Origin of the sequence: Streptomyces sp. YS415 (assembly GCF_023544665.1) — a bacterium.
Taxonomy (GTDB): domain Bacteria; phylum Actinomycetota; class Actinomycetes; order Streptomycetales; family Streptomycetaceae; genus Streptomyces.
In genome coordinates this window covers 56,044-112,443 of sequence record NZ_JAMJFL010000020.1, presented here as the reverse complement: position 1 = coordinate 112,443, position 56,400 = coordinate 56,044, and the positions used below count along the sequence as shown (strand labels likewise).

At 71.8% G+C, this 56,400-nt stretch carries 50 protein-coding genes, 1 tRNA gene and 1 pseudogene (2 of these 52 cut by a window edge); 18 read left to right on the top strand and 34 right to left on the bottom strand.

What is annotated here, in order from left to right; genetic code table 11:
* Positions 1-941 carry the 3' portion of a PH domain-containing protein gene (locus tag M8H82_RS24415; protein WP_250077117.1) on the top strand. It extends 409 nt beyond the left edge of the window, so the window shows 941 of its 1,350 coding nt (coding positions 410-1,350); the start codon falls outside the window, past its left edge; its stop codon occupies positions 939-941.
* A 29-nt stretch (positions 942-970) separates the two neighbouring features.
* Here the strand turns inward: M8H82_RS24415 and M8H82_RS24410 are convergent, their stop codons facing one another.
* A complete protein-coding gene (locus tag M8H82_RS24410) occupies positions 971-2,575 on the bottom strand; it encodes a hypothetical protein (RefSeq protein WP_250077115.1) in 1,605 nt (534 codons plus the stop codon).
* Positions 2,576-2,852: 277 nt separating this feature from the next.
* Between M8H82_RS24410 and M8H82_RS24405 the strand changes: the two are divergent.
* The 6 genes and pseudogenes from M8H82_RS24405 to M8H82_RS24380 form a co-directional block, all read left to right on the top strand.
* Positions 2,853-4,052, top strand: a pseudogene (locus M8H82_RS24405) (phosphatidylglycerol lysyltransferase domain-containing protein); the annotation flags it as partial.
* Positions 4,053-4,193: 141 nt separating this feature from the next.
* A complete protein-coding gene (folP, locus tag M8H82_RS24400; RefSeq protein ID WP_250077113.1) occupies positions 4,194-5,084 on the top strand; it encodes a dihydropteroate synthase in 891 nt (296 codons plus the stop codon).
* Positions 5,081-5,584, top strand: coding sequence for a nuclear transport factor 2 family protein (locus M8H82_RS24395; RefSeq protein ID WP_250077112.1), 504 nt, complete (start codon positions 5,081-5,083; stop codon positions 5,582-5,584). Before folP ends, M8H82_RS24395 begins: the two co-directional genes overlap by 4 nt.
* A gap of 247 nt (positions 5,585-5,831) precedes the next feature.
* Entirely contained in the window at positions 5,832-6,191 is a 360-nt protein-coding gene (folB, locus tag M8H82_RS24390; RefSeq protein ID WP_250077110.1) for a dihydroneopterin aldolase, read from the top strand.
* Positions 6,188-6,799: a 2-amino-4-hydroxy-6-hydroxymethyldihydropteridine diphosphokinase gene (gene folK, locus M8H82_RS24385; RefSeq protein ID WP_250077108.1), complete on the top strand. Its 612-nt coding sequence runs from the start codon at positions 6,188-6,190 to the stop codon at positions 6,797-6,799. The genes folB and folK overlap by 4 nt, the downstream gene beginning before the upstream one ends.
* Before the next feature lie 57 nt (positions 6,800-6,856).
* Positions 6,857-7,345 carry a DUF3180 domain-containing protein gene (locus tag M8H82_RS24380; RefSeq protein WP_250077106.1) on the top strand — a complete coding sequence of 163 codons (489 nt, stop codon included), beginning with the start codon at positions 6,857-6,859 and terminating at the stop codon, positions 7,343-7,345.
* A 13-nt stretch (positions 7,346-7,358) separates the two neighbouring features.
* Here the strand turns inward: M8H82_RS24380 and folE are convergent, their stop codons facing one another.
* From folE to dacB, 6 genes are all read right to left on the bottom strand, one after another.
* Complete coding sequence (gene folE, locus M8H82_RS24375; protein ID WP_250077105.1) at positions 7,359-7,964, bottom strand: GTP cyclohydrolase I FolE; 606 nt, start codon at positions 7,962-7,964, stop codon at positions 7,359-7,361.
* Between the two features lie 139 nt (positions 7,965-8,103).
* On the bottom strand, positions 8,104-10,137 hold the full coding sequence (ftsH, locus tag M8H82_RS24370; RefSeq protein WP_250077104.1) for an ATP-dependent zinc metalloprotease FtsH: 2,034 nt from the start codon (positions 10,135-10,137) through the stop codon (positions 8,104-8,106).
* Positions 10,138-10,355: 218 nt separating this feature from the next.
* A complete protein-coding gene (hpt, locus tag M8H82_RS24365; RefSeq protein WP_250077103.1) occupies positions 10,356-10,916 on the bottom strand; it encodes a hypoxanthine phosphoribosyltransferase in 561 nt (186 codons plus the stop codon).
* A 52-nt stretch (positions 10,917-10,968) separates the two neighbouring features.
* Positions 10,969-11,994, bottom strand: coding sequence for a tRNA lysidine(34) synthetase TilS (gene tilS, locus M8H82_RS24360; RefSeq protein WP_250077102.1), 1,026 nt, complete (start codon positions 11,992-11,994; stop codon positions 10,969-10,971).
* A 192-nt stretch (positions 11,995-12,186) separates the two neighbouring features.
* Positions 12,187-13,320 carry a zinc-dependent metalloprotease gene (locus tag M8H82_RS24355; protein ID WP_250077101.1) on the bottom strand — a complete coding sequence of 378 codons (1,134 nt, stop codon included), beginning with the start codon at positions 13,318-13,320 and terminating at the stop codon, positions 12,187-12,189.
* A gap of 67 nt (positions 13,321-13,387) precedes the next feature.
* A complete protein-coding gene (dacB, locus tag M8H82_RS24350) occupies positions 13,388-14,956 on the bottom strand; it encodes a D-alanyl-D-alanine carboxypeptidase/D-alanyl-D-alanine-endopeptidase (RefSeq protein ID WP_250077100.1) in 1,569 nt (522 codons plus the stop codon).
* Positions 14,957-15,035: 79 nt separating this feature from the next.
* On the opposite strand from dacB, the gene M8H82_RS24345 reads away from it, so the two are divergent.
* Together M8H82_RS24345 and M8H82_RS24340 are read left to right on the top strand one after the other, a co-directional pair.
* Positions 15,036-15,527 (top strand): inorganic diphosphatase, encoded by a 492-nt coding sequence (locus M8H82_RS24345; protein WP_030599677.1) that lies wholly within the window; start codon positions 15,036-15,038, stop codon positions 15,525-15,527.
* A gap of 106 nt (positions 15,528-15,633) precedes the next feature.
* On the top strand, positions 15,634-17,301 hold the full coding sequence (locus M8H82_RS24340) for a threonine/serine exporter ThrE family protein (RefSeq protein WP_250077099.1): 1,668 nt from the start codon (positions 15,634-15,636) through the stop codon (positions 17,299-17,301).
* A 34-nt stretch (positions 17,302-17,335) separates the two neighbouring features.
* Here the strand turns inward: M8H82_RS24340 and M8H82_RS24335 are convergent, their stop codons facing one another.
* Entirely contained in the window at positions 17,336-18,190 is an 855-nt protein-coding gene (locus tag M8H82_RS24335) for a VTT domain-containing protein (RefSeq protein ID WP_250077097.1), read from the bottom strand.
* Between the two features lie 147 nt (positions 18,191-18,337).
* On the opposite strand from M8H82_RS24335, the gene M8H82_RS24330 reads away from it, so the two are divergent.
* On the top strand, positions 18,338-18,703 hold the full coding sequence (locus tag M8H82_RS24330) for a YbjQ family protein (protein ID WP_250077096.1): 366 nt from the start codon (positions 18,338-18,340) through the stop codon (positions 18,701-18,703).
* Between the two features lie 20 nt (positions 18,704-18,723).
* On the opposite strand, the gene M8H82_RS24325 is transcribed toward M8H82_RS24330, so the two are convergent.
* Positions 18,724-19,485, bottom strand: coding sequence for a MerR family transcriptional regulator (locus M8H82_RS24325; protein ID WP_250077089.1), 762 nt, complete (start codon positions 19,483-19,485; stop codon positions 18,724-18,726).
* Positions 19,486-19,596: 111 nt separating this feature from the next.
* On the opposite strand from M8H82_RS24325, the gene M8H82_RS24320 reads away from it, so the two are divergent.
* Positions 19,597-20,880: an ion channel protein gene (locus M8H82_RS24320; protein WP_250077087.1), complete on the top strand. Its 1,284-nt coding sequence runs from the start codon at positions 19,597-19,599 to the stop codon at positions 20,878-20,880.
* A gap of 39 nt (positions 20,881-20,919) precedes the next feature.
* Here M8H82_RS24320 and M8H82_RS24315 read toward each other — a convergent pair whose 3' ends face one another.
* From M8H82_RS24315 to M8H82_RS24290, 6 genes are all read right to left on the bottom strand, one after another.
* Positions 20,920-21,675: an ABC transporter permease gene (locus tag M8H82_RS24315; protein WP_250077086.1), complete on the bottom strand. Its 756-nt coding sequence runs from the start codon at positions 21,673-21,675 to the stop codon at positions 20,920-20,922.
* Positions 21,672-22,625: an ATP-binding cassette domain-containing protein gene (locus tag M8H82_RS24310; protein WP_250077084.1), complete on the bottom strand. Its 954-nt coding sequence runs from the start codon at positions 22,623-22,625 to the stop codon at positions 21,672-21,674. Before M8H82_RS24310 ends, M8H82_RS24315 begins: the two co-directional genes overlap by 4 nt.
* 74 nt (positions 22,626-22,699) lie before the next feature.
* On the bottom strand, positions 22,700-23,341 hold the full coding sequence (locus M8H82_RS24305) for a PadR family transcriptional regulator (protein ID WP_250077082.1): 642 nt from the start codon (positions 23,339-23,341) through the stop codon (positions 22,700-22,702).
* Positions 23,342-23,359: 18 nt separating this feature from the next.
* Entirely contained in the window at positions 23,360-23,896 is a 537-nt protein-coding gene (locus tag M8H82_RS24300; protein ID WP_250077081.1) for a DinB family protein, read from the bottom strand.
* A gap of 120 nt (positions 23,897-24,016) precedes the next feature.
* A complete protein-coding gene (locus tag M8H82_RS24295; RefSeq protein WP_250077079.1) occupies positions 24,017-25,477 on the bottom strand; it encodes an aldehyde dehydrogenase family protein in 1,461 nt (486 codons plus the stop codon).
* Positions 25,478-25,559: 82 nt separating this feature from the next.
* A complete protein-coding gene (locus tag M8H82_RS24290; protein ID WP_250077166.1) occupies positions 25,560-26,384 on the bottom strand; it encodes a helix-turn-helix transcriptional regulator in 825 nt (274 codons plus the stop codon).
* A 353-nt stretch (positions 26,385-26,737) separates the two neighbouring features.
* Here M8H82_RS24290 and M8H82_RS24285 point away from each other — a divergent pair, with 353 nt between their 5' ends.
* Entirely contained in the window at positions 26,738-27,232 is a 495-nt protein-coding gene (locus M8H82_RS24285; RefSeq protein WP_250077078.1) for an ATP-binding protein, read from the top strand.
* Between the two features lie 133 nt (positions 27,233-27,365).
* On the opposite strand, the gene M8H82_RS24280 is transcribed toward M8H82_RS24285, so the two are convergent.
* From M8H82_RS24280 to rpmG, 5 genes are all read right to left on the bottom strand, one after another.
* Positions 27,366-27,635, bottom strand: coding sequence for a DUF397 domain-containing protein (locus tag M8H82_RS24280; protein WP_250077077.1), 270 nt, complete (start codon positions 27,633-27,635; stop codon positions 27,366-27,368).
* 619 nt (positions 27,636-28,254) lie between these two features.
* Positions 28,255-28,488 (bottom strand): 30S ribosomal protein S18, encoded by a 234-nt coding sequence (gene rpsR, locus M8H82_RS24275; protein WP_250077076.1) that lies wholly within the window; start codon positions 28,486-28,488, stop codon positions 28,255-28,257.
* 6 nt (positions 28,489-28,494) lie between these two features.
* Positions 28,495-29,619 carry a GTP-binding protein gene (locus M8H82_RS24270; RefSeq protein ID WP_250077075.1) on the bottom strand — a complete coding sequence of 375 codons (1,125 nt, stop codon included), beginning with the start codon at positions 29,617-29,619 and terminating at the stop codon, positions 28,495-28,497.
* Positions 29,619-29,867, bottom strand: coding sequence for a type B 50S ribosomal protein L31 (locus M8H82_RS24265; RefSeq protein WP_250077074.1), 249 nt, complete (start codon positions 29,865-29,867; stop codon positions 29,619-29,621). Before M8H82_RS24265 ends, M8H82_RS24270 begins: the two co-directional genes overlap by 1 nt.
* A 4-nt stretch (positions 29,868-29,871) precedes the next feature.
* A complete protein-coding gene (gene rpmG, locus M8H82_RS24260; RefSeq protein ID WP_044382365.1) occupies positions 29,872-30,036 on the bottom strand; it encodes a 50S ribosomal protein L33 in 165 nt (54 codons plus the stop codon).
* A gap of 62 nt (positions 30,037-30,098) precedes the next feature.
* Between rpmG and rpmB the strand changes: the two genes are divergently transcribed.
* The 4 genes from rpmB to M8H82_RS24240 all read left to right on the top strand — a co-directional run bounded on the left by rpmB (position 30,099) and on the right by M8H82_RS24240 (position 31,881).
* Positions 30,099-30,335 (top strand): 50S ribosomal protein L28, encoded by a 237-nt coding sequence (gene rpmB, locus M8H82_RS24255; RefSeq protein WP_250077073.1) that lies wholly within the window; start codon positions 30,099-30,101, stop codon positions 30,333-30,335.
* A gap of 34 nt (positions 30,336-30,369) precedes the next feature.
* A complete protein-coding gene (gene rpsN / locus M8H82_RS24250) occupies positions 30,370-30,675 on the top strand; it encodes a 30S ribosomal protein S14 (protein ID WP_250077072.1) in 306 nt (101 codons plus the stop codon).
* A gap of 120 nt (positions 30,676-30,795) precedes the next feature.
* Positions 30,796-31,257 (top strand): hypothetical protein, encoded by a 462-nt coding sequence (locus M8H82_RS24245; RefSeq protein ID WP_250077165.1) that lies wholly within the window; start codon positions 30,796-30,798, stop codon positions 31,255-31,257.
* A gap of 102 nt (positions 31,258-31,359) precedes the next feature.
* Positions 31,360-31,881: a DUF4232 domain-containing protein gene (locus tag M8H82_RS24240; protein WP_250077070.1), complete on the top strand. Its 522-nt coding sequence runs from the start codon at positions 31,360-31,362 to the stop codon at positions 31,879-31,881.
* A 2-nt stretch (positions 31,882-31,883) separates the two neighbouring features.
* Here M8H82_RS24240 and M8H82_RS24235 read toward each other — a convergent pair whose 3' ends face one another.
* Complete coding sequence (locus M8H82_RS24235) at positions 31,884-33,005, bottom strand: DUF2786 domain-containing protein (RefSeq protein ID WP_250077068.1); 1,122 nt, start codon at positions 33,003-33,005, stop codon at positions 31,884-31,886.
* Positions 33,006-33,136: 131 nt separating this feature from the next.
* Between M8H82_RS24235 and M8H82_RS24230 the strand changes: the two genes are divergently transcribed.
* A complete protein-coding gene (locus M8H82_RS24230; protein WP_250077066.1) occupies positions 33,137-34,822 on the top strand; it encodes a bifunctional 3'-5' exonuclease/DNA polymerase in 1,686 nt (561 codons plus the stop codon).
* A gap of 65 nt (positions 34,823-34,887) precedes the next feature.
* Here the strand turns inward: M8H82_RS24230 and M8H82_RS24225 are convergent, their stop codons facing one another.
* From M8H82_RS24225 to bldG, 13 genes are all read right to left on the bottom strand, one after another.
* Positions 34,888-37,920 (bottom strand): BTAD domain-containing putative transcriptional regulator, encoded by a 3,033-nt coding sequence (locus tag M8H82_RS24225; protein ID WP_250077065.1) that lies wholly within the window; start codon positions 37,918-37,920, stop codon positions 34,888-34,890.
* 456 nt (positions 37,921-38,376) lie between these two features.
* Positions 38,377-38,940, bottom strand: coding sequence for a hypothetical protein (locus tag M8H82_RS24220; RefSeq protein ID WP_250077064.1), 564 nt, complete (start codon positions 38,938-38,940; stop codon positions 38,377-38,379).
* Between the two features lie 78 nt (positions 38,941-39,018).
* Positions 39,019-39,092: transfer RNA gene (locus M8H82_RS24215), tRNA-Thr, on the bottom strand.
* Between the two features lie 107 nt (positions 39,093-39,199).
* A complete protein-coding gene (locus M8H82_RS24210; RefSeq protein ID WP_250077063.1) occupies positions 39,200-40,819 on the bottom strand; it encodes an alpha/beta hydrolase in 1,620 nt (539 codons plus the stop codon).
* A 117-nt stretch (positions 40,820-40,936) separates the two neighbouring features.
* Positions 40,937-42,142 (bottom strand): DNA polymerase III subunit delta', encoded by a 1,206-nt coding sequence (locus tag M8H82_RS24205; RefSeq protein ID WP_250077062.1) that lies wholly within the window; start codon positions 42,140-42,142, stop codon positions 40,937-40,939.
* Between the two features lie 115 nt (positions 42,143-42,257).
* Positions 42,258-45,674: a dTMP kinase gene (tmk, locus tag M8H82_RS24200; protein WP_250077061.1), complete on the bottom strand. Its 3,417-nt coding sequence runs from the start codon at positions 45,672-45,674 to the stop codon at positions 42,258-42,260.
* A gap of 148 nt (positions 45,675-45,822) precedes the next feature.
* The gene (gene topA / locus M8H82_RS24195; RefSeq protein WP_250077060.1) at positions 45,823-48,648 is read right to left on the bottom strand and encodes a type I DNA topoisomerase; all 2,826 of its coding nucleotides are present in this window, start codon (positions 48,646-48,648) and stop codon (positions 45,823-45,825) included.
* Between the two features lie 261 nt (positions 48,649-48,909).
* Positions 48,910-49,107 (bottom strand): hypothetical protein, encoded by a 198-nt coding sequence (locus tag M8H82_RS24190; RefSeq protein WP_250077059.1) that lies wholly within the window; start codon positions 49,105-49,107, stop codon positions 48,910-48,912.
* Positions 49,108-49,375: 268 nt separating this feature from the next.
* Complete coding sequence (locus M8H82_RS24185; protein ID WP_250077058.1) at positions 49,376-50,902, bottom strand: class I SAM-dependent methyltransferase; 1,527 nt, start codon at positions 50,900-50,902, stop codon at positions 49,376-49,378.
* 45 nt (positions 50,903-50,947) lie between these two features.
* Complete coding sequence (locus M8H82_RS24180) at positions 50,948-51,547, bottom strand: small secreted protein (RefSeq protein WP_250077057.1); 600 nt, start codon at positions 51,545-51,547, stop codon at positions 50,948-50,950.
* 186 nt (positions 51,548-51,733) lie between these two features.
* Positions 51,734-54,145 (bottom strand): sodium-translocating pyrophosphatase, encoded by a 2,412-nt coding sequence (locus M8H82_RS24175; protein WP_250077056.1) that lies wholly within the window; start codon positions 54,143-54,145, stop codon positions 51,734-51,736.
* A 289-nt stretch (positions 54,146-54,434) separates the two neighbouring features.
* Complete coding sequence (locus M8H82_RS24170; RefSeq protein WP_250077049.1) at positions 54,435-54,866, bottom strand: ATP-binding protein; 432 nt, start codon at positions 54,864-54,866, stop codon at positions 54,435-54,437.
* A 112-nt stretch (positions 54,867-54,978) separates the two neighbouring features.
* Positions 54,979-55,320, bottom strand: coding sequence for an anti-sigma factor antagonist BldG (bldG, locus tag M8H82_RS24165; RefSeq protein ID WP_003975386.1), 342 nt, complete (start codon positions 55,318-55,320; stop codon positions 54,979-54,981).
* Between the two features lie 83 nt (positions 55,321-55,403).
* Here bldG and M8H82_RS24160 point away from each other — a divergent pair, with 83 nt between their 5' ends.
* Positions 55,404-56,400 carry the beginning of a DEAD/DEAH box helicase gene (locus M8H82_RS24160; protein WP_250077048.1) on the top strand. It continues 1,493 nt past the right edge of the window, so only the first 997 of its 2,490 coding nucleotides appear in the window; it begins with the start codon at positions 55,404-55,406; its stop codon lies off the right edge, out of view.

The following is a 56,400-nucleotide window of genomic DNA, read 5'->3' as shown; positions in this document are numbered from 1 at the left end:
ACAAGAAGGACGAGCTCGCCTTCCTCGGCGCGGAGGAGGCGCGTGCGCTCCGCGCGGAACTCCTCGCGCGCGCCGCCGGTTTCGCGCCCGAGACGGCGCACGAGGTCGGGGAGGCCCCGGCGCGCGAGCTGCTGCGGACGCCGTCGCGGGAGCTCGCGCTCTCCCTCGTGCTGACGGGCGCCACCTGGGGCACCCTGGCCGCCGTCCTCGTCGTACCGCCGGTGCTCTGGCTCGCCACCCACAGCGTGTGGACGGTCCTGGCCGCCGCCCTGCCGCTGCTCGGCGCGGCGGGCGCGAACAGCGTGGGCCGGTTCGTCGCGGAGTACGACTGGACGGTGGCCGACTCCCCCGACGGCCTGCGCATCGACCGGGGCCTGCTGGACCGCGTCCACGAGACGGTGCCGCCGGGGCGGGTGCAGACGGTACGGGTCGTGCGGCCGCTGCTGTGGCGGCGGCGCGGGTGGGTGCGGGTGGAGCTGGACGTGGCGGGGTCCTCGAACTCCGTGCTGGTGCCGGTCGCCCCGCGTGAGGTCGCCGAGGCCGTCATCGCGCGCGTGCTGCCCGGGGTGACCGTGCCGCCGGAGTCGGCGCTGTCCCGGTCGCCGCGGCGCGCCCGCTGGTGCGTGCCCGTGTGGTGGCGGGGCTACGGCCTGGTCGTCACCGACTCCGTGTTCGCCGCGCACGAGGGGCTGCTGCGGCGCAGTCTGGCGCTGGTGCCGCACGCGAAGGTGCAGAGCGTACGGCTGAAGCAGGGGCCCTGGCAGCGCGCGCTGGGCCTCGCCGACGTCCATGTGGACACCGGGGCCGACAAGACCGTCACGGCCCGCCTGCGGGACGCCGAAGAGGCGGCGGCGCTGCTCGGCGCCCAGGCCGAACGGTCGCGCACGGGGCGGCGGGACGCGCGTCCGGACCGCTGGATGACGGAAGGGGCCGACCGTTAGGCCGACCCCTTGCTCCGCCGTGGGAACCGTCAGGACGCCGCGCTGCGCAGCCCCTGTACGTCGATCTGCTCCGTCTCGTCGTGCGCCGTCAGGTCGATGACCTGGCCGACGCCCCGGGAGTCCTCGCCGGCCGGCTTGAACCGCGCCTCCGACTCGGCCTTGTGCAGGGCGAGCGCCTCCTGGCCGACGACGTCGGCGAGGTCCTCGTTGTGCATGTCCTCCAGGCCGGAGGACGCCTCGTCCTTGTGCGTCCCGAAGAAGTCGAAGCCACCCTCGACCCTCGGCCGCCGCACGGGCGCCGACGGAACGACGGCCACCGCGGTCGGCGCGACGAAGTGTCCGGCGGGCTGCTGGGCGGGCAACACCGGCTTGCCCGGGGTGACGGCGGCCGCGCGCGTGTGCTCCTGCCCGTCGGCCGCCTCGGGCTTCCCCTGCGCCTCGTCCTCCTGCGTGACCGAACCGGCCTGCACGGCCCGGTCGTTCGAGGAGCTGCCGCTCTGCGCGGGCACCTGGGCCTGCGCGCCGCCGGGCTCCTTCACCGGGGCGTGGGCGTTCGGCTGCACGGAACCGCCGGACGCGGCGGAGGCTTCGGCCGTCACCGGACCACCGGAAGCGGCGGGTGCTTCGGCCGTCGCAGGACCACCGGAGGCGGCGGGTGCTTCGGCCTCCCCCGCACCACCGGACGCGGCCGGAGCCTCGACCTCCACGGAACCGACGGACGGAGCCGGGCCTTCGGCGTCAACCGAACCGCCGGACGGAGCCGGGACTTCGGCGTGAACCGAACCACCGGACGCGGCCGGAGTTTCGGCCCGCACCGGACCGCCTGACGCGGCGGGGGCTTCAACCGTCACCGAATCGCCGGACGCGGCCGGGACTTCAGCCTCCCCCGCACCGCCGGACGCCGCCGGGACGTCGGCCGTCCCCCGACCCTCGCCTCCAGGCTCACCGTCCGCCGCCGGGGACTCCTCCGCGTCCAGCTTCGACAGCGCCGCCCGCGCCCGCAGGAACAGGCCCGACCCCTCCGGCGAGAAGACCGCGGGAGTGACCGGCTCGGCCGACTCGGTGCCAATCTCGCTCCCGGCGACCGGGGCTGCCACGGCCCCCGCCTCCGGCTCGGCGACCGGCTCGGCAACCGGTTCAGCAACCGGCACCGCCGGCGGCAACGCGCGCGCGGGCGCCACCGCTTCTATCTCCAGCAGCCGGCGCCCCTCCAGGGCACTGGCCCGCTCGGTCTCGGCGGTGGCGTACCGGCGCAGCAGCGCCGCGTGTTCGTTGCGCAGCCCCGCCAGCTCCGCGCGCTTGGCGCGCAGCCGCTGCTCCAGCTTGCCGCGCAGCTCGCGCGACTCCTCCAAGTCGGTCTCGAGTTCGGCGACCCGCTCCTCGAAGCGCCACTCGTCGCTCGCACGCGCGCGTGTCAGGTCGGCGACCCGCTTGCCGGCCTGGGTGTCCCAGTGGCGCATGACGACCGCGCCGACGACCGCCGTGGCCGCTGCGGCCGCGGCCAGGCCCCGGAGCACCCACGGCTCCGAGAACACCCAGGGACCGAGCGCGCAGACGGCTGAGACGCCCGCGATGGCCGACGGGGGCAGCAGCCGGTGCAAGGGCGGGGAATGGCGGTGACGTCCACGTGGCATGGCCAGAAACTTACCGCGCGTAGGCGAATCGTGGAGCCCCGCCCCGTAAAAACACAGCCATCCCGAAGCGTTCACGGAATTCCGGGCCGCACCAAGATCATTCAGTACGACGGACCCGTCCGCACCGCCCCGCGACCGCCCCTTTCCACCACCGCGGAACGGGCTTTGGCGAGGTGAGTGAACCTCCTCCCCCAAGACACCGTCCTAGAGGGCGCAATGTCGCCGGACGCCCGAATCGGCACCGGATCCGAGCTCACTCGCAGAACCACGGGACGCGATGCCTGTCAGGACAGTTGAGGAAGTGCCGGGCGGGATTCCACGGCGACCCGGCCGCGTGCGCCGGCTGCTGCGCGGCCCGCGCCCCGAGGCGGTGCCGCTCGTCGCCGGCCAAGCCTGCGTCCTCATCGGCCTCCTGGACATCGCCGCGGGCGTCCTCCCGCGCTTACGGCACAGCCGTACCCACCCCCTCGCCGACGTGCTGCCGGGCGCGTTCGGACCGTTCGCGGCCGCCTTCTCGCTCGGCGCCGGCGTGCTGTTGCTGCTGCTCGCCCACGGTCTCCGGCGCGGCAAGCACCGGGCCTGGCGGGCCGCGGTCATCCTGCTCCCGGCAGGCGCCCTGGCCCAGTTCGCGTACCGCCACTCCCCGCTCGGCGCCGTCCTCTCGCTCGTCCTGCTGACCGTCCTGCTGCGCCACCGCGACCGGTTCACGGCCCTGCCCGACCCGCGCAGCCGCTGGCTGGCCCTGGCCAACCTCGTCCTGATGGGCGCCGGTTCACTCGCCCTCGGGCTCGTCGTCGTCAGCGCCCATCCGGGCAGCCTGGTCGGCAACCCGAGCCTGGCCGACCGCCTCACCCATGTCCTGTACGGCCTGTTCGGCCTCGACGGCCCGGTCGACTACCGGGGCGGCGCCTCGGGGACCGTCGCCGTCTCCCTGGGCGCCCTCGGCCTGCTCACCGCCGTCACCACGGTCCGTCTCGCGCTGCGCCCCGAACACCCCGCCGCCCGGCTCCCCCAGGAGGACGAGGCACGCCTGAGGGCCCTGCTGGCCAAGCACGGCGGCTCCCTGACGATCCGCCGGGACCACGCCGTCGTCTTCTCGCCCAGCGGCCGGGCCGCGGTCACCTATCGGGTCGACTCCGGCGTCATGCTCGCCGGCGGCGACCCCGTGGGCGACATCGAGGCCTGGCCGGGCGCCATCGAACGCTTCATGGACATCGCCCAGGCCCACTCCTGGACCCCCGCCGTGCAGGGCTGCTCCGCGACCGGCGGCGAGGTGTGGACCCGGGAGACCGGCCTGTGGGCCCTCGGACCGGGCGACGAGGCGGTGGTGGGCGCCGCGGATTTCCCGCTCACCGGCCGCGCGATGCGCACCGCGCGCCGGATGGCCCAGCGCATCGAGCGAGCCGGTCACCCCACCCCGGTACGGGGCGTACGTGACGCCTGCGGCCCCGGACCGGCCCGTGTCCGCAGCGCCGCCGCGCACCCCCGCGCCCGCGCGGCGTGACCCAGACAGGTCCGGACGGAAGTCTCCCATCCCCCCGTCCCCGGGGCTTCCGCCCGGACCGCACTGCCCGGTCCCGCGACCACCCGGGCCTGCCCCGGGGCCTACGCTGAACATATGAGCAAGCAGAGCGGACGCGGGCGCGTGGCCGGCCTTCCTGAATGGGACCGCTGCGCGGTCATGGGGGTCGTGAACGTGACGCCCGACTCCTTCTCCGACGGCGGCCGCTGGTTCGACACCACCGCGGCCGTCAAGCACGGCCTCGCCCTGGTCGACGAGGGCGCCGACCTCGTCGACGTCGGCGGCGAGTCCACCCGCCCCGGCGCCACCCGCGTCGACGAGGCGGAGGAACTCAAGCGCGTCATCCCCGTCGTCCGCGGCCTCGCCTCCGAGGGCGTCACGGTCTCCGTCGACACCATGCGCGCCTCCGTCGCCGAACAGGCCCTCGCGGCCGGTGCCGCCCTCGTCAACGACGTCAGCGGCGGCCTCGCCGACTCCGCGATGATCCCGGTCGTCGCCGACGCCGGCGCCCCCTTCGTCGTCATGCACTGGCGCGGCTTCCTGGAAGGCGGCAACGTCAGGGGCGTCTACGACGACGTCGTCGCCGAAGTCGTGGACGAACTGCACGCACGCGTGGAGGCCGTGCTGGCCGGCGGCATCGCCCCCGACCGCATCGTCGTCGACCCCGGCCTGGGCTTCTCCAAGGACGGCGAGCACGACCTCGTCCTCCTCGCCCACCTCGACCGGTTGCTCGGCCTCGGCCACCCACTGCTCGTCGCCGCCTCCCGCAAGCGCTTCCTCGGCCGGGTCCTGGCCGGGCCGGAGGGCGCCCCGCCGCCCGCCCGCGAGCGCGACGCGGCCACGGCTGCCGTCTCCGCACTCGCGGCGCACGCGGGCGCATGGGCGGTGCGCGTGCATGAAGTACGCGCGACGGCGGACGCCGTACGGGTCGCACGCGCCGTGGAAGGAGCGCGCGGCATCGCCCACTCCCCCGAAGGAGCCCGGTGAGCGCCCCCCACACCGACGTCGAGCAGGTGGAGGCCGCGAACACCGCCTACTACGAGGCGGTGGAGCGCGGCGACTTCGAGGAACTGTCCTCCCTCTGGCTCACCCCGGCCGACCTCGGCGTCGACGAGACCTACCACGACCCGGCCGACAGCGGCGTGATCTCCTGCGTGCACCCCGGCTGGCCGGTGCTCACCGGCCGCGGCGAGGTGCTCAGGTCGTACGCGCTGATCATGGCGAACACCGACTACATCCAGTTCTTCCTCACCGATGTGCACGTCTCGGTCACCGGCGACACCGCGCTCGTCACCTGCACCGAGAACATCCTCAGCGGCGGCCCCGCACCCGAGGGCAGTGAGGAGCTCGGCCCGCTCGTCGGCCAGCTGGTGGTCGCCACCAACGTCTTCCGCCGCACCCCGCACGGCTGGAAGCTCTGGTCCCACCACGCCTCTCCCGTGCTGGCCGAAACCGACGAGGAGGAAGGCGACGACACCCCCTCCTGAGTGGGTAGGCGCCCCACAGGGACCAACACGTGGTTGGAATCACCTGCCTCCGGGTAGGGGCGGCTACCAACCCATGAGCCGCCGGATTCCCCGGGGGAAACACACGATGAAACCTCCGGGCCCGGCGCGGGCGCATGCCCCCGTGCAACGGCCCTGTCAGTGCCCGCAGGTAGATTCGTTCGAGGCCGGTGTGCCGTCCGCACACGGTTCAGACCGGCCGTCACCGACGATTGCAGGAGTGATTCGCGTGGATCGTGTCGCGCTGAGCGGCCTCAAGGCCCGCGGGCACCACGGTGTGTTCCCCAAGGAGCGCGAGGAGGGCCAGACCTTCATCGTGGACCTCGTGCTGGGCCTGGACACCCGGCCGGCCGCAGCCGACGACGACCTGACGAAGACCGTGCACTACGGCATCGTGGCCGAGGAGGTCGTGGCCGTCGTCGAGGGCGAGCCCGTCAACCTCATCGAAACCCTCGCCGAGCGCATCGCCCAGGCCTGTCTGAAGCACGAAGGGGTCCAGGAGGTCGAGGTCCGCGTCCACAAACCGGACGCGCCGATCACGGTCCCCTTCGACGACGTGACCGTCACCATCATCCGGAGCCGAGTATGACCGCGTTCTTCACCGGTGGTCCCAGCGACCCGACCGTACAGCCGGTGCCCGCCTCCGTCGTCGAGAAGGTGGACGCCGCCGACACCACCCTGCACAACCCGCAGCGCGCCGTGATCTCCCTCGGCTCCAACCTCGGCAACCGCCTGGAGACCCTCCAGGGCGCCATCGACGCGCTGGAGGACACGCCGGGCCTGCGCGTCAAGGCCGTCTCCCCCGTCTACGAGACCGAGCCGTGGGGCGTGCAGCCCGGCAGCCAGCCCTCCTACTTCAACGCGGTCGTGATCCTGAAGACCACCCTTCCCCCGTCCTCGCTGCTGGAGCGCGCGCAGGCGGTCGAGGAGGCCTTCCACCGGGTCCGTGACGAGCGCTGGGGGCCGCGCACCCTCGACGTCGACATCGTCGCCTACGCCGACGTCGTCTCGGACGACCCGGCCCTCACCCTCCCCCACCCGCGGGCCCATGAGCGGGCCTTCGTCCTCGCCCCCTGGCACGACGTGGAACCCGAGGCCCAGCTGCCCGGACGCGGCGCGGTGGCCGACCTGCTCGGCACCGTCGCCCAGGAAGGCGTCTCCGCTCGCGGGGATCTGGAACTCCGACTGCCCGAGTAGTCGTTAAGGTCAGGACGACCACAGTCCGTGGGAGCCAGGGGTAGCTGAAGGGACACCGTGAGAGAGCTGCGTATCAGGGTGCTGGCCGGCGTGTTCGTGGTGGCCGGCGTCCTGTCCTGGGCGGGCGCCCGCCTCTGGAACTCGATCGGGACCCTGCCGAGCGTCCCCCTGGCCGCCCCCATCGTCCTCGCCCTGATCGCCGCGGTCCTGCTCGCCACGGCGCTGTCGATCCGCTCCCGCCTCAAGGCGCAGCGCGAGCGCCGCCCGGGCGCCAAGGGCGTCGACCCCCTGATGGCCGCCCGAGCGGTCGTCTTCGGCCAGGCCAGCGCCCTGGTCGCCGCCCTCGTCGCGGGCATGTACGGCGGCACGGGCGTCTTCCTGCTGGAGGTCCTCGACATCCCCGCCCGCCGCGACCAGGCCATCTACGCCGGCTTCTCGGTCGTCGCGGGCATCGCCGTCATAGCGGCGGCCATCTTCCTGGAGCGCGTCTGCAAGCTCCCCGAGGACGACGAGCACAACGGCACGGGAGCCGCACCGGCCGCGTGACGAGCGAGCGGCGTCAGCGCGCCATGATCAGGCTCATCGCCTCGTTGCGGGTGGCCGCGTCCCGCAGCTGTCCGCGCACCGCCGAGGTGAGCGTCTTCGCGCCCGGCTTGCGGATGCCGCGCATCGACATGCACATGTGCTCGCACTCGATGACCACGATCACACCCCGCGGCTCCAGGATCTCCATCAGGGAGTCCGCGATCTGCGTGGTGAGTCGTTCCTGCACCTGAGGGCGGCGGGCGTAGACGTCGACGAGCCGGGCCAGCTTGGACAGCCCGGTGATCTTCCCGGAGGTCGCCGGAATGTACCCGACGTGCGCCACGCCCCGGAACGGCACCAGATGGTGCTCACACGTGCTGTAGACCTCGATGTCCTTCACCAGCACCATCTCGTCGTGCCCGATGTCGAACGTCGTCGTCAGCACGTCCTCGGGCGTCTGCCACAGGCCGGCGAATATCTCCTTGTACGCCCTGGCCACCCGTCCCGGCGTCTCCTTCAGGCCCTCACGGTCCGGATCCTCGCCGACCGCGATCAGCAGTTCGCGCACGGCGTTCTCGGCGCGCTTCTCGTCGAACTCGCCGACGCGGCCCTCGCCGTCCAGCGTCACGGGGTCGGTCATGTGGTGCCTCGTTCCTGTGCGGGTGGCGCGTGTGGGGCACGCGTCTGAACTGCGGACATACGACGATGCCGCGCCCCCCAGGCTAAAACCAGGGGGACGCGGCATCCATTCCGGGGCCGGTGCGGTCACCGGTCCCGGGTCAGCTCTCCGGGCGCTCCTCGGGAGCGGGCTCCGGGATGGGCTCGGCGACCGTCGACTTGGCGGTGGTGATCGCCGGGGTCGAGCCGTTGGCGCCGTTCGTCAGTGCGAGCTCCTTGGGGGAGAGCACCGGCGGACGGGTGGACGGCGTACGGCGCGAGGAGCCGGTCCACGCGGGCCGCGGCGGACGCTTGACGATGGTGGCGAAGATCTCGGCGATCTCCTCCTTGCCCAGCGTCTCCCGCTCCAGCAGCGCGAGAACGAGGTTGTCGAGGACGTCGCGGTTCTCGACCAGGATCTCCCAGGCCTCGTTGTGCGCGGTCTCGATGAGCTTCTTGACCTCTTCGTCGACCAGCGCGGCGACCTCTTCCGAGTAGTCGCGCTGGTGAGCCATCTCACGGCCGAGGAACGGCTCGGTGTTGTCCCCACCGAACTTGATCGCGCCGAGGCGCTCGGTCATGCCGTACTGCGTGACCATCGCGCGGGCCGTGGCGGTGGCCTTCTCGATGTCGTTCGCGGCACCCGTGGTCGGGTCGTGGAAGACGAGCTCCTCGGCCGCGCGGCCGCCCAGCATGTACGCCAGCTGGTCCAGCATCTCGTTGCGCGTCGTGGAGTACTTGTCCTCGTCCGGCAGGACCATCGTGTAGCCGAGGGCACGGCCTCGCGACAGGATCGTGATCTTGTGGACCGGGTCGGAGTTCGGGGAGGCCGCCGCGACCAGGGCGTGGCCGCCCTCGTGGTACGCGGTGATCTTCTTTTCCTTGTCCGACATGATCCGGGTCCGCTTCTGCGGGCCCGCCACGACGCGGTCGATGGCCTCGTCGAGCATGTGGTTGTCGATCAGCTTCTTGTCCGAGCGGGCCGTCAGCAGGGCGGCCTCGTTCAGGACGTTGGACAGATCGGCACCGGTGAAGCCCGGGGTGCGGCGGGCGACGGCGGACAGGTCGACATCGGGAGCGACCGGCTTGCCCTTCTGGTGGACCTTGAGGATCTCCAGACGGCCCTGCATGTCGGGGCGGTCGACCGCGATCTGGCGGTCGAAGCGGCCGGGGCGCAGGAGGGCCGGGTCGAGGATGTCGGGACGGTTCGTGGCGGCGATCAGGATGACGCCGCCCTTGACGTCGAAGCCGTCCATCTCGACGAGCAGCTGGTTCAGGGTCTGCTCGCGCTCGTCGTGACCACCGCCGAGGCCGGCGCCGCGGTGGCGGCCGACCGCGTCGATCTCGTCGACGAAGACGATCGCCGGGGCGTTCGCCTTGGCCTGCTCGAACAGGTCACGGACTCGGGAGGCACCGACACCGACGAACATCTCGACGAAGTCGGAACCGGAGATCGAGTAGAACGGCACGCCGGCCTCGCCCGCGACGGCACGCGCCAGCAGGGTCTTACCGGTACCGGGGGGGCCGTACAGGAGTACGCCCTTGGGGATCTTGGCGCCGACCGCCTGGAACTTGGCGGGCTCCTGGAGGAATTCCTTGATCTCGTGGAGTTCCTCGACCGCCTCGTCGGAGCCGGCGACGTCGGCGAACGTCGTCTTGGGGGTGTCCTTGGTGATGAGCTTGGCCTTGGACTTCCCGAAGTTCATGACCCGGGAGCCGCCGCCCTGCATCTGATTCATCAGGAACAGGAACACGACCACGATGAGAACGAAGGGCAGCAGCGAGAGCAGGATGCTCACGAAGGCGTTCTGCTTCGTCGGCGAGACCGTGTAGCCGTCCGGGATCTGCTTGTCCTGGAACTTGGTCTGCAGGGTGTTGGCCAGGGTCGCGCCCTGGTCGCCGATGTAGCTCGCCTGGATCTTCGAGCTGTCCTTGATCTTGACGCCGTCCTTGAGCTGGACCTTGATGGTCTGCTCGTCGCCGGTGGTCAGCTTGGCTGATTCGACCTTGTTGTCATTGATCGCCTGGACGACCTCGCCGGTGTCCACCGTCTTGTAGCCGCCGGACGAGCCGACGACCTGCATCAACACGACCACGGCAAGGACGGCCAGCACGATCCACATGACCGGCCCACGGAAGTATCGCTTCACGTCCATCCATACGGAGCGGAGCCGCCCCGTCCCTCCTGCCATAGTGAGTTTGATAAGACAGTTCTTCTGACGGTACCCCAGCATTGTGGCCCGAAGCCGCACAGAGCCGCTCGGCCGGCCGGCAATCCCGTCTCTGCATGCTCCAACGGCGCGGACCGCGCTGGGGTTCCCGATCGTCCTACCGGCGTCGCCCTTGTGGCTCAGCGCCTGGCCGAGCCACGGGGTCAGCCGCCGTAGACGTGGGGCGCGAGCGTACCGACGAACGGGAGGTTGCGGTACTTCTCGGCGTAGTCGAGGCCGTAGCCGACGACGAACTCGTTGGGAATGTCGAAGCCCACCCATTCGACGTCGATGGCGACCTTGGCGGCGTCCGGCTTGCGCAGCAGGGTGCACACCTTGAGCGACTCCGGCTCGCGGGAGCCGAGGTTGGACAGCAGCCAGGACAGGGTCAGCCCGGAGTCGATGATGTCCTCGACGATCAGGACGTGCTTGCCCTTGATGTCGGTGTCGAGGTCCTTGAGGATCCGCACCACCCCGGAGGACTGGGTGCCCGCCCCGTAGGACGACACGGCCATCCAGTCCATGGTGACGGGGGTGGACAGCGCCCGCGCGAGGTCCGCCATCACCATCACCGCGCCCTTGAGGACGCCGACGATGAGCAGGTCCTTGCCCGCGTACTCCGCGTCGATCTTCGCGGCGAGCTCGAGGAGCTTCGCGTCGATCTCTTCCTTGGTGATGAGTACCTGCTGAAGGTCGGCACCCATGTCGTTCGCGTCCACCCGCATCACTTTCGGTCGTCCTACCGGCCGTCCGCCCCCCTTGGCGGGGAGCAAGGATTCAGCCTTGCCGAATCACCAGTCTGCCACCCTGGCGCTGGGCCACGACTTTGCCGGGGAGATTGATGACCCCCTGGCCGCGCCATCCGGTGATCAGGCGGTCGACTTCCTCGATGTGCCGGGCGAACAGCGAGCCGGCGGGGGCGCCCGCCTCGATGGCGGCGCGGCGCAGGATCCGGCGGCGCACGGCGGGCGGGAGGGCGTAGAGCTTGGCGCACTCCAGCAGCCCCGCGGCATCCCGGACGGAACGCTCGGCCTGGCCGGCCCAGGCGTCGAGGGCGTCGGCGTCGTCTCGGGAGAGCTGGGCCGTACGGGCGAGCGCCTCCACGACGCCTTTGCCGAGGGCCTTCTCCAGGGCGGGCAGTCCCTCGTGGCGCAGGCGGGAGCGGGTGTAGGCGGGGTCGGCGTTGTGGGGGTCGTCCCAGACGGGCAGGGACTGGACCATGCAGGCCCGGCGGGCGGTCTGCCGGTCGATCTCCAGGAAGGGGCGCCGGTAGCGGCCGCCGGCCCCCGAGACCGCGGCCATTCCGGACAGGGAGCGGATGCCGGAGCCGCGGGCGAGGCCGAGCAGGACGGTTTCGGCCTGGTCGTCGCGGGTGTGGCCGAGCAGGATCGCGGTGGCGCCGTGGCGCTGGGCGGCGGCGTCGAGGGCGGCGTAGCGGGCGTCGCGGGCGGCGGCCTCGGGTCCGCCTTCGCGGCCGACGGTGACGGAGGTGGCCTCGACCGGGTCGAGGCCGAGTTCGCGCAGGCGCAGCACGACTTCCTCGGCGCGCAGGTCGGAGCCGGGCTGGAGGCCGTGGTCGACGGTGACGCCGCCCGCCCGGATGCCGAGCTTGGGGGCCTCGAAGGCGAGGGCGGAGGCGAGGGCCATGGAGTCGGCGCCGCCGGAGCACGCCACGAGCACGAGCGGCGACGGCGGGCGCTCGTGCGGGGGGTGATCGGTGGGGGTCGGTCGGTCGTTGAGGATGTCGTGGAGGACGCGGCGGACCGCCAGGCGTATCGCCGCGACCGCAGGATGGGGACCCATGTCCGGTTCCCTTCATGGAGTTCTCGGGGGTGAGCCCGAGGTTCGGTCACTCAGAGTGTGTAGATGGTGACAGAACCGGGCGGTTCCCCGAGCATTGCACGCCTACCCATGGCTCACGGTCCCTCGGACGGGTGATTGAAGGGGCGTTCGCCTGCCGTCGGCCGGATTCGTCTCACGACCTCGCACGGAGGTTCACGACTCGGCCTTGCGGTGCACCCGCGTGACCCAGTCCGCCGGTTTGGCGATCTCCGCCTTGGTCGGGAGGGTGTTGGGGGAGGTCCACACGCGGTTGAAGCCGTCCATGCCGACCTCGTCGACGACGGCCCGCACGAAGCGTTCCCCGTCGCGGTACTGGCGGAGTTTGGCGTCCAGGCCGAGCAGCTTGCGCAGGGCCATGTCCAGCCGGGAGGCGCCCTTGGCGCGGCGCTGCTGGAACTTCTCGCGGATCTCCGCGACGGACGGCACGACGGCCGGGCCGACACCGTCCATGACGAAGTCGGCGTGCCCCTCCAGCAGGGACATCACGGCGGTGAGGCGGCCGAGGATCTCGCGCTGGGCCGGGGTCTGCACGATCTCGACGAAGGAGCGTCCGCCGTCGTCCTCCTCGGCCTCGGGGCGGCCCCCGGCGAGGGACTGGGCGGCCTCGCGGACGCGCTCCAGGACGGTCATGGGGTCGACGTCGGTCTCCCCCAAGAACGACTGGATTTCGCCCTCCAGGTGGTCCCGCAGCCAGGGCACGGCGGTGAACTGGGTGCGGTGGGTCTCCTCGTGCAGGGTCACCCACAGGCGGAAGTCGTGGGGCTGGACGCCGAGTTCGCGCTCGACGTGGACGATGTTCGGCGCGACGAGCAGCAGCCGCCCGCCGCCGTTCGCGCCCGCGGGAAGCTCCCGGGTGGGCGGCGCGAAGGTCTCGTACTGGCCGAGGACACGGGAGGCGAGGAACGACAGCAGCATGCCGAGCTCCACGCCGGTGACCTTGCCGCCGACGGCGCCGAGGACCGCGTTGCCGGGGCCCGAGCCGCGGCGCTCCTGCATCTTGTCGAGGAGCGGCTTGAGCAGTTCCCGGAAGCCGGCGACGTTGGCCCGGACCCAGCCGGGGCGGTCGACGACGAGGAGGGGGGTGTCGTGGGTCTCCTCGGTGCCCATCCGGGTGAAGCCCCGGACGTGTTCCTCCGAGGCCTTGGCGTGCCGGCGCAGCTCCGCGACGACGGCTCGGGCCTCTTCGCGGCTGATCTCGGGGCCCGGCCGCATGAGCCGGGTCGCGGTCGCCACCGCGAGATTCCAGTCGACCATCCCAGGAGTTGCGGCACCACCGATGCTCGTCATGCGTCAACCGTACGTGAGCCCTGCCGTTGGGGGCAGGGCGTCGGCGGTCGGCACGCTCGGGTCCGGTTCAGCCGCAGCCGCACGCCGCCAGGGCCGTGGCCGCCGCGTCCAGGGCCGACTGTGCCGCTTGCGGATCGGTGGTGTCCGTGGCCAGGAAGGCGAAGGCCAGCAGGTGCCCGTCCTGGTCGACGACCGTTCCGGCGAGGGCGTTCACCCCGGTCAGGGTGCCGGTTTTCGCCCGTACGACGCCTGCCGCGCCGTCCGTGTAGCGGCTGCTCAGGGTGCCGGTGAAGCCCGCCACGGGCAGGCCGGTGAGGATCGGGCGCAGTTCGGGGTGGGCCGGGTCGCCCGCCTTGGCCAGCAGGGCGGTGAGGGTGTCGGCCGTGAGGCGGTCGTCGCGGTCCAGGCCGCTGCCGTCCTTGAAGTCGGCGCCCTTCACGGGGACTTCGAGCCTCTTGAGCTCGGCGCGGATGGCGCGGCCGGCGCCGTCGAAGTCGGCGCGTTCGCCGGTGGCGACGGCGGTCTGGCGGGCGAGAGCCTCGGCGATGTCGTTGTCGCTGTTGGTGAGCATGCGTTCGACCAGGGCCGCGAGCGGCGGCGAGGTGACCTCGGCGAGGGTCCGGGCGCGGCCGGTCGCCTTGGAGGGGCCCGGGGAGGTGGTCTTGATGCCGTGGTCCTCGAGCAGGCCGGCGAAGGTGCGGGACGCCTCGGCCGCCGGGTCCGCCGCGCGGGGCGCGGGACCGCCGGTGGAGTCGTCGGTGCGGGCCTCGTCGGCCATCAGGGCGCTGACCTGGGCGAGGTTGTCGTTGACCCCGATCGGGTGGACCGCGTCGCCCGCGTAGAGGGTGGTGTCGTACGACAGGGTCACCTCGCGCACGCCGTCCTTCTTCAGGGCGGCGGCGGTGTCCGCGGCGAGGGCGCGCAGGCTCGCCCAGCCCTCGGCGTCCTCGTGGGCGGTGAGGGTGGGGTCGCCGCCGCCGACCAGGACGAGCTCGCCGGTGTCGGCCTCCAGGGCGGTGCGGGTGGTGAGGCGGTGGTCGGGGCCGAGGGCGGACAGGGCCGCGGCGGCGGTGGCGATCTTCGTGGTGGAGGCGGGGGTGAGCGCGGTGCCGGAGCCGGCGTCGTACAGGCGCTTGCCGGTGGTCACGTCCACGACGGCGGCGGAGCGGCGCTCGCCGAGCGCGGAGGTGTCCAGGAGCGGGTCCAGGACGCCGGCCAGGGCCTTCGGGCCCGGGGGAAGCTTCAGCCCGCCGGCCGAGCCGCCGAGGCCGCTGAGGACGGATGCGGCGCTGGGGGCGGCGTGCGGCGCCGCAGCGGGATCACGACCGTGATCTGCGCCACCCGTGTGTCCCTGGGCGGCTGCCCGGTCCCGCTCGGCCGTACGCTGACCCGAGGAGTCCCAGGGACCGGCGGTGGTCACCGCACCCACGGCGAGCGCGAGGCCGACGGTGGCGGCGCCGGCGGTGTACTGCCAGGTCTTCACGCTGACGACCTGCGCCGAGGCGGCTCGGCCGAGCCGTGCGACACGCGGTCGGCCGGCTGTGACGGCCCGTGCGAGACGCGGTCGTACGGCGTCCGCGAACCGCGTCACCCGCGGTCCCGCGGCCCGCCAAGGTCTCAGCTCTGGCACGACCACCAGCCCCTTTCGCGATCACACACCTGCGTGAGGGACACTTAACCACCAGAACTATGTGTTGATCATGGAGGAGCCACCGGTGGAGTTCGACGTCACGATCGAGATTCCGAAGGGTTCGCGGAACAAGTACGAGGTGGACCACGAGACCGGTCGGATCCGCCTGGACCGTCGCCTCTTCACCTCGACCAGCTACCCGGCCGACTACGGCTTCGTCGAGAACACCCTCGGCGAGGACGGCGACCCGCTGGACGCCCTGGTCATCCTGGACGAGCCGACCTTCCCGGGCTGCCTCATCCAGTGCCGCGCGATCGGCATGTTCCGGATGACGGACGAGGCCGGCGGCGACGACAAGCTGCTGTGCGTCCCGGCGCACGACCCGCGCGTGGAGCACCTGCGCGACATCCACCACGTGTCGGAGTTCGACCGCCTGGAGATCCAGCACTTCTTCGAGGTCTACAAGGACCTGGAGCCCGGCAAGTCCGTCGAGGGCGCCGACTGGGTCGGCCGTACCGAGGCCGAGGCCGAGATCGAGCGGTCCTACAAGCGCTTCAAGGACCAGGGCGGCCACTGAGTCCCCAGGTCACCGACGGGCCGCACGCGACGCGTGCGGCCCTTTGGCATGGGTGTGCGCATACTGAAGCCTGGCCTGAAGGCGTCGTACAGGGAGCGCTGCGCAAGTGACGGACGCGGAGGACCGCAAGCCGCCGTCGGACGAGGCGACCGGCACGTTCGACCCCGAGATCACATCCGAGTTCGCCATTCCCCAGGGGCTCGCCGTACCCAGGTCCGGCGGTGAGCCGGAGACCACCTCCGAGTTCGCCCTGCCGCGCGGGCTGGACACGCGCCCGGCTCCGGGGGCCGAGTCCGAGAAGTCGGCGTTCAGTACGCCGCGGACCTACCACGCCAAGGACGCGCCGCCCGCCTTCACGTCGGCGGCCGGGGTGCCCGCGGTCAGCCTGACCAAGAACGTGCCCTGGCAGGACCGGATGCGCACGATGCTGCGCATGCCGGTGACCGAGCGGCCCGCGCCGGAGCGGATCGCGAAGACCGAGGACGAGGGTCCGGCCGTCCCGCGCGTGCTCGACCTGACCCTGCGCATCGGCGAGCTGCTGCTGGCGGGCGGGGAGGGCGCGGAGGACGTCGAGGCGGCGATGTTCGCGGTCTGCCGGTCCTACGGCCTGGACCGCTGCGAGCCGAACGTCACCTTCACGCTGCTGTCGATCTCCTACCAGCCGTCGCTGGTGGACGACCCGGTGACGGCCTCGCGGACCGTGCGGCGGCGCGGGACCGACTACACGCGGCTCGCGGCCGTGTTCCGGCTGGTGGACGACCTCAGCGATCCGGAGAGCCATGTCTCCCTGGAGGACTCCTACCGGCGGCTCGCGGAGATCCGCCGCAACCGGCACCCGTACCCGACCTGGGTGCTGACCTCGGCGAGCGGACTGCTGGCCGGTGCCGCATCGGTGCTGGTCGGTGGCGATCTGATCGTGTTCGTCGCCGCCGCGGTGGGCGCGATGCTCGGCGACCGGCTGGCGTGGCTGTGCGCGGGGCGAGGGCTGCCGGAGTTCTACCAGTTCATGGTGGCCGCGATGCCGCCGGCCGCGATAGGCATCGCGCTGAACCTCGCGCACGTGGACGCGAAGGCGTCCGCGGTGATCACCGGTGGGCTGTTCGCCCTGCTGCCCGGGCGGGCGCTGGTGGCGGGGGTGCAGGACGGTCTGACCGGGTTCTACATCACCGCCGCCGCGCGTCTGCTGGAGGTCATGTACTTCTTCGTCGGGATCGTCGCCGGGGTGCTGGTGATCCTGTACTTCGGCGTGAACCTGGGCGCCAAGCTGAACCCTGACGCGGCCCTGAACATCTCCGAGCGGCCGCTGTGGCAGATCGGCGCCTCGATGCTGCTGTCGCTGACGTTCGCGGTGCTGCTGCAGCAGGAACGGTCCACCGTGCTGGCGGTGACCCTGAACGGCGGGGTCGCCTGGTCGGTGTACGGGGCGCTGCACTACACCGGTGGCCTGTCACCGGTCGCCTCCACGGCCGTGGCGGCTGGGCTGGTGGGGCTGTTCGGGCAGTTGCTGTCGCGGTTCCGGTTCGCTTCGGCGCTGCCGTACACCACCGCGGCGATCGGGCCGCTGCTGCCGGGCTCGTCGACGTACTTCGGGCTGCTGTCCATCGCGCAGAACGAGGTCGACAAGGGGCTGGTGTCGCTGGCGACGGCGGCCTCCCTGGCCATGGCCATCGCGATCGGGGTCAACCTGGGGTCGGAGATCTCGCGGTTGTTCCTGCGGCTCCCGGCCGGGGCCGGCGAGGGGCGCAAGGCGGCGAAGCGGACCCGGGGGTTCTGAGCTCCTCGCGGGTCCGCTTCCCTCACCGGCGGTTCTAGTAGCCCTGGTTGGGCGGGTACTGGTCGTTCTGGTGGCCGCCGTACTGCTGCTGGTTGCCGTAGCCCTGCGGGTACTGCTGGGCGTAGGGCTGCTGCTGGCCGTAGTACTGCTGCTGCGGGGGCTGGTCGGTCGGGTCGATGCGGCGCAGCTGGGTCGTCGCGTCGTCCATCATCTGCGGGTGCTGCTGGTGCGGGGGCTGGGCCGCTCGGGCCGGGGCCTGGGCCGCCGCCCGCTTCTTCTTGGAGCGCTCGCGCAGGTACTCGACGATGATCGGGACGACCGAGAGGAAGACGATCAGGATGAGGATCGCCTCGACGTTCTTCGCGATGAAGTCGATCTGGCCGAGCCAGTACCCGGCCACGGTGACTCCGGTGCCCCAGGCGATGCCGCCGATGACGTTGTACGTCAGGAAGGTGCGGTACTTCATCCGGCCGGCGCCGGCCACGATGGGCGCGAAGGTCCGCACGATCGGCACGAAGCGGGCCAGCACGATCGCCTTCGGACCGTACTTCTCCATGAACTCGTGCGCCTTCTCCAGGTTCTCCTGTTTGAAGAGCTTGGAGTTGGGGCGGTTGAAGAGCTTCGGGCCGAAGAACTTGCCGATCATGTAGCCGACCTGGTCGCCGATGACGGCGGCCAGCACGATCAGGGTGCAGACCAGCCACAGGGGCTGGGTGATGTACGTCCCCTCGGCCACGAAGAGACCCGCCGTGAACAGCAGCGAGTCACCGGGCAGGAACGCGAAGAGGCCGGACTCGGCGAAGACGATCAGAAGGATGCCGGGCAGCGCGAAGGCCTCGATGAGGTATTCCGGGCTGAGCCACTCGGGGCCGAGCGCAAGCGTGGTCACGGGTTGTGGCTCCTGCGGGGTGGGGCGGGCGGGGGCTGGTGCTCAAAAGTACCAACGCGGTACCCCTTCCAACGCACCGCTGGAGGCGCTGGTTCCATGTGCGCGCACGGGATGCCGTTCGCGGCGGCCCGGGGAATGCTGTCCACCATGGGAATCGAAGAGTACGGCGGCGGACAGGGCCCTCAGTCCGATGTCCTGGTGGTCACCACGAACGACGTACCCGGTCACCGGGTCCAGGAGGTCATCGGGGAGGTCTTCGGGCTGACGGTGCGCTCCCGCCACCTGGGCAGCCAGATCGGCGCGGGGCTGAAGTCGATGGTCGGCGGTGAGCTCAAGGGGCTCACCAAGACGCTCGTGCAGACCCGCAACCAGGCCATGGAACGGCTGGTGGAGCAGGCACGCGCGCGTGGCGCCAACGGCGTGCTGGCCTTCCGCTTCGATGTGACCGACGCCTCGGACGTGGGCACCGAGGTGTGTGCGTACGGCACGGCCGTGGTCCTGGTCCGGGAGTAGCGGCACTCCCGGACCGGGGATCACGCGGTGCGGCGGGCGGCGTTGGCCACGATGGCGTCCCGCAGGTGGGCCGCCATGCCCGGGTGCATGGCGTCGTAGAACGCCGTGAAGCGTTCGTCGGCGACGTACATGTCCCCCAGGCACTGGTGCATCTCGTACGGGCACTCGTAGAACCACCTGCCGAGGTACCGGCGGTGCTCCTCCGCCAGCTCCATGGCCGCCTCGCCGGTCGGCGGCTCGCCGGAGGTCATCAGGGCCTTGTAGCGCTCGCCCCATTCGGCCCCCTCGTCCTGCATCCGCTTCCAGTCGTCCTTGGTGTAGTTCGCCGCGCGGCGCTGCGACTCGGCGTAGGCGTCCGTGCTGCCCCAGCGCGCCTCCGCCTCCTCGGCGTACTGCTCGGGGTCGTGGTCGCCGAAGACCTCGAAGCGTTCTTCGGGGGTGAGGTTGATGCCCATCGTGCGTGCCTCCATGGCCTGTTCCACGGCCGTCGCCATCTTCTGCAGCTGCTCGATCCGGGCGGTCAGCAGGTCGTGCTGGCGGCGCAGATGCGCGCGCGGGTCGGTGTCCGGATCGTCGAGCAGGGCGGCGACCTCGTCGAGCGGAAACCCGAGCTCCCGGTAGAACAGGATCTGCTGCAGGCGGTCGAGGTCGCCGTCGCTGTAGCGCCGGTGCCCCGCATGGCTGCGCTCGCTGGGCACGAGCAGGCCGATGTCGTCGTAGTGGTGCAGTGTGCGCACCGTCACTGCGGCGAAGCCCGCGACCTGTCCCACGGAGTAGCTCACGTCGTCCGCTCCCTTCTCGGTACGCACTCCACGGTGAATCCTCACGCCACGTGAGGTGCAAGCCCATTGAATACGACCGTATTGACCGCTTTGCCGGTTTAACGTGTCCCCGTGCCCCAGGAAACCGCGCCTCAGGCGCCCGCCGTCGCGGCAACCCCGGCCCGTGCCCTGCTGCCGTTGGTTCTCCCGGCGCTGGTGGTGGGCGTGGCTGCCGCCCTGCTGCTCCTCGGGGTGAGCGAGGCGGCCGAGGCCTTCCAGGACGTGCTGTGGCAGGACCTGCCCGACGCGCTGGGCGTGGGCCGCTATTCGGTGCTGTGGATGCTGGTCATGCTGACCGCGACCGGAGTGGCCGTCGGCCTGGTGGTCTGGAAGGTGCCCGGGCACGCCGGCCCCGATCCGGCCACCACCGGCCTGGAAGCGCCCGCGCTGCCGCCCGTCGTCCTGCCGGGACTGCTGCTGGCGACCGCCCTGATGCTCGCGGGCGGGCCGAGCCTCGGCCCGGAGAACCCGATCATCGCCGTCAACGTGGGCCTCACCCTCTGGATCGGGCACCGGCTCCTGCCCCGGGCGCCGGGCGGGCTGTGGACGATGCTGGCGGAGGCCGCGACCATCGGCGCGCTGTTCGGTACGCCGGTGGCGGCGGCGCTGGTGATCTCGGAGGCGCTGGCCGGGCGGCAGGTGAAGGGAGCGCTGTGGGACAACGTCTTCGCGCCGCTCATCGCAGCCGCCGCCGGGGGCATCACCACCACTCTGGTGGCGGATCCGATCTTCGACCTCGATCTTCCCGCCTTCGGCCGTCCCGGCTGGGGCGACCTGGCGGCGGCGCTGGTGATCGCGTCGGCGGGCGCGGTCCTCGGGATGGCCGCCGTGTACGTCTTCCCGTACGTCCATGCCGCCTTCGCCCGGCTGCGGCACCCGATGCTGATGCTGCCTGTGGGAGGGCTCGTCCTGGGTCTCCTGGGGGCCCTGGGCGGCCATCTGACGCTCTTCAAGGGGCTGGAGGAGGCCCGGGAGCTGGCGGCCGATCCCGACGGCTGGTCGGCGGGCGAGTTCGCGGGCATGGCCGTGGTGAAACTGGCCGCGCTGGTCGTCGCCGCCTGCTGCGGCTTCCGTGGTGGGCGGATCTTCCCGTCCGTGTTCGCCGGGGTCGCTCTCGGTCTGGGCGCCCACGCCCTGGTGTCCGACGTCCATCCGGCGGTGGGGGTGTCGGCGGCCGTCCTCGGTCTGCTGCTCGCCATCACACGGCAGGGCTGGGTGAGCCTGTTCACCGCCGCGGTCCTCGTGTCCTCCCCCGATGTCATCGCCCTGCTCTGCATCGCCTCCCTGCCCGCCTGGCTGCTGGTGACCGGGCGCCCGCAGATGCAGCTTCACGCGGACGGCACCTCCGTCCGCTGACTCCCCCGGTCCGCCAGGAGGCCTCGATGGCATCGCGGCTCACTTGCTGAGCCGCCCGAACCGCCGCACCGCCAGCGGGAAGAACACCGCCAGGAGCAGCACCGGCCAGACGACCGCCGCGGCCACGTGCTCGGTGCCGGTGCCGCCGAACAGGTCGCGGACCGCCGTGGCCGTCGCGGACATCGGGTTCCACTCGACGACCGTGCCCAGCCAGTCGGGCATGGACCCGGGATGGGCCAGGGCGTTGGACAGGAAGCCGACCGGCCAGACCAGGATCTGCACCGCCTGGACCAGCTCCGGCTTCCCGGCCACCAGCGCCAGGTGGATGCCGATCCAGAGCATGGCGAAGCGGAAGAGCAGCAGCAGCCCCACCGCGCCCAGGAAGGCCCCTGCGCCGGCGTCCACCCGCCAGCCCAGGGCGTATCCGACGCCCATGAGGACGAACAGGGACAGCGCCGACTGGAGCATGTCGGCCGCCGAACGGCCCACCAGCACCGCTCCGTTGGCCATCGGCAGGGAGCGGAAGCGGTCGATCACCCCCTTGTTGAGGTCCTGGGTGACCGCGATCATCGTGCCCTCCAGGCCGAAGGCCATGGTGAGCGCCAGCATGCCGGGGACGAGGTAGTCGATGTAGGAGCCCTGGACGCCCCGGCCGCCGCCGACGAGGTAGCCGAACATCAGCAGCAGCATCACCGGGAAGACCAGGTTCACCACGACCTGCACCGGTTGGCGGGCCCAGTGGGCCAGCTCGCGGCGGGTCATGGTCCAGGAATCGGTCAGCGCGTAGGCGGTCATACGGCCTCCTTCACTCGGTGATCGCCGGTGAGGTGCAGGAACACCTCGTCCAGGGTCGGGCGGCGCAGCGTGATGTCCTCCGCCTCGATCCCGGCCTCCTGAAGGGCGCGTACGACGCCGGTGAGCGCCGCCATCCGGTCGTTGACCGGGGCGCTCAGCAGCCGGCGGTCGGCGTCCACCCGGACGGTCGCCGGGTCGAGCGGCAGCAGGGCGAGGGCGGCGCCGAGCCCGCCCGCGTCGCGCAGGACGACGTCGATGCGGTCGCCTCCGAGGGCGGACTTCAGCTCGTCGGCGGTGCCGTCGGCGATGACCCGGCCGGCGTCGACGACCGAGATCCGGTCGGCGAGCTGGTCGGCCTCCTCCAGGTACTGGGTGGTGAGCAGGACCGTCGTGCCGCCGCCGACCAGGGAGCGGACCGCGGCCCACACCTCGGCGCGGCCACGGGGGTCGAGGCCGGTCGTGGGTTCGTCCAGGAACAGCACCTCCGGGTCGGTGATCAGGGATGCGGCGAGGTCCAGCCGCCGCCGCATGCCGCCGCTGTACTGCCGTACCGCCTTGCGGCCGGTGTCGGCGAGGCCGAAGCGCTCCAGGAGCTCGTCGGCCCGCACGCGCGCGTGGCGGGCGCCCAGGTGGTAGAGGCGGCCGAACAGCTCCAGGTTCTGCCTGCCGCCGAGTTCCTCGTCGAGGGCCGCGTGCTGGCCGAGCAGGCCGATGCGGAAGCGGACCGTGCGGGCCTCGGTCAGCACGTCGTGGCCGGCCACCTCGATCCGTCCCGCGTCGGGCCGCAGGAGGGTCGACAGGACCCGGACCAAGGTGGTCTTGCCCGCGCCGTTCGGCCCCAGCACCCCATGCACGGTGCCGCGCCCGACCCGGAGGTCCAGCCCGTCCAGTGCCTTCTTCCCGCCGTACTTCTTGTGCACGCCTTCGACGGTGATCGCCGGATCGGCCACGGACTCTCCTTCGCTAGTCAAAGTTGACTACGTGCCCGAGGGTAAATGCCCGGACATCCAGTCGTCAAACTTGATTAGCTCACATCTTCCGGATGCGGCTCCCCTGTCGCGTACGGGTTCTCCTCGCCCTCCACGAGGACGCCGACGAACGGCTCGCCCTCCCCCGCGAAGGTGTACGCGCCGCCCTCGATCCGCTCGATCAGCCCCTGGGTCCACGCGGCCTCGGCGTCGGCCGTGTGCACCCAGAGGTTCATGATCTCGCCGATGTGGCCCAGCTGGCCGGGGCCGTCCTCGGGCACGTAGTGCTCGGTGACGGCCGACCGCCACTCCTCGCTGCGCCGGATCCGCTCCTTGAGCAGGGCCACCGTCTCCGCGCGCGGGAGGTCCACCATGAAGCCGATGGCCGCCGACTTCACGTCCATCTTCTGGTCGTAGGAGGTCAGCGCCTCACGGACCAGGCGCAGGTACTCCTCGGTGCCCTGGTCCGTGATCTCGTACTCGGTGCGGGGCGGACCCCCGGCGGTGGACGGCGCGATCTCGTGCGCGTGCAGCAGTCCCTGCTTGGCCATCTGCTTCAGGGCGTGGTAGATCGAGCCGGGCTTGGCGTTGGACCACTCGTGCGCGCCCCAGTACTCCAGGTCGTTGCGCACCTGGTAACCGTGGGCCCGCCCGTGCTGACGCACCGCGCCGAGCACCAGGAGACGGATCGCTGACATGCGCCCCAGGTTATGACCTCAGCTTTCGGCGAGGTCAACCAGCTCGAAGGCCGTCTTCCCGTCCAGGGACTCCCGGATGATGTCGGCGTGCCCGGCGTGCCGGGCGGTCTCGCGGATCAGGTGCAGCGCCAGCCAGCGCAGGGAGACCCGGCCCTCCGGGGGAAACCAGGGCATGTCGGGCAGCGCGAAGGTGTCGTCGAGGCTCGGCGCCGAGCGGATCAGGGCCTCCGTCTCGGCGGCGACCTTCTCCCAGTAGTCCAGCTGCGAGGCGACCGTCTCCCCCTCGACCAGCACGAAGCACTCGTGCCAGTTCGACCGGTCCCGCACCACGGCCGGCGGCTCGCCCTTGGCCAGCGAGACCCAGTACTGCTCGACCTCGGCCACGTGCTTGACCAGGCCGGCCAGCGACAGCTCGCTGGCGCTGGGCCGCGAGGAGGCCTGCTCGTCGGTCAGCGCGAGCACCGACCGGCGGATGCCGCCGCGCTGCTCGGCCAGGAAGTTGAGCAGGGCTCCGCGCTCGTCGCCGTGTGCTTCCGCGGGAACGTGGGTGACCATGGCGGCCGCCTTCCGTCGATGGGGCTCCTTGCCTGACACCCATCAAGCTACGGGTCATTGAGGTCAGTTACTGTCCTCAATGACCCGCCCGGGAAAAAGATCTGGAACCGGGGAGCGGATCTAGAACGGGAACCCGCTGCGCCCGTGCTGCACGGAGATCCACTTCAGCGTGGTGAACGCGTCCAGCATCGTGTCGCCGTTGAGGCGGCCGACACCGGAGTGCTTCTCGCCGCCGAAGGGCACGATCGGCTCGTCGTGCACGGTGCCGTCGTTCACGTGGAACATGCCGGTGTCGATCCGCTTGGCGAAGGACACGCCCCGCTCGATGTCACCGGTGTGGACGGCGCCGCTGAGGCCGTACGGGGTGTCGTTGACGAGGCGTACGGCCTCCTCCTCGCCGTCGAACGGGACGAGGAAGACGACCGGCCCGAAGATCTCCTGCTGGAGCAGGGCGGAGTCGGCCGGCAGCCCGGTCAGCACGGACGGCTCGACCAGGTTGTCGGTGGTCGTGCCCCGCACCAGGGCGGTGGCGCCCTCGGCGACGGCCTGCTCGACGACGCCGGTCAGGGCGTCCGCCTGGGAGGAGTTGATGACCGGGCCGATGACGGTCTCGGGGTCGCTCGGGTCGCCGGCCTTGAGCGTCTTCACCTTGGCGACGAACTTCTCGGTGAACGCGTCGGCGACCGTACGGTCGATAAGGACCCGGTTGGCGGCCATGCAGACCTGGCCCTGGTGGACATAACGGCTGAAGACCGCGGCGTCGACGGCGTAGTCGAGGTCGGCATCGTCGAGGACCACCAGGGCGCTGTTGCCGCCGAGTTCGAGGACCGAGCGCTTGAAGTGCGAGGCGCAGACGGTGGCCACGTGGCGGCCGACCTTGTCGGAGCCGGTGAAGGAGATGACCTTCGGGATCGGGTGCTCGATGAAGGCGTCGCCGATCTCCGCTATGTCGGTGACGACGACGTTGAGCAGTCCGGCGGGCAGGCCCGCGTCCTCGAAGAGCTGCGCGACCAGGGTGCCGCCGACGATCGGGGTGTTCTGGTGCGGCTTGAGCACGACGGCGTTGCCGAGCGCGAGGGCCGGGGCGACGGACTTCAGCGACAGCAGGAAGGGGAAGTTGAAGGGGCTGATCACACCGACGACGCCGACCGGGACGCGGTAGACGCGGTTCTCCTTGCCGTCCACCGGCGAGGGGATGATCCGGCCCTCGGGGCGCAGGGCCAGGTGGACCGCCTCGCGCAGGAACTCCTTGGCGAGGTGGAGCTCGAAGGCCGCCTTCAGCCGGGTGCCGCCCAGCTCGGCGATGATCATCTCGCTGATCTCGGCCTCTCGGTCCTCGATCAGCCGCAGGGCCTTCTCGAAGACGGCGCGACGCGCGTACGCGTTGGTCGCGGCCCATTCCTTCTGGGCGCGGGCCGCGGCTCGGTAGGCCTGGTCCACCTCGTCGACCGTGGCGATGGTGATCGAGGCGAGCTTCTCCCCGTCATACGGGTTGAAGTCGATGATGTCCCAGGAGCCGGTGCCCGGGCGCCATTCACCGTCGATGTACTGCTGGGCCAGGTCGGTGAAGCAGGACGACATGTGATCCCTCGAATCCCTAGCGGACACCTGATCAACTTCTGATCATCTCCACGATCTGATCACACGTCATCGTACTTGTGTTTCAAGACAGTTGAAGGAGTCCTCGGAGAAGATCGCGGCTCTCGGCCGGCCCCGGGCTGTCCTGCTGGAGCTCCTTGAGCGCCTTCTCGTACTGGGCGACGTCCTCCTGCTTGTCCAGATACAGCGCACTGGTGAGCTGCTCCAGGTAGACGACGTCCGACAGGTCGGACTCCGGGAAGCTGAGGATGGTGAAGGCGCCGGACTCGCCGGAGTGCCCGCCGAAGCTGAACGGCATGATCTGCAGCCGGACGTTGGGGCGCTCGGAGACCTCGATCAGATGCTGGAGCTGGCCGCGCATCACCTCGCGGTCGCCGTAGGGGCGGCGCAGGGCGGCCTCGTCGAGGACGATGTGCAGCTCGGGGGCCCGCTCGTCGACGAGGTGCTTCTGCCGCTCGAGACGCAGCGCCACCCGCCGCTCGACGTCGGCCTCGCTCGCGCCCTTCATCCCGCGCCGGACGACCGCGCGGGCGTAGGCCTCGGTCTGGAGCAGGCCGTGCACGAACTGCACCTCGTACACCCGGATCAGCGCGGCGGCGCCCTCCAGGCCGACGTAGGTGGGGAACCAGCTGGGCAGCACGTCGGAGTAACTGTGCCACCAGCCCGCCACGTTGGCCTCCTTGGCGAGGGAGAGCAGTGAGGAGCGCTCGACGTCGTCGGTGATGCCGTACAGCGTCAACAGGTCTTCGACGTCCCTGGTCTTGAAGCTCACCCGGCCCAACTCCATCCGGCTGATCTTCGACTCGGACGCACGGATCGAGTACCCCGCGGCCTCGCGCGTGATCCCGCGTGCCTCACGCAGCCGCCTGAGTTGCGAGCCGAGCAGCATCCGCCGCACCACCGATCCGGGCTCTCCCGCGCTCACGTTCGCCAGCCTCCCCAACCTCTTCAGGGCCCGAAGTCTGCCACTAAAACACTCCGAGCTGTACTCGCCCGATTACAGAGAAGGAAAGAAGCCAAAGATTTCTCTCAGGAAGGAGGAAGCAGAAGGCAAGCAGGGAGTACGAAGATGGCGGAAAAAATGGCCAACAAGCGGTACGGGAGGGTCCAATTCGGTCACGTGCACGTGCATCTGCCCTTGCATCTGCTGTACGCATCCGAAACCATGGTCCCGCGCAACCGCTGCATCGCAACGACCGCGAATTCCCGGGAGTGCCTCGCATGGGGACGAATGGATCGACCATGCTCGAGCCGTTACGGCAGGGCCTTCCGCCGCTCGATCCCGCGGCCGTGTCCAACGCCGCCTCCTGCGCACTGCCCGCCCGCTACGAAGCCGTGCGCGAGGCCCGGCAGTTCACCCGCAGGACCCTCGACCACTGGGACACCGGCGAGCGCTTCGACGACGTCTGTCTGGTGGTGTCCGAACTCGTCACCAACGCACTCCGGCACGCGCTGCCCGCGCACCACCCACGCGCGTGCGACCAGGCGCCTCCGGTACGGCTGCATCTGATGCGGTGGACCGAGCGGCTGGTGTGCGCGGTGCGCGACCCCAGTCACGACAGCCCCGTCGCCCGCGACTCGGACGACTTCTCGGCGGAGTCGGGGCGCGGACTGTTCCTGGTGGACTCCTTCGCCGACAGCTGGGGCTGGCACCCGCTGGCCGGCACGCTCAACGGCAAGGTGGTCTGGGCGCTGTTCCGGCTGCCGCACAAGCCGCAGCCGAGCCCCGCCGGCTGAGGGGCCGCGGCGCCGTGCGGCGCCGCGGCTCTACGCGCGTCACACCCGCATGACGGCCCGATCACCGCGCCGATTTCCGTCCCGGTTGCCGTCCCGGTTGCCGGAAAAGTCCGGCGAGTTGCCCGGCCGGGTCTCAGCCCGCTATCAAGTGATCGAACTCGCCGTCCTTGATGCCCAGGAGCATCGCCTCGATCTCGGCGCGTGTGTAGACGAGCGCCGGACCGTCCGGGAACCGCGAGTTGCGCACGGCGACATCGCCGCCGGGCAATCGGGCGAACTCCACGCAGGAGCCCTGCGAGTTGCTGTGCCGGCTCTTCTGCCATGCCACACCGCCGAGCTGGGCGGCGGCCATGCCGTTGTACACGCCGGACGCGTCTTCAACGTCGTACACGTCGTGGTCCACAGGTCGCTCCCCGGTGGTGCACTGGCTGGTGAGGCCATTGATGCAGTGGTCAACTGACCCGGATCATAACCTTGTTCAAGTGCGGGTGCATGGGAGGATGCACGGGCAGATGCACGTGCACGCGGGGTGTTCCTGCGGTTACAGCTGTGACGTGCGCTTCGGTGAAGCCGTTCCGGCGTCTCCCCCGGAACTCGCAGACCATGCGACCGCCGTCCCCCGTCCGAGCCGGAACGTCCGGATCGGATCCTTCGTGTACTAGGAACAGACGCGCACGGAGCCGTTCGTGTTCCACCGTCCGACCAACGGTCCGGCGACCGTACGGACCGGACCGTCGCCCTCCCAGTGGACGCCCGCCGTCCGTCTCACCGGGACCGGTCGACCACCTGGTGCCGGAGGGCGGTGCACCGGGCACCCGCTCCCCGCAAACGCCCGCACCCGATGACGGTGAGGTCGTCATCGGGTGCGGTGTCCGGATCGGGTCTTCGTCGGGGATACGACCGGGCAGCCCGCCGAGGGCCCTCGGACGCGTGTGCCAGAAACACTCGTACGAACAGGGGCGGCCCGCTACGTCGGTGAGCGCAGCGCCCGCCTGGTGACGGGTGCGGTGTCGGCCGTTGCCTCAGCGGCTCGCGTACGGCAGCAGCGCCATCTCGCGGGCGTTCTTGACGGCCCTGGCGATCTGCCGCTGCTGTTGCGCGGAGACCCCGGTCACGCGGCGGCTGCGGATCTTGCCGCGGTCGGAGACGAACTTCCGCAGCAGGTCGGTGCCCTTGTAGTCGACGTACTCGATCCCGGCCCGGTCGAGCGGGTTGGGGCGGTTCTTGGCGGGCGTGCGGTCGCTCTTGCGGGGCATGGCGGGTCAGACCTCCAGGAAGGTGTCGAAGGCGGGCGGCAGCCGCTTCCAGGCATCGCGCCCGGCGGCGTACTCGGCGTCGGTCAGCAGGCAGGACTCCAGCAGCCGGGCAAGGCCGTCCCGGTCCAGGCCGGGCGAGGTGAAGACGAGGTGCTGGCAGCAGTCGCCGTGCTCGGGGTGCCAGTCCAGCGCCGCGGCGGCCCGGCGCACCGGCGGGACCATCTCCCAGGCCGCGTCGGGCAGGGAGGCGAGCCAGGGGCCGGCGCTCTCCACGCACAGGGCACCGCCGGCCGCGTCCCAGTGCAGCAGCGTGTCCGGTTTGTCGGCGAGCCAGAACCTGCCCCTGCTGCGGGCGGCGGCACAGGTCAGGTCCTCCAGCGCCGCGTACAGCCGCTCCGGGTGGAAGGGCCGGCGCCGGTGCCACACCAGCGTCGCCACGCCGTGCGCGTCGGCCTCGGCGGGCAGCAGCGCGCAGGCGGGGTGCTGGGCGGCCGCGGCGGCCTCGACGTCGAAGCCGGCGCGCACGGCGCCCGCCAGGTCGTCGTGGCCGATCAGGACCCGGCGGGCGGTCGGGTGCAGTTGGGCGAGCAGTTCGCGGTCCTCGTCGTCGGCCTCCGGGGAGTCGAGGAGGGCCAGCACGGGGGCGTACTCCAGCTGGCGCGCGAAGGTGTCGGCGACGGTGCGCTGGTCGGTGGCGGCGGCCGCCAGGCCCCGCTCGGCCAGGTCGTCGCCGTTGCCGAGGTACGGCAGCAGCAGCGCCGGGTCGACGGCGGTCACCACACCGGTGACGGTGAGGCCGCCGGAGGTGACGACCTCCGCCATCGCCTTGGGCTCGACGGAGTCCCACAGCTCGACGACCGCGAGCGAGGTGCCGCCCGCGGCTTCGAGTCGCCTCAGCTCCGGCACCAGGTCCTCGCGCAGGGCGCAGCAGGCGCAGTCGTTGACGAGGGGAGCCTCCCCGGCGTCCAGGACGCCGGTGGCGTCGCGGACCGTCCGCATGACCGTGCCCGCCGGGGCCGTGGCCAGGTCGTGGTGGAGCACGACGCTGCCGGGGACCTCGGCGAGCAGCCGGTCCACGGCGGCCCTGCGGGCGTCGGCGTGCAGTCCGCCGACGAGCACGACGGGGAGCATCAGTCCTGCTTTCCGTACCGGCGCTCGAAGCGCTCCACCCGTCCCGCGGTGTCCAGCACGCGCGCGGTGCCGGTGTAGAAGGGGTGGCTGACGTCGGAGATCTCGACGTCCACGACGGGGTAGGTGTGGCCGTCCTCCCACTCGATCGTCTTCTCGCTCGTCATCGTCGAGCGGGTGAGGAAGGCGTGGTTCGCGGCGCGGTCGCGGAAGACGACGGGGCCGTAGGGCGGGTGGATTCCCTCGCGCATGACGTCAGCGCTCCTCTCGGAAGTCGACGTGGCGGCCGGCGACCGGGTCGTACTTGCGCAGGGTCAGACGGTCAGGGTCGTTGCGGCGGTTCTTGCGGGTCACATAGGTGAAGCCGGTGCCGGCGGTGGACCGGAGCTTGATGACCGGGCGGAGTTCGTTGCGAGCCATGCTGGTACCTTACTGAAAATGAATTCCATTTACACAACCCGTTCGAGAGAGGTGCGTCACCTGTGTCCGCCCACTGCATGCTGACCGGCGCCCGGCCCGGCTTCGGCAACCACATCTCCCACTCCCACCGGCGCACCCCCCGCCGCTTCGACCCCAACATCCAGTCCAAGCGGTACTGGCTGCCGAGCGAGGGCCGGTATGTGCGGCTGCGGCTGAGCGCGAAGGGGATCAAGACCGTCGACTCGATCGGCGTCGAGGCGGCGGTGGCGCGCATCCGCGCGCGGGGGGCGCGGGTCTGATGGCGAAGCAGAGCACGCGGGAGGTGCGGGTCTGATGGCGAAGCAGAGCAAGATCGCGAAGAACGAGAAGCGGCAGGAGATCGTCGCGCGGTACGCCCGGCGGCGGGCCGAGCTCAAGGAGATCCTCCGGCGGCCGTCGTCGACGGAGGCCGAACGGCTCGCGGCGCAGCGCGAGTTGCGGCGCCAGCCGCGCGACGCGAGCCGCACGCGCGTACGCAACCGGGATCAGGTCGACGGGCGCCCGCGCGGGTACTACCGGGCCTTCGGGCTGTCCCGGGTGTCGCTGCGGGAGCAGGCGCACGCGGGCTGTCTGCCGGGGGTGCGCAAGTCGTCCTGGTGACGGTCGTCTCGTTCTGGTCCTGGTTACGTCCTGGTAGCTTGCTGCGGTCGTGGCGTCCTAACCGGCTCATGGGGGCTTGCAGTGACTTCGGCGAGGTACGCGCGCGTGGCGCGCAGACGGATGCGGATCGTGGCCGCGGCAGCGGGGCTGACCGGCGTGCTGGTGCTGGGCGGGTGCAGCGACGACGACTCCTCGGACGACGCCTCGCCGAGCGCGAGTGCCACGCCGTCCGCCACGGAGGAAGCCGACACCGGTGGGGGTGGCGGGAGTACGGCTACGGCCTCCCCCGCTGGTGACCTGGAGGGCAGCTGGCTCGCCACGACCAAGGGCAAGGCGGTGGCGCTGGTCGTCACCGGCCGCAAGGCGGGGCTGTTCGCGACCGGCGGGACCGTGTGCAGCGGCACCGCGGGCGAGACGATCGAGCTGACCTGCACCGACGGCAGCACGGACCGCTCCGAGGGGACGGTCGAATCCGTCGGCGCGGACACGCTCAAGGTGACCTGGGACAGCGCCCTGGGCACCGAGACCTACCGCAAGGCCGACGGCGCCACCCTGCCCACGGGGCTGCCGGCGGCTCAGTAGCCCCGGAGCCCCGCGGTCCCCGGAGGTTCGGCAACGGGCGCACAGCCGTATGCGTGATGATCGGTGCACGCGATCCGTCACGTACGCCTCAGAGGACACCACATGCGCGCCACCGCCCTCCCCCTCGCCGCCCTCGCCGCGGCCCTTCTGCTTACCTCCTGCGGCGACAGCGAGGGCGGTGACGGCGGCGGGGACGCGAAGCAGGGCGAGACGTCCACGGCCGCCTGCGAGATCGGCGCCCTGGAGGTGCGGGTCGGTCCGGCCAACACCGCCCCGGCCGCCGGGGACACCGGCAACGTGCCCGTCACCCTCACCAACGACGGCACCGACTGCACCCTGGACGGACTGCCCTCCGTGACCCTGAGGGCGGGCGGCACCTCGGCCGAGGTGGCCCCCGACGCGGCCGCGACGAAGGAGAAGCGGACGCTCGCGAAGGGCGGCTCGGTGTCCGTCACCGTCACCTATGTGCGCGCGCAGGCGGGGAGCGGTCTCGCCGTCGAGACGGCCGACTTCGCACTGCCCGGCGCCGCCGCGACGCACGGTTTCCCCTGGTCGTACGGCGATGTGGCGCTCAAGGGCGAGCAGCCGGACGCCACGGTGAGCGGCTTCCAGCAGGGCGACTGAGCTCAGTCCAGCCGGCGCCTGGCCCGCACCTGGGCCTGGTCGGCGGCTTCGGCGCCCTCGGTCCAGCCCGCCGCGTCGGTGACGCCGCGCAGCCGGCTCGTGGTGGTCCGGGGGAACATCTGGTCGAGCCGGGCGGTGACCGCGACCTCCCGGGAGGCCAGGACCGGCAGCAGGTCGTCGCTCACCTGGGTCTCGGCGGCACGCGCGAGGCGGGTGCCGATGCGGTGGGCGTAGGCGGCGAGGAAGGACTGGCGGAAGGTCTTGGTCCGCTTGCGCCCGCCGGCGCGCTGGGCCGCCTCCGCCTTCGTCATCGCGGTCTGCGCCTGTACGAGGAGCGAGGTGTAGAGCAGCTCGACCACCTCCAGGTCGGCCTCGAACCCGACGACGGTGGAGAAGCCGACGGCCTCGTTCCACACCGCACGGCAGTGGTTGGCGTCGGCCACCGCGTCCAGCAGCACCGCCTTGGCCTGCTCGTACGGCGGCTCGACCCCGATCCGGCAGGCGCCGGGCGCATCCGGCGCGGGCGCCCGGGCGGCCAGCAGCGCCTCGTCGACGCTGTGCCGGGCCATCAGCTCCTGCGCCTTGGCGGTCAGCGCCTCCGCCTCCTCCGGGAACCCCGTCGCCTCCGCCTTGGCGAGCAGCGCGCGGATCCGGGTCAGCATGCGGGACTCGGGGCCCCGGGAGTGCCGCGGGTCGTCGAGGGGTTCCAGGGACGGCAGCCGCAGCAGCAGGCGGTACAGCTCCAGGACGGCGGTGGCGTGCGAGAAGCGGTCGCCCACGCGCGGGGGCGGCGCGTCCAGCTCGGCGAGCTGCGCCCGCCACCGCGGGCCGCGCGGCACGTCGTCCGGCGCCTGCGCGCGGATCAGGGCCACGAGCAGACGCAGATGTACGTCGTCCAGGTCGCGCCGCACGATGCGTACGACGTCGGCGGGCTGCCAGCCGCGCCGCCAGGCCGCCGCGACGAACTCCCGGCCCCGGCGCTCCAGTTCCGCGTCCGCGCCGGTGTCGGAGGCGAGCAGGGAGGCGCCGGTGTCCAGGGCGCTGTCGGAGTCGGTGTGGAGGGCGGCCTCGAAGGCGCGGTCCACGGTGCCGCGCCTGCCGTTCGCACTGTTCGTACTGCTCACCCGCCGATCGTCTCACCCCCCGAAGCCCGGGCGTCGTGGCGATCGGCGAGGGCCCGCGCAGGGTGATGCACACGGTGACCTGCCCGAAGCGGTCCCGGGCCGTTGTCAGACCCTCCTGCCACACTCCAGTCATGACCGACCGGTGGGCTCTCGCACCGGCCGAGGACGGTGGCGCGGAACTCGCCCCCCTCGGCCCGGACGGGCTGCCCGCGGGGCCGGTCGTGCGGGAGCCGGATCTCGCCGCGGCGGTGCGCGGCAGGCCGGAGGTCGCGCGCTGGGTCTGGCGTTCCACCGCCGAGGTCTACCCGCGCCTGCTCGCCACGGGGGTGCGAGTGGAGCGGTGCTACGACATCGAGGACGCCGAGACCCTCCTGCTCGGCCACGAGGGGCGGTACGGCGAGCCCCGTTCCGCGGCCGCGGCCCTGGCCCGGCTGCGCGGCGGGCCCGTACCGCCCGACCCGCCCCAGCGGTCCGCCGAGCCGGGCGCCCAGTCCTCGCTCTTCGAGCCGCAGGCCGTCCGTCTGCCGCTGGCCGACCTGCTGGAGGTCTACGCCGAGCAGCAGCGGCGGCACGACAAGGCCGCGCACCCGGAGCGGATGCGGCTGCTGACGGCCGCGGAGTCGGCGGGGATGCTGGTCGCCGCCGAGATGAACCGCGCCGGGCTGCCCTGGAGCGCCGACGTCCACCGCCGGGTGCTGCACGAACTGCTCGGCGAGCGGTACGCGGGCGGTGGCGAGCCCCGCCGCCTCGCCGAGCTGGCCGACGAGGTGTCCGCCGCCTTCGGGCGCCGGGTCCGGCCCGATCTGCCCGCCGATGTCGTCAAGGCCTTCGCGCAGGCCGGCATCAAGGTCCGGTCGACCCGGCGCTGGGAGATCGCGTCCCTCGACCATCCGGCCGTGGCGCCGCTGCTCGAGTACAAGAAGCTGTACCGGATCTGGGTGGCCCACGGCTGGTCCTGGCTCCAGGACTGGGTGCGCGAGGGGCGGTTCCGCCCGGAGTTCCTCGCGGGCGGCACGGTCACCGGACGGTGGGTGACCAACGGCGGGGGCGGGCTGCAGATCCCCAAGGTGATCCGGCGGGCGGTCGTCGCCGACCCCGGCTGGCGGCTCGTCGTCGCCGACGCCGACCAGATGGAGCCGCGCGTGCTGGCCGCCATCTCCCGCGACCCCGGGCTGATGGAGGTGGCGGGCCGGGAGAGCGACCTGTACCAGGCGGTCTCCGACCGGGCCTTCTCCGGCGACCGCGCCCAGGCCAAGCTCGCGGTGCTCGGCGCTGTCTACGGCCAGACCTCCGGCGACGGCCTGAAGAACCTCGCCGCACTCCGCCGCCGCTTCCCGCTCGCGGTCGCCTACGTCGACGACGCGGCGCGGGCCGGTGAGGAGGGGCGGCTGGTGCGCACCTGGCTGGGCCGCACCTGCCCGCCCGCGGCCGGAGCGGGCGAGGAGCCGGCGGAGGAGGCGGGCATCCCGGTCGGCGCCGACTCCGACGAGGCCGCCCAGTGGATGCCCGGGTACGCCTCCACCGATGCCCGCGCGCGGGGCCGCTTCGCCCGTAACTTCGTCGTCCAGGGCAGTGCCGCCGACTGGGCGCTGCTGCTGCTCGCCGCGTTGCGGCAGGCCTGCGCGGGCAAGGCGGCCGAGCTGGTGTTCTTCCAGCACGACGAGGTGATCGTGCACTGTCCCGAGGAGGAGGCGGAGGCGGTGGTGGCGGCGATCCGGGAGGCGGCCGAGCTGGCGGGGCGGCTGACGTTCGGGGAGACGCCGGTGCGGTTCCCGTTCACCGCGGCGGTGGTGGAGTGCTATGCGGACGCGAAGTGATCCGGCGGTAGTGCGTGCTGTGCGGACGCGAAGTGATCAGGCGTGGGCGGCGAGCAGCGAGGTGATCAGGCCGGGGCGGCGAGCAGCGAGGTGAGCTCGGCGAGCACCGTCTTCTCGTCGGTCCCGTCCAGCGCCTCGCGCGCCGCCGTCCATGCCGAGCGTGCCTCTTCGGGGCGGCCCGACTCGCGCAGGAGGAGTCCGTGCTGGTGGCGGGCGAGGCCGCCCATGTAGCGGTCGGCGCGGGCGTCGGCGCGGCGCAGCAGTTCGGCGCACTCCCGGCCGGCCCGCTCGGTGCGGCCCAGCAGCCGCAGGGAGCGGACCAGGCCGAGGCGGGCCTGAGACTCGCCGTGCCAGTCGCCCTGGCCGGCGAGGTCCCGCAGGGTGTCCTCGAAGTGCCGGGCGGCCGCGGCCGGTTCGCCGAGGGTGAGATGGGCGTAGCCGATGTTGCAGCGCGCGTACAGCTGAAGGAGGACGTTGCCGATGGTCTCGCCGATGGCCAGGGAGAGGCGGTGCTGCTCGATGGCGGCGCGGGCGTCGGTGTGCTCGTACAGATTGCCGAGGTGCTGGTGGGTCACGGCCTCGCCGTAGGGGTCGTTCAGCCGCCGCGAGTAGGCGAGGCTCTGGCGCAGCGCCCGCCCCGACTCCTCGTAGCGGCCGAGTCCTTCGAGCAGCAGCCCTCGGTTGTTGAGGGAGCGGCGGATCCAGGAGAGGAAGCCGAGCCGCCGCCAGATGGCCAGGGCCTGGTCGTTGAGGGCGAGGGCGTCGTTCTGCCGCCCGGTGAAGAAGTGCAGTCCGGCGAGGTCACCGAGCGCGTACGCCTCGGCTGCCTCGTCGCCGAGCCGTCGCGCCACGCGCAGCGCGGCCCGGCCGAGGGGCTCCATCTCGGCGACCCGGCCGCCGCGTTGGAGGTACGGGAAGATCAGGCGCAGCAGGGTGCAGAGGCGGGCGGCGATACGGGGTTCGGGCGCGTCGGCGTACCGCTCGGCAAGCGCTACGACGTTCTCCAGCTCGGTGTCGCCCCAGGCGAACGCCTCCTCGGGGCCGGCGAAAGGGCGGGTTCCGGTGACGTGGGAGGCGTGCTCGGGCGGCTGGCAGGAGGTGGGCCGGCGGCGGTCGTCCTGGTCGAGGCCGGGGTCGACGATCGCGGTGAGGGTGTGCTCGGCGAGGGCGGCGTACCAGTTCAGGGCGGTTTCGACGACGGCGGTGCCGCCTTCCGTGCCGGCCAGTTCGCGGGCGAAGTCGCGGACCAGGTCGTGGGGGACGTAGCGGCCGAGCGCCGTCTCCTCCAGCAGGGCCACGTCGACGAGCCGGTCGAGGGCGTCCTCGGCGCGCCGGGTGCCGATGTCGCTCAGGCGGGCCAGCAGGGGGGCGCCGTACTCGGGCAGGTCGAGGGCGCCGATGCGGCAGAGCACGAGGGCGGCGTCCCGGTCGGCCTCGCGATCGGAAGCGGCGAGCGCGTCGTGCGCGACGGCCAGGGAGCGGCGGACGCTGAGATCGTCGTACTCCAGGTGGTGCAACCGCCCCTCGGTGGCGGCGAGTTGACCGGCCAGCACCTCCGGGGTGAGAGCACGGCGGGCGGCGAGCCGGGCGGCGACCACGCGCAGGGCGAGCGGGAGGCGGCCGGTGAGTTCGACGAGGGGGTGGCCGGCGTCGATCCCGTCGTCGCGTCCGGACACCGCCCGCAGCAGCGCGGCGCTGTCCTCGGCGGACAGGGGCGTGAGCGGGAAGCGGCGGGCGCCGTCGAGGGCGGCGAGGGAGGAACGGCTGGTGATGATCACGGCGCAGCCGGGGCCCGCGGGGAGCAGGGGGCGTACCTGGGCGGCGTTCGCGGCGTCGTCCAGGACCAGGAGGGTGCGGGTGGGCGCGAGCAGCGAGCGCAGCAACGCGGCGGCCGCGTCGGGGTGTTCGGGGATGGAGCGGGGGTCGGCGCCGACGTCCCGCAGGAGCGCGGCCAGGGCCTGGGCGGAGGTGAGGGGGTGCATGCCCGGGGTGGCGCCGTGCAGATTGACGTAGAGCTGGCCGTCGGGGAAGCGGTCGGTCAGGGCGTGGGCGATGTGGAGGGCCAGGGCGCTCTTGCCGAGGCCGGCCATGCCGGTCAGGACGGTGACGGCGGGGCCGGGGCCGGCGAGGGTGCGGCGGAGGTCGTCGGCGAGGCAGGTCCGGCCGGTGAAGTGCGCGGGCGGCGGGGGGAGCTGGGCCGGGCGGACGGGGGGCTCGGAGGCCACGGTCCCGGCCACGGCTTCGGCGGGCCCGGCGTCGTCTGCGTCATCCGCTTCCCCCGCTTCACCCGCTTCATCGGCTTCATGGGCTTCATGGGCTTCATCGGCGGACCCGCGCAGCACCTCCAGGTGCGCCCCGCGGACGGCGGCACCCGGCTCCACGCCGAGCTCCTCCACGAGCCGGTGCCGCAGGTCGCGGTGGACGGCGAGGGCCTCCGCCCGGCGTCCGCTGCGGTGCAGCGCGAGCATCAGCTGGCGGTGGTAGGCCTCGCGCAGCGGATGTTCGGCGGCGAGGGCGGACAACTCCGGGAGCAGGGTGTCCGGCCGGCCGTCGGCTAGGGCCAACTCGGCGTCGTAGCGCCACTCCAGGAGCAGCAGCCGGGCCTCCCTCAGGCGCTCCACCAACGGGTAACCGACCAGGTCGGCGGGGAGTCCGCTCAGGGGGGTGCCGCGCCACAGGGCGAGCGCGGCGGTGCATTCGCACAGGGTGCGGCGCCAGTCCCGAGAGGCGTGGGCGGCGCGCGCGGTGGCGAGGTGCGCCTCGAAGACGTGGACGTCCAGCTCGCCGTCGTCGACGCGCAGCAGATACCCCGGGGACACGGCACGCAGTCGCGCCGGGTCGTCGAGGAGGCGGCGCAGCCGGGTGACGTGGTTGTGCAGGGAGGCGTGCGCGGAGGCGGGGGGCGCCCCGCCCCACAGCGCGTCCTTGAGCGCGTCGACGGAGACGGTACGGCCGGCTTCGAGCAGGAGGGCGGCCAGCAGGGCCCGTAGCTTGGGGCTGCCGACGGGGCGGACGACGGCGCCGTCGCCGCCGTGGTCGTAGAGGACCGGCGGCCCCAGCAGTCCGAACCGCAGCCCGCACCGCTTCACGCCGCCCACTGCCCTTCCGCGCTCCCGCGCGCCACGGCGTACCCCGGTCGTCGTGGCGGATTCCCGCCGGTCGACGGCGGTATTCCGCCACCCTGTCCCGACGGGCCACCCGCCGGGATCCGTTACCGTTCCGGCCGTCCGGCCCGATCGACCCGACGTCTTCACGCCAGTCGGCCGACAGCAGCACGGAGAACCTTTGGCCACATGTTAGCGATCCGTTGGTGGAGCCTGATGTGATCACTTCATCGGATCCGGCTCGACGGTGCGCGCGTACGACGCGTTGCTCGGGGGAGTGTTACCGCCGCGGCCGGTCCGGGGACGCACAGGGTCCCGGTCGTCGGAGGTGAGCGACCGGGACCCGCGTCCACCCCTCGCTTCGCGGAAGCTCCCGCCGCTTCCGCTTCTGGGCAACAAGAGACTCCGGCTCGGAATGATCCGATCCCCGAAAGACCAAGCTCCGACAGGTCACGAGGACAGGCTCTTGTACACGCGGTCCTGGCAGGCAAGGTCGACCGCGGTAACGCTCAGTCCCGTGAAGTCCCGTGCGGCCGCCCGCTCATCCTCCGGCAGACGCTTGGCGACTTCCTCCTTCGGAAGGGTGCCACCCGCGATGTCCAGTTTCCATACCCCGTTCCGCATCGCAAGGGTCGTCATCCCCACTTCCGTCCAGAAGAACTCCTGGACCCATCCCTGGCGCTTCAGCTCGCCGGCCAGCAGGGCGGTGTCCTTCGGGCTCGGATCGGTTTCAGTAGACGTTTGACCGGAAACCACGCACACACCGAACCCGCCGTCGTCTTCGGAGGCGCCGAACCTCGGTTCGGCGAACCCTCCGGCTCGCATACCGGCGGCGATGGCCGCGCGTACCTCGGAATGGCTCATCTCCGTCGCGGCGGTCGCTGCGGGGCTCGCGGTGGCGTCGCCGCCCGTCCGCGTCCGCGCGTCCTTGCCATCACTGGATCGTCCGGCTCGGTCCGTGTCCCCGTTCCCACAGCCAACGAGCAGCACAGCCGTCGTCAGAACCACGGCCACCGACATCCCCCGCACCGCTCCCCCAGCCTTCAACGAGAAAACCCAGCTCAGACGATGTCTGGGCTGGGTCTCAGAGAGAGCCGCCTTCGGGATTCGAACCCGAGACCTACGCATTACGAGTGCGTTGCTCTGGCCATCTGAGCTAAGGCGGCGCGCTGTCCGCACCATGGTGCGATCAGCAACGTCGGTAAGTCTACACAGTTTCCGGAGGTGCTCCGTACCGGCCCCGGCGGGGGTGGAACCGGGGCCGGTACGAAGGCTATGAGCAGCGCTTACGGTCCGTCGGAGGGGTCCCTCGAAGGAGGTACGCGTTGACCGTGCGGTCGATGCAGTCGCTGCCCCGGCCGTACGCGGTGTGGCCGTCGCCCTCGTAAGTGAGGAGGCGTGCCGAGGAGAGCTGGGCGGCCAGGGAGCGGGCCCAGCGGTACGGGGTCGCCGGGTCACGGGTGGTGCCGACCACGACGATCGGGGCGGCGCCCTTCGCCTCGATGCGGTGCGGCTCGCCCGTGGGAGCCACCGGCCAGTACGCGCAGCTCAGAGAGGCCCACGCCAGGCCCTCACCGAAGACGGGGGACGCCTTCTCGAAGGCCGGCAGGGCGTCCCGCACCTGCTCGGGGGTATCGAAGGCAGGCGGGAGGTCCAGGCAGTTCACGGCGGCGTTGGCGAACATCAGGTTGGAGTAGCGGCCCTGCGCGTCCCGCTCGTAGTAGCTGTCCGCGAGGAACAGCAGGCCCGCGCCGTCGTTCTCCTTCATCGCCGCGGTCAGCGCCTCGCGCAGCTGCGCCCAGGCCGCCTCGTCGTACATCGCCGCGATCACGCCGATCGTCGCCAGGGACTCGACGAGCTTGCGGCCGTCCGCGTCTCCCGTGGGGATCGGCCGGGCGTCGAGCTTGCCGAAGAACGCCTTGAGGTTCTTGCCGACCTCGCCGGCCTTCGCGCCGAGCGGGCAGTCCGGCTGCTGGACGCAGTCCCGCGCGAACGCCTGGAACGCCGTCTCGAAGCCCGCGGTCTGATCGAGGGTCAGCCGGCGGGCGGACAGCGAGGGATCCATCGCGCCGTCCAGGACCAGCCGGCCGGCGCGCTTGGGGAACAGTCCCGCGTACGTCGCCCCGAGGAAGGTGCCGTAGGACGCCCCCACGTAGTTCAGCCGCTCGTCCCCCAGCACCGCGCGCAGGATGTCCATGTCGCGGGCGGCCTCGACGGTGGACACATGGCGCAGCAGCTCCGGGGAGTCCTTCCCGCAGCCCTCCGCGAACTTCTTGTACGCGTCCACCAACTCCGTCTGCTCCCGGTCGTCGTCGGGCGTCAGATCGGTCCGGGTGTACGTGTCCATGTCGGCCCCGTCAAGGCACTCGACCGGCTCGCTGCGGGCGACGCCCCTGGGGTCGACCGCGACCATGTCGTAGCGGGCGCGGACCTCGGCCGGGTAGCCGATCCCGGCGTACGCCTGGAGGTAGCCGACCGCCGAGCCTCCCGGCCCGCCCGGGTTGACCAGCAGCGATCCGATCCGCTTGCCCGGTCCCGTGGCCTTCTTGCGGGCCACGGCCAGCCGGACGTCGTCCTCCCCCGGCTCGGAGTAGTCGAGCGGCGCCTTCAGCGTGGCGCACTCGAAGCCGGGGACCCCGCAGCCGCGCCACTTCAGCTTCTGGCCGTAGTACGGCGACAGCGCGTCCGGTGTCGCCTGCGGCAGCGCGGCCAGCGCGGCCTCCGCCGCCGGGCTCGCGGAGGTCGTCGATCCGCCCGTGGAGCAGGCGGAGACCACCAGGGCGGCGACGCCGATGAGGGCTCCCACCGCGCGGACTCCGTGGGGGCGGGGGCGGGCGTGCCGGTGGGACCGGGTACTCGGATCGGGTGTCGGGTGGGGGCGCCTGAGGTGCATCCAGCGAGCGTAACTCTGCGCAGCGGGATGAGAGCCCTCCGTGAGGATCGCAGCTCGTACGGGTTACGTGGTCAACCTTTCGTTGATCGTGAGGGGGCTGGCTGGTGGGCCCCGCTGTCAGCCCGCTCTCAGGGCCATCGTCATTGCCTCCACCGCCAGCAGCGGAGCCACATTGCGGTCCAGCGCGTCCCGGCACGCGGCGATGGCCTCGATGCGGCGCAGGGTGGACTCCGGGGAGCTGCCGCGGGCCAGCCGCTGCAGGGTGTCCTCGGCGTCGGCGTTGGCGATGGCCACGCGCGAGCCGAGCTGGAGGGCGAGGACATCGCGGTAGAAGGCGGTGAGGTCGGTCAGGGCGAGGTCGAGGCTGTCGCGCTGCGTGCGGGTGCGGCGGCGCTTCTGCTTGTCCTCCAGGTCCTTCATCACGCCCGCCGTACCGCGCGGGAGCCGGCCGCCCTGCGACGCGCCGAGGGCCGTCTTCAGCTCCTCGGTCTCCTTGTCGTCCATCTCCTCGGCGAGCTGCTTGGCGTCCTCGGCCGCCGCGTCGACGAGTTCCTGCGCGGCCTTGAGGCAGCCGCCGATGTCCTCGACGCGCAACGGCAGCTTGAGCACGGCGGCTCGGCGCTCGCGGGCGGCCGGGTCCGTGGCCAGCCGGCGCGCCCGGTCGACGTGGCCTTGCGTTGCACGGGCCGCGGCGGCGGCGACCGCGGGCTCGATGCCCTCCCGGCGTACGAGCATGTCCGCGACCGCTTCGACGGAGGGCGTCCGCAGGTTCAGGTGGCGGCAGCGGGAGCGGATCGTGGGCAGGACGTCCTCGATGGACGGGGCGCACAGCAGCCAGACCGTACGGGGGGCCGGCTCCTCCACCGCCTTGAGGACGGCGTTGGCCGACTTCTCGTTCAGCCGCTCGGCGTCCTCGACGAGGATGATCTGCCAGCGGCCGGTGGCGGGTGAGGTGAACGACTTGCGGACGGTGTCCCTCATGTCGTCGACGAGGATCTGGGAACCCACGGCGGCGACGGTGCTGACGTCGGCATGGGTGCCCACCAGTGCCGTATGGCAGCCGTCGCAGAAGCCGCAGCCCGGGGCCCCGCCGAGGGCGCGGTCGGGGCTGACGCACTGGAGCGCGGCGGCGAACGCCCGGGCCGTCCGGCTGCGGCCGGCGCCCGGCGGGCCGGTGAAGAGCCAGGCGTGCGTCATCTTCGACGCCTCGGGGGGCTGGGTGCCGGTGACGGCCGCGGTGACCAGGGCGTCGGCGTTCCGGGCAGCGGCAATGAGCTGCTCGCTCACCTTCTCCTGCCCGACGAGGTCATCCCACACGGTCATGCCACACGCCCCCTCTCCGTCCACCTGCAGCGGTACGGCATCCATTGTGCGGGTCGCCACTGACAACGAGGTCCGGCCGCCGCCGCGCCGACAGCGACCGGCAGCTCAACACCGCTCAGCGCCGTCCCCGGCCCCGCCCGCGCTCGTCGCCGTCGTGCTCGTCCTCCCGCGGGCCCAGCAGTTCGTCCGCCAGGGACGGCAGGTCGTCCAGCGGCGTCTCCTCCGCCCAGTCCGACCGGGGCCGCCGACGCCGCCGACCCGACTGCGCCCCGCCCCCCTCAGAACCGCCCTGCGTCCGACCGCCCTGCGCATCGCCCCGCGCCTGACCCTCGGCATCGACCTGCGGCAGCTCCCGCGTACGGTCGTCCGCCCCATCGGGCCGGACTCCGTCGGGCCGTGCCCCGTCAGGCCGTGCCCCGTCAGGCCGTGCCTCGTCCCGGAAGAACCCCGGCGGAACCCGGTCCGCCGGATCCGCGTCCCGCACGGGCGGCAGCACGGCGGTCTCATCAGCGGCCCCCGGAGCCACCTTCGGCAGCACGGCGGTCTCGTCAGCGGCCCGCGCCGGAGCCGCCGCCGCGTCGTCCGCGTCCCGCACCGGACGCAGCACCGCCGTCTCGTCGGAAGCCCCCGAGGGCTCCGCCGGCCGCGGCACCTCCGCAGTGGCCTCGGAATCAGCCACCCCGGAACCAGTCACCCCGGAGTCACGCCCCCCGGAAGCCCCCGCCCCCGAATCCGAACCCGACTCCGAACCCGCCGCCCCCACGCGCGGCAGCACCGCCGTGTCCTCCGCAGGCCCCCCGGAGGCATTCGTAGGCGCCACCACCGGCGTAGGAACCGTCGCCGCGTCCTGAACAGCCGCAGGAGTCGCAGGAGACGCCGGAGTCCCCGAAGTCCCCGGAGTCCCCCGCTTCGGCCCCGCCTCGGCCGCCGCGGCCGCCGCCTCGGCCAGTCGCCGCGCCTCCTCGGCCCTCAGCAGCGCCTCTTCCGCCTTGCGCTGCTTCTCCAGCCGCCGCGCCTCGGCCTCGGCGCGCAGCCGGGCCTCTTCCTCGGCCTGCCTGCGGCGGCGCTCCTCCTCCGCCCTGCGGCGGGCCTCCTCCTCGGCGCGGGCCTTCTCCTCGGCGAGCAGCCGCTGCCGCTCCTCCTCGGCACGGCGAGCCGCCTCCTCGGCGCGCTGCCGGGCCTCCTCCGCCTGCCGTTCGGCCTCGCGGCGCTGCGCCTCCTCCAGCTCGCGGCGCTTGCGCTCTTCCTCCTCGGCGCGCAGCCGGGCGAGCTGCTCCTGGCGCTCGCGCTCCTGCCGTTCCTCCTCGGCCTTGCGGGCGGCCTCCTCCTCGGCCTTCCGGCGGGCCTCCTCCTCGGCCCTGCGCCGCGCCTCCTCCTGCTCCCGGATCTCCTGCTCGGACAGCGGCAGCGCCTGGTCGAGCCGGTGCCGGATGACGGTCGTGACGGCCTCCGGTTCCTGGCCCGCGTCGACCACGAGGTAGCGCCCGGGGTCGGAGGCGGCCAGCGTCAGGAAACCGGACCGCACGCGCGCGTGGAACTCCGCGGGCTCCGACTCCAGCCGGTCCGGCGCCTCGGTGAAGCGCTCGCGCGCGGTCGCCGGGTCGACGTCCAGCAGCACGGTCAGGTGCGGCACCAGGCCGTTGGTGGCCCAGCGGTTGATACGGGCGATCTCGGTGGGCGAGAGGTCCCGGCCCGCTCCCTGGTACGCCACCGACGAGTCGATGTACCGGTCGGAGATGACCACGGCGCCCCGCTCCAGGGCGGGGCGGACCACCGTGTCGACGTGCTCCGCGCGGTCCGCGGCGTACAGCAGCGCCTCCGCGCGGTGCGAGAGCCCGGCGCTGGAGACGTCCAGCAGGATCGAGCGCAGCCGCTTGCCCACCGGCGTGGCGCCCGGCTCGCGCGTGACGACGACTTCGTGGCCCTTGCCGCGGATCCACTCGGCGAGCGCCTCGGCCTGGGTGGACTTGCCGGCGCCGTCGCCGCCCTCCAGGGCGAGGAAGAACCCGGACGCGGTGGGCGCCTGCTCGGGGTCGTCGCCGCCTCGCAGCGCGTCGCGCAGATCGTGCCGCAGTGGCACACCGGACCGGTCGTCCACCTTGGCCAGGACCAGCGCGGCCACCGGCAGCAGCAGCGCGCCGACCAGCATCAGCGTGAACGCGGCACCCCCGTGCGCGAACACGAACCGGCCGCTCTCCAGCCGGTGCGGGCCGATCGCCGCGGCGACCAGGGGCGCGACGACCGCACCGAGTGCCACGAACACCCGTACGACCGCGTGCAGGTGCTCGGTCGTGCGCGGGCGGCGGAACTCCTCGGTCTCCTGGTCCAGCAGGGTGTGACCGGTGTTGGCGGCCACGCCCGCGGCGGCGCCCGCGAGGGCGACGACCAGCAGGACGGTGGTGACGTCCGGGACGAGTCCCGCGGCGAGCAGCGCCACGCCGGTGAGCGCGATGGCCAGCGCCAGCAGGCGGCGCCGCGAGAGCGAGACCAGCGCCTTGGGCGCCGTACGGATGCCGACGACGACTCCGCCGGTCAGCGCGAGCACCAGCAGGCCGTACAGCACCGGGCCGCCGCCCAGGTCCTTGGCGTGCAGCACCGACACGGCGACGGCGGCGGCCACCGCGCCCGCGACGGACGCGCAGGCCGGCACCAGCAGCGGGATCGCACCGGTACGGCCCTTGTCGACGCCGGTGCCGGTCTTGGGCCGGCGCAGTCCCTCCAGCGGGGACCGCGCGCGTGGGGTGCGCGTGTCCGGTAGTTCCAGGAACGTCAGCACGGACAGGGACGCGGCGAACAGGCCGGCCGCGACATACGAGGGCAGCGCCGCCTGGTGCTCGCCGAACCAGTCGATCCCGGTGCCCAGCAAGTTGTTGAACAGGGCCGCGGTGACCAGCGCGGCGGCCGCGAGCGGCACCGCGAGGAAGCCCGTGCGCAGGGACAGCCGGCGCAGCGCGTCCATGTGGTCCGGCAGAGGGCGTACCGTCGCGCCCTCCGGGGGCGGCGGGGGCAGCAGGGCGGGCGCCGCGCTCTCCCGGCACACGGCCCAGAACCGCTCGGCGACTCCGGTCACGAAGACGGTCACCAGGATGAGGGCCAGGGCGTTGTCCGGCGTCCAGTCGATCCACAGGGGCGCGACGATGAGCATCGCGGCCCGCACACCGTCCGCGCCGATCATGGTCCAGCGGCGGTCGAGCGGGCCTTCCTGGGAGGTCAGCGAGGTGAGCGGGCCGAGCAGTACGGCGCCGAAGAGGAGGGTCGCGAGGATCCGCGCCCCGAAGACGGTCGCCACTGCGAACGCCACGCCCCGGTATCCCCCGCCGAACGACCCCTCCGAAATGGCCGCTTGAAGCGCGAGGAGGACCAGCACCAGAAGGGCGAGGACATCGCCGACGCTGCCCACCAGTTGTGCGCTCCACAACCGCTTGAGCTGCGGTCGGCGCAGCAGGGCGCGGACGGCGCGTTCGCGCGAGTCCGCCGTCAGGGCGTCGTCGGGGGCCGTCGGATGGGCCGTTGGCTGCTCGGCACGCGTCATGCATTCAGCCTATCGGCAGCCACCGACGACCCGGGGCGGCCGTCCGAACGTACGCCCGCCCCGACACCAAAGAGTGATGCCGGGGCGTTCGTTTCGCGAAGCTGCGCGGTGAGGGGGCCAGCCGGACGGGGGTCCAGCCGGGCCCGGCTCAGTCCTCCGCGGCCGGCTTGGCGGCCGTCGCCTTCTTCGCTGCCGTCTTCTTCGCGGTCGTGGTCTTCTTCGCCGCGGTCTTCTTGGCGGCCGTCGCCTTCTTGGCCGGAGCCTTCTTGGCGGCGGTCTTCTTCGTCGTCGCCTTCTTCGCCGTCTTCTTGGCGGGCGCCTTGGCGCGCTTCTCGGCGAGCAGCTCGAAGCCGCGCTCGGGAGTGATCTCCTCGACGCTGTCGCCGGAGCGCAGGGTCGCGTTGGTCTCCCCGTCGGTGACGTACGGACCGAAGCGGCCGTCCTTCACCACGACCGGCTTCTCGCTGACCGGGTCGACGCCCAGCTCCTTCAGCGGCGGCTTGGCGGCGGCCCGGCCACGCTGCTTGGGCTGGGAGTAGATCTCCAGCGCCTCTTCCAGGGTGATCGTGAAGAGCTGCTCCTCGGACTGGAGCGAACGCGAGTCCGTGCCCTTCTTCAGGTACGGCCCGTAGCGGCCGTTCTGCGCGGTGATCTCCTGGCCCTCGGCGTCGGTGCCGACCACGCGCGGGAGCGACATCAGCTTCAGGGCGTCGTCGAGCGTCACCGTGTCCAGCGCCATCGACTTGAACAGCGAGGCCGTCCGCGGCTTCACGGCGTTCTTGCCGGTCTTGGGCGTGCCTTCGGGGAGGATCTCGGTGACGTACGGGCCGTAGCGGCCGTCCTTGGCGACGATCTGGTGACCGGTCGCCGGGTCGGTGCCCAGCTCGAAGTCGCCGCTCGGCTTGGCGAGCAGTTCCTCGGCCAGCTCCACGGACAGCTCGTCGGGCGCCAGGTCCTCGGGGATGTCCGCGCGCTGGTGGTTCTCCGAGTCCTTCTCGCCGCGCTCGATGTACGGGCCGTAGCGGCCGACCCGCAGCACGATGTCGTTGCCCACCGGGAACGAGGAGACCTCCCGCGCGTCGATCGCGCCCAGGTCGGTCACCAGCTCCTTGAGGCCGCCGAGGTGGTCCCCGTCGCCATTGCCTGCCTCGGCGGCGCCGCCGACGGCCGCGGCTTCGCCCTCACCGAAGTAGAACCGCTTCAGCCACGGCACGGACTGCGCCTCACCGCGGGCGATGCGGTCGAGGTCGTCCTCCATGCGGGCGGTGAAGTCGTAGTCGACGAGCCGCCCGAAGTGCTTCTCCAGCAGGTTGACCACGGCGAAGGACAGGAAGGACGGCACGAGGGCCGTGCCCTTCTTGAAGACGTAGCCGCGGTCGAGGATCGTGCCGATGATCGAGGCGTACGTCGACGGGCGGCCGATCTCGCGCTCTTCGAGCTCCTTGACCAGGCTGGCCTCGGTGTAGCGGGCCGGGGGCTTGGTGGCGTGCCCGTCGACCGTGATCTCCTCGGCGCTGAGCGCGTCGCCCTCGCTGACCTGGGGCAGCCGGCGCTCGCGGTCGTCCAGCTCGGCGTTCGGGTCGTCGGCGCCCTCGACGTAGGCCTTGAGGAAGCCGTGAAAGGTGATCGTCTTGCCGGAGGCGCTGAACTCGACGTCCCGGCCGTCGGCGGCGGTGCCGGCGATCTTGACGGTCACGCTGTTGCCGGTCGCGTCCTTCATCTGGGAGGCGACGGTCCGCTTCCAGATCAGCTCGTACAGCCTGAACTGGTCGCCGGTCAGCCCGGTCTCGGCGGGCGTGCGGAAACGATCACCCGAGGGGCGGATCGCCTCGTGCGCCTCCTGCGCGTTCTTGACCTTCCCGGCGTAGGTGCGCGGGGCGGCCGGCAGGTAGTCGGCGCCGTACAACTGCGTGACCTGCGCACGGGCCGCGGCGACAGCGGTCTCGCTGAGCGTCGTGGAGTCCGTACGCATGTACGTGATGTAGCCGTTCTCGTACAGCTTCTGGGCGACCTGCATGGTCGCCTTCGCGCCGAAGCCGAGCTTCCGCGACGCCTCCTGCTGGAGCGTCGTCGTACGGAAGGGGGCGTACGGCGAGCGGCGGTACGGCTTGGACTCGACCGAGCGGACCGCGAACCGCGTCTGCTCCAGGGCGGCGGCCAGGGCGCGGGCGTTGGCCTCGTCGAGGTGCAGGGTGTTCGCGCTCTTGATCTGTCCCAGGGAGTCGAAGTCACGGCCCTGCGCGACCCGCCTGCCGTCGACGGTCTGGAGTCGGGCGACCAGCGACGACGGGTCCGACGAGTCACCGGCGCGGCCGGTCGCGAAGGTGCCCGTCAGGTCCCAGTACTCAGCGGAACGAAACGCGATGCGCTCGCGTTCCCGCTCCACCACGAGCCGGGTGGCGACCGACTGGACACGGCCCGCCGACAGCCGCGGCATGACCTTCTTCCACAGGACCGGCGAGACCTCGTAGCCGTAGAGGCGGTCGAGGATGCGGCGGGTCTCCTGGGCGTCGACCAGCTTCTGGTTCAGCTGCCGCGGGTTGGCCACGGCGGCCTGGATCGCGGCCTTGGTGATCTCGTGGAAGACCATCCGCTTGACCGGGACCTTGGGCTTGAGCACCTCCTGGAGGTGCCAGGCGATGGCCTCGCCCTCGCGGTCCTCATCGGTGGCGAGGTAGAGCTCGTCCGAATCCTTCAGCAGGTCCTTGAGCTTCTTGACCTGTGCCTTCTTATCGGCGTTGACCACATAGATCGGCGCGAAGTCATGTTCTACGTCCACACCGAGGCGGCGGACCTCACCGGTGTACTTCTCGGGCACCTCCGCGGCGCCGTTGGGGAGGTCGCGGATGTGCCCGACGCTCGCCTCGACAACGTATCCGGGGCCGAGATAGCCCTTGATCGTCTTCGCCTTGGCAGGCGACTCGACGATGACGAGTCGGCGGCCGCCCTTCGCGGTCTCGCTGGTCGGGGACAACTTCGCTCTTCTCTCCGGTCGACGCTGGGTGATCTCCCCAGGCCTTGCTCTCCCGGGGTCGGGTACTGGTGACGCTGCGGAGTGTGACGGTACATCCCGCCCCCGTGTCAAACGGGAAAAGCCCGCAACGGCCACTCGAACGGTAACCCGACTACCGCCATTCCTGCCGCCCGGAGTGCCCACCGGCCTTTTCGAGCGTTTCCGGAGGAGTGCCTCCCTATTACCGGAGTCCCAGCTCGGGCCCGGTTCCAACAGCGGTTCTCACAGGCGGCTGAAGCACCACGCGGCGAGGGCGAGCGCGAGCACCGCGGCACAGCTCGCGAGGGTCGCGGATGCGACGGGGTTCACACCGTGGGCGACCGGCTCCCCCTGCCGCGCCCGGGCCGCCGTCCACACCAGGAGCCCGGCTCCGAACAGGGCGAACACCAGGCCCGCGAAGATCGCCGGTCCGCTTTCCATGGCCCCCGCCCCTCTTCTCCACCCGCGCATGCAACCCGTGCCTGCAGCCTGTGCACGCAGCCCGTGTACGCAACCTGGCACGCATCGGCACCGCGAGGCTGACACGCGAGGGCGGCGGCCAGGCGAACCCGAGGTGAACGCCCGGCCGACGCGGCTGCGGGCCGAAAGGCCCCACGGAACCCGCCGGGGCCGGTGGGGTCTGTGGGGCCTGTGGGGGCGGCGGAATCCAGCGAAGATGTCGGCCGAATTCGCGCCCCCTTGAGCATGCCTACGCCGGATCCAGGAACCCCTGCTCCACCAGCAGCCGGATCTGCGCGGGCGTACGGTCGCGCAGCTGCACCGGGTCCTCGCCGACCAGCTGGGCGATGGCGTCCAGGATGCGGCCCGCACTGAGCGTGCCGTCGCACACGCCCGCGAAACCGGCGCCGACCGTGTCCACCTTGGTGGCCCGGCGCATCCCGCGGTTCTGGCGCAGCACGACATGCTCGGGGTCCTCGGCGCCGGGCAGCCCGACCTGCTCCTGGACGATCTCCGCGGCGAGCCGGAAGTGCCCCTCGAGCAGAGCGGCGTCGTCGTGCGCCCGCAGATAGTCGAGGCGGTCGAAATGCGCCCGTACCGTCTCGCCGAGGGGCTGCTCGACGGGGTGCGGCCACTCCTCGACGCTGACCGAGGGCACGGCGGCGCCCGTTTTGCGCAGCGTGATCCAGCCGAAGCCCACGGCCTTCACCTTGCGCGCCTCGAACTCGTCCAGCCAGGCGTCATAGCGCGCCTGGTACTCGGCGGGGTCGCCGCGGTGGTCGCCGGCATCCCGCAGCCACAGCTCGGCGTACTGCGTGACGTCCTGTACCTCGCGCTGGACGATCCACGCGTCGCAACCGCGCGGCACCCATGACCTCAGCCTGTCCTGCCAGTCCTCCCCCGCGACGTGCTGCCAGTTGGCGAGGAACTGCGCGAACCCGCCCTCGTTCAGCCGTTCCCCCGCCCCTTGAACGAGCGAGCGGCACAGATCGTCCCCGCCCATCCCGCCGTCCCGGTACGTCAGCCGCGCGCCCGGCGAGATCACGAACGGCGGGTTCGAGACGATCAGGTCGTACCTCTCGTCGTCCCGGAGCGGCTCGAAGAGCGAGCCCGCGCGCAGATCCGCGGCCGGCGCGCCGGACAGGGCGAGGGTCAGCGCGGTGCTGTGCAGGGCGCGCGGGTTGAGGTCGGTCGCCGTCACGCGCGTGGCGTGCTGGGCGGCGTGCAGCGCCTGGATCCCGGAGCCGGTGCCGAGGTCGAGGGCGGAGGAGACGGGCGTGCGGACGGTGATGCCCGCGAGGGTCGTGGAGGCGCCGCCAACGCCGAGGACGACGCCTTCCTCGGTGCTGCCGATGCCCCCGGCGCCGCCGACGGCGCATCCGAGGTCCGAGACGATGAACCAGTCCTCGTCCGCGGGGCCGCCGTACGGCCGTACGTCCACGGTCGCGGCCACCTCGTCACCGCCGGCCCGCACCAGCCAGCGGGTCTCCAGGCACGCGTCGACGGGCAGCACGTCCGCCACGCGCGCGTGCGGGACGGGCTGCTGCAGAAGGAACAGCCGTACGAGCGTCTCCAGCGGCGTGTCCCCGCGGGTCGCCCGGAGCGCGGGAACGGTCTCGCTGCGGGCGAGCGCCGCGTACGCGGGCGCACCGAGCAGTTCGAGCAGCCCGTCGGCAGTGAAGGAGGCCCCGAGCAGGGCCTCCCGCAGCCGGGCGGCGACATCGGCACGGTCGGAAGCGGGCAGAGCGGGCAGAGCGGGCAGCCTGGAGGTACTCACGCCCCCATTGTGACCCGCACTACCCGCTCTCGCGGCTGCTCGGCGTCAGCCCGCGGCGGCCGTGGCCGCACCGGAGGCCGCGTTGCAGCTGGACTGCTTCGCCATCGCCTGGCCGACCTCGCCCTCCTCGAGTTCCTTGAGGGCGTTGCTGCCGCTGGTGCTGAGCTTGTTCAGCTCGGTGGCGATGTCCTTGAGGCCGTCCGCGAACTTCGCCTGGTCCTTGGTGTCGAGTTCGTCGACCTGCTTCTTCAGGGAGGCGTAGGACGCGGAGATGCTGTTGAGCTCCTTGACCGCGTCCTGCTGCTTCTTCTCGCTGTTCTTGGCGTCCCCGGCGTCCGGCGCACCGGCCTTGTCCACGGCGTCGCCGATCGCCTTGTAGGCGTCGGACATGTCCTGGAACGCCTTGGCGTCGGTCTTCTGGACGTCCTCCGGCGAGCTGTTGTCCGAGGTCTCCTTCTGGATGGCGATGTTGGCGGCCTCGATCTTCTTGGCCTGCGGCTTTACGGCGTCACAGACCTGCTTGGCCCAAGCGTCCAGCTTGTCGTTGCCGTCATCGCTGCTGCATCCCGACAGCGCCATTACCAGTACCGCACCGCCGGACAGCGCGGCCGTGAGCTTCTTGTTCACCGGATTGGTCCCTTCCATGGCTCTCGGCCCCGGAACATACACGGCAGAGGGTCGAGATCCCTACGCCGACTGTCCGGCAAGTCCACTTCTGGGCCATTTGCACCATGTGAGAGAAGGCTCACGAAGGGGGCGTGAACACACAGAGCGGGCGGGAAGCGCGTCTGTTCGCGCCTCTCGCCCGCCCTGGTGAGCCGGGCCGTGCGGCTAGGTTCCCGAAATCGCCGCCGGGTCGGTCGGGTTGGCCGTCCGCTCGGCGCCCGCGTCGTCGCCCATGGCGATCCCGCGCCGCTTGGAGACGTACACGGCTCCGGCGATCACCAGGAACGACAGCACCGCGATCAGTACCCGTGCGCCGATGTTCTTGTCGTCGCCGTACGAGAAATCGATCACTGCGGGAGCGATCAGCAGCGCCACCAGGTTCATCACCTTCAGCAGCGGGTTGATCGCGGGACCGGCGGTGTCCTTGAAGGGGTCACCGACCGTGTCGCCGATCACCGTGGCGGCGTGGGCCTCGCTGCCCTTGCCGCCGTGGTGGCCGTCCTCGACGAGCTTCTTGGCGTTGTCCCAGGCACCGCCCGAGTTCGCCAGGAACACCGCCATCAGCGTGCCCGAGCCGATCGCACCCGCCAGGAATGCACCGAGGGGGCCCACGCCGAGCGTGAACCCGATGCAGATGGGCGCCATCACGGCGAGCAGACCGGGAGTCGTCAGTTCCCTGAGCGCGTCCCGCGTGCAGATGTCGACGACCTTGCCGTACTCCGGCTTCTCCGTGTAGTCCATGATCCCGGGCCGCTCGCGGAACTGCCGCCGCACCTCGTAGACCACCGAACCAGCCGAACGCGACACCGCGTTGATGGCCAGTCCGGAGAAGAGGAAGACGACCGCCGCGCCGGCGATGAGGCCGACGAGGTTGTTGGGCTGCGAGATGTCCATCATCAGGCTCAGCGGCGCGTCGTCGCCCGACAGCTTCTCGCCCACGTCCCGCGCGCCCGTGGTGATGGCGTCGCGGTAGGAGCCGAAGAGCGCCGCGGCCGCGAGGACCGCGGTGGCGATGGCGATGCCCTTGGTGATGGCCTTGGTGGTGTTGCCGACCGCGTCCAGGTTGGTGAGCACCTGAGCGCCCGCGCCCTCGACGTCGCCGGACATCTCGGCGATGCCCTGGGCGTTGTCGGAGACCGGCCCGAAGGTGTCCATCGCGACGATCACACCGACCGTGGTGAGCAGGCCGGTACCGGCCAGTGCCACCGCGAACAGCGCCAGCATGATCGACGTACCGCCCAGCAGGAAGGCCCCGTAGACGCCGAGGCCGATCAACAGGGCGGTGTAGACGGCCGATTCGAGGCCGACGGAGACACCGGCGAGGACGACCGTCGCGGGACCGGTCAGCGAGCTCTTGCCGATGTCCCGGACCGGCCGGCGGTTGGTCTCGGTGAAGTAGCCGGTCAGCTGCTGGATGACGGCGGCGAGCAGGATGCCGATCGCCACGGCGACGAGCGCGAGGATCCGCGGGTCGCCGCTCTTGCCCTGGATCGTCGCGTCGGTGACGCCGTCGAGGTCGGCGTAGGACGAGGGCAGATAGACGAAGACCGCGACGGCGACCAGGACGAGCGAGATCACCGCGGAGATGAAGAAGCCGCGGTTGATCGCCGTCATGCCGCTGCGGTCGCTGCGGCGCGGCGCCACGGCGAAGATGCCGATCATGGCCGTGACCACGCCGATCGCGGGCACCAGCAGCGGGAAGGCGAGTCCGGCGTCGCCGAAGGCGGCCGTGCCGAGGATCAGCGCGGCGACCAGGGTGACGGCGTACGACTCGAAGAGGTCCGCCGCCATGCCCGCGCAGTCGCCGACGTTGTCGCCCACGTTGTCGGCGATGGTGGCGGCATTGCGCGGATCGTCCTCCGGAATGCCTTGCTCGACCTTGCCGACCAGGTCGGCGCCGACGTCGGCGGCCTTGGTGAAGATGCCGCCGCCGACACGCATGAACATCGCGATCAGCGCGGCACCCAGACCGAAGCCCTCGAGCACCTTCGGCGCGTCGGCCGCGTACACCAGCACCACGCAGGAGGCTCCCAGCAGACCGAGCCCCACCGTGAACATGCCGACGACGCCGCCCGTGCGGAAAGCGATCTTCATTGCTTTGTGCGAGACGGCGGTGAGATCCTTTTCCGGCTCACCCTCCGCCGGAGTCGCTTCCCTGGCCGCGGCGGCCACCCGCACATTGCTGCGCACGGCGAGCCACATGCCGATATACCCGGTGGCGGCCGAGAACCCGGCGCCGATCAAGAAGAACACCGATCGGCCGATGCGCTGATTCCAGTCGTCCGCGGGCAGCAGCATCAGCAGGAAGAACACGATCACCGCGAACACGGCGAGCGTGCGCAACTGCCGGGCCAGATAGGCGTTCGCGCCTTCCTGGATGGCCGTCGCGATCTTCTTCATGCTCTCGGTGCCCTCGCCCGCCGCGAGCACCTGCCACAGCAGGATGCCGGCGACCACGAGGGCCGCCAGGGCGACGACGCCGATGACCACGATCAATCCGCGGTTGCCATCGGTCAGGACTGCGGCTGCGAAGGTTGTGGGCTGATCCAACTGATGAGGGGTAGAAAGCCCCGCCATTCGTCCTCCTTGACGCTTGGGCTGAGCTCAAGATGTGGACGGATTGTAGGTACCGGAACCTGATCAAAACAGTGCGCGGCAAACGGAATTACACTTCGCATGCTCTGCAGCAAATGATCGCCCCTCGACCAGGGAACCCGAAAGGGGTAATGCCTCAAAAGCATTGACGCCGAGATTCTGCCTGGCAGCAACTTGATCGAATTATCGGGGGATTGATCGTGAAGTAATTCACGAATGCCGAAGGGCCCTACCAGAGGTAGGGCCCTTCGGGTGATCTCGGCGCGGAACGTCAGGGAAGTTCGGCGACGGCCGGAATGCTCGGCCAGGTCATACGGATCAGTCCGCCGTGCTCGCCGGCGGTGACCTCGACGTCGTCGACGAGCCCGCTGATGACCGCGAGACCCATCTCGTCCTCCTCGGCCTCCGCGTCCTCGGCCGCGGTGCCCGGTGCCCGGTCGCCCGGGGCGGAGCGCGGCGCCTCGTCGCCGACCTCGATGGAGAACTGCTTCTCCTCCTCGATCAGCACCACCTTCACCGGTGCCGTGACGCCGCCCAGCTGATGCAGTCCGACGGCACGGCTGCAGGCCTCACCGACCGCGAGGCGCACCTCGTCGAGGACCGCCTCGTCCACTCCGGCCCTGCGCGCCACCGCCGCCGCCACCAGTCGGGCGGTCCTGACGTGCTCGGGCAGCGCGCTGAAGCGGAGTTCAACGGTGGCCATGCATCCCCCTCGGAACTACGGGCGTGCTGTCCGGAGGGCCGGGCCGCCGAAGCCCGGTCCTCCTTCTTGAACTACTTCCGTCCCGGGGCCGAAGACGGCCCAGAGGCGGTGATCAGTCGGTCGCCGCAACCGCTTCCTCGACCGAGGTGTGGATCGGGAACACCTTGGTGAGGCCGGTGATGCGGAAGATCTTCAGAATGCGCTCCTGGTTGCAGACCAGGCGCAGCGAGCCCTCATGGGCACGCACGCGCTTCAGGCCGCCGACCAGCACGCCGAGCCCGGTGGAGTCGAGGAAGTCCACGCCCTCCATGTCGACGACGAGGTGGAAACTCCCGTCGTTCACCAGCTCGACCAGCTGTTCGCGCAACTTGGGCGCGGTATATACGTCGATTTCGCCACCGACCTCGACGACCGTACGATCGCCGACGGTACGGGTCGACAGGGACAGGTCCACGGATCCTCCAGCACCTTGCTAATCGAGCGGTCGTCCCGCGGGACACCTCGGCTTGAAGCCCCCAGGACGGTTCGCCAGCCGCGATGGCATTCAATCACTTACCGGCGGGCGTGCACGACGCCTTGGTCCCATTGTCCGTCACGCCAGTGACACACTCGGTGCCGATGGCCAAGAATCACCGATCCGATCGATCCCCGACGGGCCCCGTTTCCCGGGTGGACCCGGGCACGGTCCTGGGCCGGCTCGCCTCGGGCCCGAGCCGGGCTTCGCGCATCACTCATACGGAGCATGTGCCCCCGCGGGCGGGTCGGCATGCCGTCTGGCCTGACCGGATCCGATCCGAGGTCATCGCGGCCGTGCAGGCGTGCGGGGTCGAACACCCCTGGGCCCATCAGGCACGCGCCGCCGAGCACGCCCTGGACGGCGAGTCGGTGGTCGTCGCCACCGGCACCGCCTCCGGCAAGTCGCTGGCCTATCTGGTGCCCGTGCTCTCCGCCCTCCTGGACGGCTCCGAGGCCCCGAACGGCCGCGGCGCCACCGCGCTCTACCTGGCACCCACCAAGGCGCTCGCGGCGGATCAGTGCCGATCGGTGAAGAAACTTTCACAACCGCTCGGCAATTCCGTCCGGCCTGCGGTGTACGACGGGGACACGCCGTTCGAGGAACGCGAGTGGGTCCGCCAGTACGCCAACTACGTGCTGACCAACCCCGACATGCTGCACCGGGGCATCCTCCCGTCCCACCCCCGCTGGTCCTCCTTCCTGAAGTCGCTGAAGTACGTCGTCATCGACGAGTGCCACACCTACCGGGGCGTCTTCGGCTCCCACGTCGCGCAGGTGCTGCGCCGGCTACGCCGTCTGTGCGCCCGCTACGGCGCCTCTCCCGTCTTCCTGCTGGCCTCCGCGACCTCAGCCGAGCCCTCGGTCTCCGCCCGCCGCCTGACCGGCCTGCCGGTCGTGGAGGTGGCCGACGACGCCTCACCCCGCGGTGAACTGGTGTTCGCCCTCTGGGAACCCCCGCTCACCGAGATGCAGGGCGAGAAGGGCGCCCCGGTCCGCCGTACCGCCACCGCCGAGACCG

What these genes read in the sequence shown, in the direction of transcription:
- M8H82_RS24295 (WP_250077079.1), bottom strand. Translation starts at nt 25,477, where the DNA reads ATGTCGTCCTGCTTCACCGACCTGGCCCAGCAGTACATCGACGGTGAA.
- M8H82_RS24355 (WP_250077101.1), bottom strand. Translation starts at nt 13,320, where the DNA reads ATGACGAGCATCGGTGGTGCCGCAACTCCTGGGATGGTCGACTGGAAT.
- M8H82_RS24210 (WP_250077063.1), bottom strand. Translation starts at nt 40,819, where the DNA reads ATGCACCTCAGGCGCCCCCACCCGACACCCGATCCGAGTACCCGGTCC.
- M8H82_RS24175 (WP_250077056.1), bottom strand. Translation starts at nt 54,145, where the DNA reads ATGGCGGGGCTTTCTACCCCTCATCAGTTGGATCAGCCCACAACCTTC.
- tilS (WP_250077102.1), bottom strand. Translation starts at nt 11,994, where the DNA reads ATGGGTCCCCATCCTGCGGTCGCGGCGATACGCCTGGCGGTCCGCCGC.
- folP (WP_250077113.1), top strand. Translation starts at nt 4,194, where the DNA reads ATGAGCAAGCAGAGCGGACGCGGGCGCGTGGCCGGCCTTCCTGAATGG.
- M8H82_RS24300 (WP_250077081.1), bottom strand. Translation starts at nt 23,896, where the DNA reads ATGGTCACCCACGTTCCCGCGGAAGCACACGGCGACGAGCGCGGAGCC.
- M8H82_RS24170 (WP_250077049.1), bottom strand. Translation starts at nt 54,866, where the DNA reads ATGGCCACCGTTGAACTCCGCTTCAGCGCGCTGCCCGAGCACGTCAGG.
- M8H82_RS24240 (WP_250077070.1), top strand. Translation starts at nt 31,360, where the DNA reads ATGCGCGCCACCGCCCTCCCCCTCGCCGCCCTCGCCGCGGCCCTTCTG.
- M8H82_RS24180 (WP_250077057.1), bottom strand. Translation starts at nt 51,547, where the DNA reads ATGGAAGGGACCAATCCGGTGAACAAGAAGCTCACGGCCGCGCTGTCC.
- M8H82_RS24330 (WP_250077096.1), top strand. Translation starts at nt 18,338, where the DNA reads ATGGGAATCGAAGAGTACGGCGGCGGACAGGGCCCTCAGTCCGATGTC.
- folE (WP_250077105.1), bottom strand. Translation starts at nt 7,964, where the DNA reads ATGACCGACCCCGTGACGCTGGACGGCGAGGGCCGCGTCGGCGAGTTC.
- tmk (WP_250077061.1), bottom strand. Translation starts at nt 45,674, where the DNA reads ATGACGCGTGCCGAGCAGCCAACGGCCCATCCGACGGCCCCCGACGAC.
- M8H82_RS24315 (WP_250077086.1), bottom strand. Translation starts at nt 21,675, where the DNA reads ATGACCGCCTACGCGCTGACCGATTCCTGGACCATGACCCGCCGCGAG.
- M8H82_RS24265 (WP_250077074.1), bottom strand. Translation starts at nt 29,867, where the DNA reads ATGCGCGAGGGAATCCACCCGCCCTACGGCCCCGTCGTCTTCCGCGAC.
- M8H82_RS24285 (WP_250077078.1), top strand. Translation starts at nt 26,738, where the DNA reads ATGCTCGAGCCGTTACGGCAGGGCCTTCCGCCGCTCGATCCCGCGGCC.
- M8H82_RS24410 (WP_250077115.1), bottom strand. Translation starts at nt 2,575, where the DNA reads ATGCCACGTGGACGTCACCGCCATTCCCCGCCCTTGCACCGGCTGCTG.
- M8H82_RS24305 (WP_250077082.1), bottom strand. Translation starts at nt 23,341, where the DNA reads ATGTCAGCGATCCGTCTCCTGGTGCTCGGCGCGGTGCGTCAGCACGGG.
- M8H82_RS24230 (WP_250077066.1), top strand. Translation starts at nt 33,137, where the DNA reads ATGACCGACCGGTGGGCTCTCGCACCGGCCGAGGACGGTGGCGCGGAA.
- M8H82_RS24190 (WP_250077059.1), bottom strand. Translation starts at nt 49,107, where the DNA reads ATGGAAAGCGGACCGGCGATCTTCGCGGGCCTGGTGTTCGCCCTGTTC.
- M8H82_RS24270 (WP_250077075.1), bottom strand. Translation starts at nt 29,619, where the DNA reads ATGCTCCCCGTCGTGCTCGTCGGCGGACTGCACGCCGACGCCCGCAGG.
- rpsN (WP_250077072.1), top strand. Translation starts at nt 30,370, where the DNA reads ATGGCGAAGCAGAGCAAGATCGCGAAGAACGAGAAGCGGCAGGAGATC.
- folK (WP_250077108.1), top strand. Translation starts at nt 6,188, where the DNA reads ATGACCGCGTTCTTCACCGGTGGTCCCAGCGACCCGACCGTACAGCCG.
- hpt (WP_250077103.1), bottom strand. Translation starts at nt 10,916, where the DNA reads ATGCGGGTGGACGCGAACGACATGGGTGCCGACCTTCAGCAGGTACTC.
- M8H82_RS24205 (WP_250077062.1), bottom strand. Translation starts at nt 42,142, where the DNA reads ATGACCGTGTGGGATGACCTCGTCGGGCAGGAGAAGGTGAGCGAGCAG.
- rpsR (WP_250077076.1), bottom strand. Translation starts at nt 28,488, where the DNA reads ATGCCCCGCAAGAGCGACCGCACGCCCGCCAAGAACCGCCCCAACCCG.
- ftsH (WP_250077104.1), bottom strand. Translation starts at nt 10,137, where the DNA reads ATGGACGTGAAGCGATACTTCCGTGGGCCGGTCATGTGGATCGTGCTG.
- rpmG (WP_044382365.1), bottom strand. Translation starts at nt 30,036, where the DNA reads ATGGCTCGCAACGAACTCCGCCCGGTCATCAAGCTCCGGTCCACCGCC.
- M8H82_RS24245 (WP_250077165.1), top strand. Translation starts at nt 30,796, where the DNA reads ATGCGGATCGTGGCCGCGGCAGCGGGGCTGACCGGCGTGCTGGTGCTG.
- M8H82_RS24290 (WP_250077166.1), bottom strand. Translation starts at nt 26,384, where the DNA reads ATGCTGCTCGGCTCGCAACTCAGGCGGCTGCGTGAGGCACGCGGGATC.